This window comes from Lactococcus formosensis (assembly GCF_018403745.1).
GTDB lineage: Bacteria > Bacillota > Bacilli > Lactobacillales > Streptococcaceae > Lactococcus > Lactococcus formosensis.
Genome location: NZ_BOVP01000007.1, coordinates 1 through 57,671, shown reverse-complemented (window position 1 = coordinate 57,671; position 57,671 = coordinate 1). Strand labels below are relative to the sequence as shown.

The window sequence follows — 57,671 nt, the reverse complement described above, 5'->3', positions numbered from 1 at the left end:
AAGATTTTTGTCTTTTAGCTTACTTTCTGCTTCTTCCTGTGTCATATTTGTCACATCAGGAACAGAGACATTTTGAGGCGTTGTAATCATCCAAGCTGTAACACCTCCTGCGATAAGTACAAGTGCAAGAACAATCCAAGCAATCAATCCTTTACGTGATTTCTTCTTTATTAGCTCCGGATCTGTTTTCACCTTGTCTTCGGCAACACTATTTTTTGCTTCGTCCTTTTGTTCTGATTGCGGATTATCAATTAGAGGTTTTGTATCATAGGGATTGATTAACTTACTAGGCAAAGCTTTAGTTGCATCTAAGTCCTTATCAAAGGTAAGCTTCGGCTCCCCTTTACGATCCAAACTGGTAGCCGTAGCTAGGTCTGTCATCATCTCCTCAACATTCGCATAACGATTGTGAATATCTTTAGCTGTTGCTTTGATTACAACATTTTCCAATGCTTGAGGAACATTTTTATTGATATTAATAATGCTTGGTACATTTTCTTGAAAATGTTTTAGAGCAATCGCTACTGCAGAATCCCCGTCAAACGGGATTTGCCCTGTCAACAACTCAAACAAAATAATACCAATAGCATAAATATCTGACTGAAGTGTTGCATTCGCCCCACGCGCTTGCTCTGGCGATAAATAGTGAACACTTCCAAACATCGTGTTGGTTTGCGTTAAACTCGTTTCTGTCAGGGCCTTGGCTATCCCGAAGTCCGTCACTTTCACGTTCCCACTTTGAGAGAGCAATACGTTTTGTGGCTTCAAATCACGGTGAATAATACCATGGTTATGCGCACATTCCATAGCTGAAAGAATTTCTGAAGTAATGTTCACTGCCTCATCATTTGACAAAGGAGCGTGTTCATTGATGTATTGTTTTAAAGTCATTCCATCAACGTATTCCATGACGATATACTGTTGATTTTCAGACTCTCCTACATCAGAAATACTCACAATATTAGGATGAGAAAGTTCTGCCATTGCAAATGCTTCTCGTTGGAAGCGAGCAATTGCAATATTGTCGTTTTCAAAATTAGAGCGTAAAACTTTAATCGCTACTTGACGATTATCAAGATAAGTATCTTCCCCTTGATAAACATTGGCCATACCCCCTCGGCCAACTTCTTTAATGATTTTATAACGATCTGCAAAGATTTTTCCGATTTGAATCATCAGTCAACCTCCACATCTTCATTCATCACTACAGACTCTTCGTCAATTTTCACTAAGATCACTGTGATATTGTCATGTCCGCCTGCTTCATTTGCAAGACCTACAAGTATTTCCGTCTTCTCTTCAATACTCGCCTCTGAATAGACAACTTCTAAAATCTCCTCAGAGGATATCATATTTGTCAAACCATCAGAGTTCATCAGAAGATAATCTCCCGGCTGAACATCCACAGCTTGTAAGTCAGCTTGAACTTCAGCCGACTGACCAAGAGAACGCGTAATGATGTTTTTGTTAGGGTGTATTTCAGCCTCTTCTTCAGTAATTTGACCTGCATCAACAAGCTCTTGAACTAAAGAATGGTCTGTTGTAATTTTTTGCATCTGACCATCACGAATTAAGTAGGTACGACTGTCACCGACGTGAGCCGAGATCACTTGGCCTTCTTGCATCACTAAAGCTTCAAGCGTTGTCCCCATCCCTTGATACTCATCAAGTTTACCTAAATCTGCAATATTTTCACTTTCATTACGGATTTGGTTGCGGAGCCATGTTTCCATTGTCGCAACAGGTGTGCCGTCATCAAAAAATGATTCCGACCATAATTTTCCCAAATCCTCTACGGTTAATTTACTCGCGACATTGCCTGCTTTATGTCCCCCCATACCATCTGCTAAAAGAAAAAGACGATAGCCTGCGCGGTTAACATAAGTGCCTGCAAAGTCTTGGTTGGCGGTACGTTTCATACCAATGTCTGATAAAATACTATATTCCACTTTTGCTCCTTATAAAAGAATTAAAGTTTTCTGAATTTCGCAATAAAGAAACCATCTGTATGATACATTTCTGGTGTAATGAAAATACAACCTTCTGTGATAATATCTTCTTTTTCATGCGAAATTTCAACCTGTTCAAATTCTGGATGAGTCTCAAGGAATTTATTTACCACCTCAAAGTTTTCTTCATCAAAAATTGTGCAGGTACTGTAGACCATTATACCATTTTTCTTTAGCTTTTTCGAAGCACTGTCTAAAATTTTCAGTTGAATTCCCTGTAAATTAAGAAAGTCAGAGCTTTCCTTACGATAACGGATATCAGGTTTACGACGAATCAAACCAATCCCAGAGCAAGGTGCATCAACCAAGATACGATCAAAGTCTTCTTCATCCGCAAAGCGTTCTGCTAATTGCGTTGCATCTGCTTTGACTGTCGTAATTTTTTCCCAAACCCCTTGGCGTTCTGCATTATCTTCAATGAGTTTTAACTTGTGGTCATAGAGATCACAAGCTGTGACATGCCCATCATCAAGGTATTGAGCGATGTGAGTTGTCTTTCCGCCTGGTGCAGCACAAGCGTCAAGAACCCGTTCACTTCCTGTTAATTCAAGTTGTGGCGCTACCAGCTGGCTGGTCTCATCCTGAATAGTAATTTTCCCTTCAATAAATGCTTGGCTATGTGCAAAATTACCATGATCTGCCACACGCCCAACAGGAGAGAGTTCTGAGGGTACTGTATCTGGAACAGTAACTTGAGGATCGATTATTCTGAGGCTGGCTTTACTTGGTTTTTCTAAGCTCTCTAACATCATTCCTGTACGTTTTCCGCCAAACTGTCGTACCATTTTATCCAAAAGAAGTTTAGCCATGGAGTATTTGATTTCCCAAGTTTTTGGCTCTTCATTTCGACGCTCTGAACGCATAAAATTGCGCAAAACAGCATTGATAAAGTTTCCTGCTTGCTGCCCATCTTTACGTTTAGCTATCTTAACAGCTTCATCAACGGCAGCTGAGGTTGGCACTTTATCCATGAAAAGGATTTGATATATGGTCATTATCAATAGCATCTTCGCCCACGGTTTTGGTTGTTTTTTAAAGAAAGGCTCTAAATACCACTCCAAAAGTTTTTCTTTAGATACGACACCATAAACCAAAGCTGTTACAAAATTACGGTCTAAGTCCGAAAGTTCTACTTCACGTAATGTTCTATCTAAGGCAATATTCGCATACGCATCATTCCCAAAAATATCGTTGAGCACGTCAAGTGCGACTTGTCTTGCATTATTTGCCAAATTGATCTCCTATATTTACTTTCTGTCCTAAACCATTAAGGAAACTAATAATATCCATTTTGGGCTTTCCAGCTGGCTGTACTTCGAGAAGTTCTAAAGCACCAGAACCTGTTGCCACTATGAGGGATTTTTTTGTTTTATCAATAATTTCACCAGGTTGTCCTTGTTTCTCTGTGTCGATAGGACGACTGTTGTAGATTTTGAATCGTCCTTGATTCCAGAGGGTATGTGCTACAGGAAATGGATTCATACCACGGATTTGATTAAAGATTTGACGGTTATTTTTTGACCAGTCAATTTTTTCTTCGTCAGGGCTAATGTTTGGAGAGAAAGTCGCTTGTGTTTCATCCTGCGCTTCTGGTTTGATTTCTCCTGCAACGTATAGAGGCAACGTTTCAAGAAGAAGATCACGGCCGATAATAGCTAATTTTTCGAACATCGTTCCTACATTATCTTCATCTAAAATCGGAGTAGAAGCTTTCGCAACCATATCCCCTGCATCCATCTTTCTGACCATTTCCATAATGGTCACGCCTGCTTCTTTTTCGCCATTCATAATTGCATAATGGATCGGTGCTCCACCACGATACTTAGGCAACAAAGAGGCATGAACATTTACTGCAAAAGCCATTGCATCAAGTAATTTTCCTGGCAAGAACTGCCCGAAGGCTGCCGTTACAATACCTGCACCTTGAGCACCAAATGCCAGTAATTCATCCATTTCAGCTGAACCAGATAATTTCTCAGGCTGTAAAATTTTCAAGTCCGCTTTCAATGCCAGCTCTTTTACGGGTGTTTGACGAAGCTCTTGCTTACGTCCCACCTTACGATCAGGCTGTGTGACGACAGCTAAAATGTCATAACGTTGGCTATCAATCAATCCTTGCAATACCGTTTGAGAAAACTTAGGAGTCCCCATAAATATGATTTTTGTTTTTGTCATAGTATTATTTTAACACGTTGTCTAAATCTTTTTCTTAATGCTTCAAGTTTATTGTGATTTCCTTGAACATATTTCTCGTGTCCCTCATCCTCCTCTTTTATTTTTCATAAAAAACTTTATTCTTATCCTATAAAAAATGTGTGCCTTTATTATAACATTTTCTTAACCCCTATTCCTTTTCATACCCTTGATTATAGACTATAATCTCAGGATATTCTTCTCTTTCAATAAAAAAATAAAAAAGAGAGCACAACAATACATCTCTCTTTTATTATTTGTTAGCCCCAAAATGAATTAAAAATAAATAATAACTATATATATTTGCCGGTATAAGGTAGGGGTTGAGCTTCCATAAAATCATATGTTTCTACTTGTTCAGCTTCGGTGAAGAAGGCGGTATTTCGCTCTGTGAGCATAATGTTTCCCGGTCCATTTTCTTCAAAACGAACCAAGAAAGTCGGTTTGCCTTTCGCTATCGCATAGCCTAACTCCCATGCAGTACCCGAATCCGTATCCTGTCCATCATAGTCTAAAATGGCAACAATTACATCAGCAGCCTCCACTTCTTTAACGTCGTTTTCCATTGTAGCTTTTGCCCACACTGGTGTAAATGGTTCAACATCCTCTGCTAATCCTTCTGGACGTTGGCAACGCATCGGACTAAAATAAGAGGCAACCGTTTCGTTCTTAGCAAGTGCTGCTTCCAATTTTTCCACTTTTTGAATTTGACTCTCACTGAAAAAGGGTGCTGCAAGATACACTTTTACTTCTTGTTCAAATAGCTTGTTCATAATTTAAGTCTCCTAATAACTGCATGGCTTGTTCCGTTGTCTCAACTAGATGGACAGCTTCTAAAACTTCTAAAGACAACATTTCTTCTTTGGTTTGTTGCTGAATCATATTAAATAAAGGAAGATAGAAGTCTTTATCAATGAAAATAACCGGCCGTATTTCTGTTTGTCCAATGCTCATCTCCGTCAGGAGCTGAAAAACTTCTTCCATTGTCCCAAAGCCTCCAGGCAAAATAATAAATGCTTCACCTAAATCAATCAACTTACGTTTACGTTCATCCATATTTTTAGCCAGATAAAGCTCTGTTGCATTTTGACGTGGCGGCTCTAAAGGTAAGACTCCTTCAGGATAAACAGCAATAACTTGTCCCTTATTCTCTAGCACCGCATCCGATACAGCACCCATACATCCTTCTTGAGAACCTCCATACACTAAGGTGTGCCCGCTACGCGTTATTGCTTCTCCGAGTTTCTTACTGCGCAATAAATGAGTCGGATTTTTTCCATCTCGGGCCGATAAGAAAACAGTTAAATTCATTTGCTGTTCTCCTCCTCAATTTCTGCGAGCTTGTCTTTAATTTGTTTAAGGACAAATAGTTTTGCTTTTTCATCCTCAACAAAATCATACTTATCGCCGTCAATTTGAATTTTCGGACAAATATCAAAATCCTCAAACCATTTTTCATAGCGCTTATTCAACTCTTGATAGTAGTCATAAAGTGAGCTGTCATATTCCAATTGTTCAAACTCACGTCCTCTTTTCTGGATACGTTCGAGCATTTTTTCAAAAGAAACACTCACATGAATCAAGAGATCAGGGCGCTTTTTGAAAGTTATTGTGTTGATTTCCTCTAACATATTTTCCAACAAAGCATCATAAACTTCTACTTCAATATCTGTTGCTCGTCCCAAGTCTGCATTCAGATGAAAAAGCAAACTGTCCTCATAAATTGAACGGTCAAGTACATTATTGTTATGCGAAAGTGCCCTTTTAATCGAGTCAAACCTCTTATTCAAAAAATAGATTTGCAACAAAAAGGCATATTTTTGTGGATTTTGGTAAAAGAGAGGTAAAACCTCATTATCATCTACACTTTCATAGAACGCCTCTGTTCCTAGATCCTCTGCCAACATTTCTGTAAGTGAACTTTTGCCAGCTCCAATTGTTCCAGCTAATACTAACACTGCCATTTTTTCCTTCCTAACTTTTTGTATTCTAATTTCCAGAATACTATGTGAAAAGGTTCATTGAGGTAATGAACACACTATTTTGCTTCAATACGCCTCAAGACACAAACACAACATATAGTGCCTAAAGACATTTTTTATTATATCACAACACAACATATAGTGCTCACTTTAAAAATGTAAGCAATGAAAACCTCGAAAAATAAGACAATGCTCATAAAGAAAAAAATGACAATTTACTTGTCATTTTTATACAAAATTTTGTGGTTCACTATCAATAAGAACTCTGACATCCTTGTTTTCACGCTTTTGCGTTAAATCAAGGACCTGATTTAATACTTCTTCCAGTTGCTCCTCAAAGCGATACTTCACCAGGATCTGATAATGATAAAGATTATGTGTCCGCGCGATGGGTTTAGGGGTCGGTCCTAATATTTTGGCTTTCTCTGATAAATTTGCCTTAACTATACTTGCTATCTCATAAGCTTTTTTTGCAACAGCATCTTCATCCTTATGACTAACTAAAATCTGAACCGTAAAATAATAGGGGGGATAAGACAGCTGTTGACGGTAATACATTTCCTGACGATAGAAGGCTTCATAATTTTGAACAGCTACAAGTTTAACCGCATAATGTCCCGGATTAAATGTCTGGATGATAACTTCACCTTTTTTATCTGCACGTCCTGCACGTCCTGCAACTTGCATCAATAACTGGAAACTGCGCTCACTTGCACGAAAATCTGGAAGATTTAAGCCAGTATCCGCATTAATCACGCCCACTAAAGTTACGTTAGGAAAGTCTAATCCCTTAGCAATCATCTGTGTACCCAAAAGCACATCCGCCTCATGATTACCAAATTTCTTTAAAATTTTCTCGTGTGCATTCTTCGTTTTTGTTGTATCTACATCCATACGTAAAATACGGATTTCTGGTAATAATTTTTCTAATTCTTCTTGTACCTTCTGCGTACCTGAGCCATAATATCGGATTTTTCGGCTTTGGCAGCTTGGACAAACTTGTGGAATCCCCTCTTGATGACCACAATAATGGCAATTTAAAGTTTTCGTATCCATATGAAGGGTTAAAGAAATATCACAGTTTGGACATTCAACAACGAAGCCACAATCTCTGCACATCACAAATGAACTGTAGCCACGACGATTAAGCATCAAAATTACTTGCTCATTTCGCTCAATTTTTTCACGAATTTTTTGAAGTAAAGCATCTGAAAAATTGGCAGACTTATCGCTAAGATTATTACGCATATCTACAATTTTAACTTCAGGTAGAAGAGCTTGGTCATTCGCACGGTGCGTGAGTGTCAATAAATGATAAACATTTCGCTGAGCACGTGCTCGACTCTCAAGACTAGGTGTCGCTGAACCGAGAACTAAACGTGCATGATGATATTGTGCACGTAACAAGGCAATGTCTCTGGCATGATAACGAGGACTTGAATCTTGTTTATAACTTGTTTCATGTTCCTCGTCAATAATGATAACTCCAATGTTTTCCAAAGGTGCAAAGATAGCTGATCGCGCCCCGACAACAACCTGTGCGCGTCCTTCCTTTATCTTACGCCATTCGTCATATTTTTCGCCATCTGATAGTCCCGAATGCATGATTGCAACTTTTTTCCCAAAGCGTGCAATAAAACGATTAGACATTTGTGGTGTTAGGGAAATCTCGGGAACCAGCATAATTGCAGATTGCCCTTTTTCCAAAAAGTGTTCAATAACCTGTAAATAAATCTCTGTTTTTCCTGAACCTGTAATTCCCTCAAGTAAAAAGGGCTTATCTGCAGAAGAAACAATAGCATCAAATGCAAGCTGCTGCTCATGATTCAGAACTTTCGCTTGATCAGGTACGACTGCTTCAAAAACGGATGAAGTTCTAGAAACCTCTTTTTCAGTCACTTCAACAAGTTCATTTTCTATAAAATACTTGATGACCGTCGAAGAAAAGGGCAAGTCTTTTTGACGCACACTTGCTTCTTGGTTTAAAAGATAGTCCTTTAATTCCGCTCTTTTTTTAGCTGCTTTTCCAATCTCAAAAGTGGCCAATTTGGCATTAGCCTTTAGATACTTTTCTATTTTCTTGTTCTCTTTTGACTTTGCAGAGTAGCTAACGACTAATTTCCCTGCCTTAATATCTTTTAAAGCTTGGACTTTTTGACTTTCGTCAAGCACGCTCCACTTGGTTTGAATTCCTTCTTGATTAGTCAAAATCTTATCATAACTTGAATTCAATAAATTAGGCAGCATCGCTTTCAGACAGGATATTTTGTAAGAAAAAACAGTATGTCGCATTTCATCTGCCAAACAGAGCTGTTCCTTTGTCAAGACGGGCTCTAAATCGAGAAGCTCAGCTATTTCTTTGAGATTCTCTTCTTCGTGATCTCCTGCTTCGATAACTATTCCCTGAACCAGACGATTTCCTTTACCAAAAGGAACATGGACGCGCATCCCTGGCTCAATCATCTCTTGCAGCTCTGTAGGAATTGCATAGGAGAATGGTTTATCTGTCTGCATCAGAGGAACATCTACAATAATTCGTGCTGTTTTTTTGAACATTTTTCTCCTCTGCTTACTTTTCCTGTGGCTAGATATAGTAATTTAATTATAGCAAAAAGAGATGAGCGAATGTCAACTCTGAATTTCGGAAAAAGAAAAACTTCCAAAGTTTAGATATATAAACCTTTGAAAGTTTGTAGAATATTTTATTCAGCCGCAGCAGCAGCAGCTTTAGCTGCACGGTTTCCTTTTTGTTTTGCTTCTTCTTCAGCTTCTTCTTTCGCAATTTGTTCACGAATAAGTTTTTCGGCCATTTTTTGTTGAAGACGTTCTAATTCACGTTTTTCTTTCAAAGTTTCACGTTTGGCATCTGGAGAAGGGTGGATTGTTACCGTTCCTTCTGCAATTTCTTCCAAAGCTTGTAAAGTACGCTTTACAGATTTGAATTCCATTGTAGGACGTTCACCATCACGTAGTTCATGAGCACGTTTGGCTTCCAAAACAACGAGTGAATATTTTGAATCCACGTTTTGGAGTAATTTGTCAATTGAAGGTTCTAACATCATATCAGTTTCCTCTTTTCTTTTCTGTACGCTACTACATTGGGCTGCGAGTACCAATGGGCTCTTTTTTCAAGCAGCCTGAGCGTCTTTCAGTTAAAAACTAAAGCCACTTGTTTTTAATTTTTTCCGTCTTCGTCTAACTTCTCAATCATATGAGCATAACGTTCCATGACACGATCAACACGGTAATGTTCGGCCTCAATAATCTTGATAACACGTTCTGCAGCGAGTTCAACCTTATCATTGACTACAGCATAGTCGTATTCACTCATCAAGCGAATCTCTTCTTTAGCTTTCATCATACGGTTATTGATAACCTCTGCACTATCAGTACCGCGCCCGACAAGTCGACCACGTAACTCTTCCAAGTCTGGAGGCGTCAAGAATACAAATACACCATCTGGTACTTTCTCTTTAACTTGTAAGGCCCCTTGAACTTCAATTTCAAGAAATACATCCTTACCTTCATCCAAGGTTTGATTAACGTAAGTTAAAGGAGTCCCGTAGTAATTGCCAACATATTCAGCATATTCTAACATTTCACCTTTGCGTATCATTTCCTCAAACTCTTCACGTGTACGGAAATAATAATCTTTTCCGTCTACTTCACCAGGGCGTTGTGCACGTGTTGTCATTGATACAGAGTAATCAAAGTTATTTTCATTTTCAAAAATTTTCGCACGGACAGTACCTTTTCCAACTCCCGAAGGACCGGAAAAGACAATTAATAAACCACGTTCGGGCATCTTTTTAACCTCACTTATTGTTTACAATCTATTCTAGCAAAGTTGGGCTTGTATATCTACTTTGCGTAACACAAAGTAACTTTAATTAATCAAATTGTAACATAACTTGATTATTTATTCTTCTTTAAATAAAAAAGTACCCCTAGAGTACTTTTTTTATTTTGCATAGTCAATCGCACGTGTTTCACGAATAACTGTTACTTTAATATTTCCTGGATAATCCATTTCATCTTCAATACGATTTTTCACATCTCGTGCAAGAATTACGATTTGATCATCCGTAAGCTTCTCTGGTTTAACCATGACACGAACTTCGCGTCCTGCCTGTAAGGCAAATGCACTTTCAACACCATCAAAACTTGTTGAGATATTTTCCAAGTCACGGAGTCGTTTAATATAATTTTCGATTGATTCACGACGTGCTCCAGGACGTGCTGCACTTAAAGCATCAGCTGCAGCAACCAAAGTAGCGATATTACTGTTTGGTTCTGTATCGCCATGGTGACTTGCAATAGTATTAATAACAATTGGATTTTCCTTGTACTTACGTGCAAGTTCTGTACCAATCTCAACGTGGCTACCTTCAACTTCATGATCCAATGCTTTACCGATATCATGTAGGAAGCCAGCACGTTTAGCGAGAGTCACATTTTCACCCATTTCACCAGCAAGGTTTCCGGCAACATTTGCCACCTCAACTGAATGGTCAAGAACATTTTGACCATAAGAAGTACGGAAATGCAGGCGACCCATGATTTTCATTAAGTCTGGATGGAGGTTATGTGCCCCTACTTCAAAGGCAGCTTGTTCGCCATACTCGCGCATCTTATGATCTAATGCTTTGCGGTTTTTCTCGACAAGCTCCTCAATACGTGCAGGGTGAATACGGCCATCTTGAACCAGTTGCTCCAAGGTCATTCGTGCAATCTCACGTCTAATCGGATCAAAACCAGATAATACAACAGCTTCTGGAGTATCGTCAATAATAACATCAATCCCCGTCAATGCTTCAAAGGTACGAATATTCCGACCTTCACGTCCGATAATCCGGCCCTTCATACCATCATCTGGTAAAGTAACTACTGATACTGTTTGTTCAGCAACCGAATCACTAGAGACACGTTGGATTGCAAGTGAAACAATGTTTTTCGCACGTTTATCAGCTTCAGCATGAGCTTTCTCTTCGCTTGAACGAATAAGCTGTGCCATTTCTTTTGTTAAACCATCACGGGTTTCACTGAGAATAATTTCTTTCGCTTCTTCTTTTGTTAAAGCAGCGATACGTTCTAATTCTTCTTGTTTCTTTTCTTCAATTTCTAAAAGTTCTTGCTCACGTTTATTGAGTGTATCAGTTTTTTTAGAGAGGGCTTCTTCTTTAGAGTCTAAGCTACGTTCTTTATTTGTAAGTTTATCATCCTTACGGTCTAGAACTTCTTCACGTTGTTTTAGGCGTTGTTCAGTTTCTTTTAACTCCTTACGATCTTGCTTAAATTCATCTTCGATTTCACGGCGTTGCTTTTGTTCTTCTTCGCGAAGATTAAAGCGCGCTTCTTTCTTGAATGCTTCTGCTTCGTCCCTCAGGATTTCCGCTTCCTTTCTTACAAGAGCAGCATCACGCTGTGCATTTGCCGTTATCTCATTTGCCTTGTTTTCTGCCTGCATAAAAAGACTCTCAGCATCTTGCTTGTTTTTCTTAATATTTTGAGCATAAAAAATAAAGGCAATAACCAATACAATCAATAAGACAAGCAGAACGAGTGATATGACGTTCATTTGTCTCCTTTTATTCATACCTGGCCCATCGCGGTTCAATAGGGCAGATAGCTTGATTATAATTCATGTGTGTTTGCAGAGAAACACTCCCTATATTTTACCATTTTTTAGGATATGTTTCAATTAAGTATTTTACCGCTTTCAACTTTTTAACATTTTGATTTTAAATTCATTATTTAGGAGTTACAGATATCTTGCTGACTTTAGGGTGTTATTTAGGAGCTAATACTTATTGAGCAATCTGGATACCTTAAGTTTCAAAGAAGACTAGAACATAAAAAACCGCATGAGTACACGCAGTTTTTAATCTACAATATTCTTTCCATAAATTTCAAGTTGTGTTAATGCTGGGAATGGTGAGTCATCTAATGCCTTTTTCAAATTTCTCAATGTAATTGTACAAGTGCGTACTGGTGGGAATTCGTAAACTTGAAACTGATCTGATTTTATTATTTTAAATTCTATATTTTCATTATTTGAAAATACAATTTCAACATCTGTCCAATAAGAATCATGTGGAAAATCAGCCCGTAAGAGCAGAGTAATTTTGTCTACTTCGACTTCACGGCCAAATTCGACTGTTAGAGCTGCATCCGCCTGCTGATTAATCCCCCATGAAGCAAAAGGATAACGACCATGTGAACCATTAGCCAATTTACCATCAATGGCATTCTTAGCAAAGAAGACGGATTCGTCTCGCGTTTCAACATTAGCTGAAGCATGCGGAAAAACTCCTGAACTTTGCTTTTGGTCATGCGTATTATTAGACAGATTCTGATAATTACGCACCTCAAAATCATAGGCTTTCCGGACCATTAAATGGCGGCGAACTGCCTGAAAAGCAGTACTAGGACCAGAAGCCTTTAAATTTTCGGCTAAAGGTATATCAAAAATCCATTCTTTTACTGTAAAATAGACCAAACTAGGTGCTAAACTTTCATCCAACTGCACCATATAATAATCTGGAAAACGATCAACAGTGACACGAATTTTATCTCCAAGTTCATAAACATAATCTTTTATTCCTAGTGCGCACAGTTCGGTCCCATATTTACTCACAGGTAGTTCTTCTTTTTTATTATCAAATTTACTTATTACAAGTTCATCTTGTACATTAAGCAACTCAATTTTTATCACTTAGCTCCTCCTTTAACTGAATTGTAATTTCGGTATGTGCTTCTATTTTCACTTTAGTTCCTATCACACGCACCTGAGGTATTTTTTCTTTACTCTCTCCATAAATCCCTCCTACAATTGAGATAAGCGCATATTGCCCAGGACATAGTTTCGCCCTTAACGTAGGTAGGCAGGTCCGCTGAAAAAGCAGATTCGTGTTAGGTTCAAGCTGAACCACTTCAGCTGATTCAAAACCTTGGACACCTAAAATTTCACTCTTTCCAAAGCTACTGATGTAACTGGCAAAACAGTTTGATGTCCGTTCTTGTGCATCGTCATCGATACCAACACTAAATCCACCTTCACGAACCTGAATTTCACGACCAGTATTGATTTCATGAATCCTGACATGATAACTCCCACAAGGAACAATGGTACTTTGAATTTTAACCTCTGGTAGCGGTTCCCAGTCATATTTGATAGAATTTGAACATACTTCAGTCTTCAAATCGTGATGCTTTGGCCTAAAATAATGTTCATCTTCAGAAACGGATAAAACATTGTCTAAGGCCGCTTCATAATAATGATAAGCCGATTTCTGAACACTGAAGGCAAATTTACTGGAATAGACAAATTTGCTGTACTTGGCTTCACTATGGGTTTGATTATGGATATACTGACCAAAAGGATACATGAGCGTGTGCTGATTATCTGAAACATGCTCATAAAAAGCCTGAGCGCTCGTGTTTAAATAACGCTTTTCAATTTGTGGGTAAGGCATAATTTCAGCCTGCCAGTAAAGATGATTTTTCGGAACTGCCAACATCAAAAATGATTTAAAAGCCCAGTAGGGTGATCCTGGTGCATTATAACCTTCAGTGAAAGTCGCATTTTCGTAACTGTATCCCAAAGTTAACCTGCCTTCAGTTGAAAAAATATCATTATGATTAAACCAGTTACTCATATTTCGAGCATACAGACCCTTAATCACACCCCAAGGCAAAGCCTCAACATCTGCATAAACCAGAGCTGCCCAAAAAGCAGATTGGGCAAATCGATATATCATACTTCTACCAAAAGGTACCGCAGCACCTTCTGAATCAAAGAGGTGTACATAGCCTTGGGCAAACTCAGTTGCCCGTGCTTTAAATAATTGCGAACGCTCTGGATCTTTTTCATCCATAACTGCAGCGTAAATCAACCCATAAAAATGATAGGCCCAAGCAATATAATAATCATACTTGTGTACTTTACCATCATAGTACCAACCTCTGCCTACATAGTGGCTATCTAAAAGCACAAACGCCTCATCCATTTTTTCTTGATGATGTGGGAGTCCCAGTTTAATGAAACAAGTGTTAACGAGAAGCCGGAAAAAATACCAGTTATTTTTCGGCATGGACTTATCATTGATTTGTCCTAACCATTGAACCAGGTTCTTCTGGGCTTCTTTGGATAAACAGTCCCATGTGCGTTCTTTTGCAATAATTAATGCCACCGCCAATGCTGCCATCTCAACCAAGCGCTGATCATAATCTGTGACCTCTCCCCAATAATCTGTACTTTCAGGATCTGTACCTGAGGTAATTCCCGATAAATATATGGCTTGAAATTCTGTATCTTCCTGAACCAATAAGGGTCCAAGTCCCCAAAGCATCCGTAAGAAAGCTTCAATTTGACGAGTCTCCTCATTATAAACAGCCCCTGAAAACCCTAGCTTAAGCCGCCCTTTTCGCCCTCGATAATAAGGAGTGGTTACTCCCATCATATTTTCCAGTGCTTCTTGAATTTCTTCATACGTTTCAAACCGCCATTCTTTCTTTTTCTTGCTTAACATATCGAAAACCCTTTTAGATACCGCCTGAATCAATCACTTCTTCTTGAGCTGTATCCAACTGAACCACTTCAAGTTGACACTCTGGGGAAATCCGTAAAGCATGTGCTAAATTTTCAACATTGTCCGTCATTAAGCGGCTACCAATGCTTTCAATCAGAGCAGGTAAATTTGTACCTGTCAGTACAATTGTATTTTCTTGCCTAATAGCATGGGGCATGGCAATTTTAAAAGGTGTACCACCTTTGAGGTCCGTAAAAATCAATAGACCATCTGCCTGCTCAGTCAGATTTTTAACAGCTTCTGCTAATTTCAACTCAAATGCTTCTACCTTTTCATCTTTTGTGAAAGGTATCGCTTCAAATAATTCTTGTGGCCCTGCAATCATTTCTAAAGCATCTTTAAGACCCAGTGAAAATCCACCGTGTCCAGTAACAATACATGCAATCATTCCATTTCTCCAATTTCTTTCATATGATTTAAACAAAAACAGCGATTAGGCGATTTGTGATGACAAATTTCCCCAACCGCAGTTTCAAACTTTTTTCCTAAACACCTAAAACACCCAAAGCTGACAATGCAATACCTAATGCAAAGAGTAACAACAATAGCTTATAGGTACTCCAATTTTTCTTCTTGATTAGGTAGAAAACGACAATCGTCAAAATTGCTGGCAAAAGTTTTGGCATAATTTTATCTAAAACATCTTGAAGAGCAACCACCTGACCTTCTCCTGAAGCCAGTTTTGTTGAATAAGATAAGGCAATGTTTGCCTTAACAAAAGTCGCTGCTAGACCTGATATAACTGTGACACCTACAATGTTAGCTGCTGCTGAAATCTTAGTGATTTTTTCACTCAAAGTGTCAATGACACTCGTCCCCAAACGGAAACCAAGATAACCCATCAAAACTTTGATGGCAAACATAGAGACAATCATGGACAGCCAGAAGCCCATTGGTGCAAACCCAAGACCATCCATAGCAAGACCCGCAAAGATAGTAGAGAACAATGGGGCAATACCGAACTGTGCCATAGAATCCCCAATACCTGCCAACGGTCCCATCAAAGCCATCTTAATACTCCGGGTTTCGTTTATGTCCTCACCATTGTCATACATAGCCAGCTGCATGCTGGTAATGAAAGGCAACATGTGTGGGTTAGTATTGTAAAACTCGATATTCGCTGCCGCTGTTTCTTTGAGCTTTTCAGAATCATTTTTATAGATTTTTTTCAGAGCAGGTAGAATAACAAAGAGATAACTCACACCCTGATAGGCATTGTAGTTAAAGCCATTCTGCAGGAAGTACGAACGCAGCGTTGTTTTAGTATAGTCTGCACTTGTTAATGCTGTTTTTTTAGATGCCATTGCTGAAATCCTCCTCATCAATATTGTTTGCTGTGTTAGCGTCTGCTTGTGCAATGGCCATTACAGGTGATTTATCTTTGCCATAATAATGAATCAAGGCGAATACCGCACCAATCAGGGCAATAGCCATCGTCGGCAATTCAAGATAAGCTGCACATACGAAACCTAGAAGTACATATGGCGTCAGGTTTTTAGATAACATGACTGATAGAATCATAGCAAAACCAATGGCAGGAATCAAACCGCCTGCAACCGAAAAACCATTAATTAACCATTGTGGTAAAGCTTCAACAAAGGCTTGCAAACCTGGGCGGGCAATGGCTGATAAAATACCAATCACAAAACCTACTGCTGCAAAAGAAAGATAAGTTCCATTTGCTAGAAGGTTGAATTTGCCAAATTTCCCTTCCATAATCAATTTTTTAGCCGTATTAGTAGAGCCCGAAAAAGCTGTATAAAGAGCCGTTGTTACTAGCTGAAAAAGGACTGCAAATGGGAAGGAAAGTGCCAATGCAGATTCAGGTGTCACACCTTGATCCTTCAAAGTGATAGCCATGATTGTTCCCACAATACCAGGTCCTACTGGATTGGGCGGTACTGTACCACCAGCACCAACACCAAAGCCCATGTAAGCCAACTCTGCTAAAGCACCGAACATCAATGCTGTAGGCAAGTCACCCAAAATAACACCTACAAAAAATGACATGACTAATGCTCTATTAGTATAAATGCCAAGTAATTGCCCTGAATAACAGAACGCTGTAACAAGCCCGATTAAGAGGCCTTGAACCAAACTGATTTCCATTTTGAATTCTCCTTAATTATAAAGTTTATTATTGAATTGCTTTATTTAAAGCTTCTAATGATTGTGCACCGTCAGCAGAAACTGGTGATGTTTTTGTATTAAAGATCACGTTATATTTTTCTCTGAGAGTTTTTAAAGCTTTTTTGTCTTCCTCGCCCAAATAGATAAATTGAGAGATTTTTTCTTTATCATCACTAGCATGAATGTTACCCACATTGATTTCAGTCATTGGAAATCCACTTTCAGATAAGCGTAACGCATCTTGTGGTGAACTGACCACAACAAAAATTGATTGTGTCGGCGCAGCTTTCCAAATTACTTGTGCTGTACGCTCAATAGTCCAGAAGCGTACCCCCACTTCACTTGGCATCCCTGTTTTCATCAGGGTTTGCTGCAAAGTGTTTTCTGATGTTTCATCATTGGCACATATGACTAGATTAACACCTAAACTTTTGACCCAGAGTTGTCCCTGTCCATGAATCAATCGTTCATCAATTCGAACCATTTTAATGTTGGGTTTTTCCATTTTCTATTCTCCTTAAATTCTTTTATTAACCTAATTTTTCATTACCAATACATTTGCCAATCTTTTTTGAAGCGTAGAAGTGCCTCTAAGTAGAAATAATCACCCCAGATATTTCCCTCATCAACACCTTTTCCAGAATGCCAAGAGTAAACACCTTCATTGATCAGTGCCGTAATCCCTTGTGTCCGCTCATCCGTATAATGGGTAATCAGATTACGCATCATCGCATGCTGGGCGTATTTATAAACTAATTTATGAGGATTAGTCTCTGGTAGATAGCGATCCATCAAATTCAACCCACAAATAGCAATAGCTGCAGCTGATGTATCTTTAGGTTGTTGATCTCCATCTTTAAAAATTAAATCCCAATAGCAAATAAAATCTTCAGGTAGGCGGTTCAGGAAATAGTTAGTCACCGCCTCATATTCTTTAATGGTTTCTTCTTGCGGATTATAAAACTGATTCAGAGCCATGCCGTAAATCAACCAACTTTGACCACGAGCCCAGCTGGAATCGTCCGAATAACCTTGACGCGTTTTACCACCAACTGGCATCCCTGTTTCAGGATCAAAGTAAAAGGTATGAAAAGCTGAAGCATCTTCACGAATGGCATTTTTTGTCGTGGTCTGGAAGTGAATATCAGCCACTTTCTTATACTTCTCTTCCCCAGTCATTTGGCTGGCCCAATACAATAAAGGAATATTTAGCAGGCAATCAACAATCAAACGATAATTGTCTTTGGCACCAAGCTCACCCCAAGCTTGAATAAAGCCACCTTTTTTTTGATAACGTTCCATGAGTTTGTCAGCAGCTAAAAGTCCTGCTTCATAACCGTCTTGACTCCCCGTTAATTTGTGAGCGCTTACAGAAGATAGCGAATAAAGAAAGCCCAAGTCATGATGCTCGACTTCAATATTTTCCTTAATTCGGTGTAAAAAACTTGTTACATTTTTATCTGCTACTTGTCGATATTTTTCATCGCCCGAAGCCTCGTAAGCCAGCCACAAGATCCCTGTCCAAAAGCCATTGGTCCACTCGACATTAGTCATAGGCTCGTAGGCATTATTTTTAGTTGCTGGCGTTGGAAACATCTCACCCAACTTACTTATGTTACAATCTATTTTTTTAAGCGCAACTGCAATAGCTTCATCAATCTCTTTTTCTGTCAAAAGTCCAATGTTAAAAAATCGTTCGCTAGACTTTAGCTTTTCAATATGTCGTTTCGTACTCATTCTATAAATTTTCTCCTGTTTGCATTTCAATGGCATAGTAATCTGGATGAATAAGGCTTTTCCCATATTCCAAGGGCTTACCTTCAGAATCAAAAGTCAGTTTATCAACTACAAATAAAGCCAATGTTTCTACTTCGGAAGCCTCCATTTGTGTTCGCCAATGCTTTATCATTTCTTCATCACTATTATTATGCAAATTCTGGATATTAACTGTCATTTTCATTGGTAAAGCAGACAAATTAACATTGGTGTTCAACTCTTTAGATAAACTGGATCCTTTTGCCAATCTTTCCAAAGCATCTGATTTTAACTTACTTGCGACAACAAAACGTTCTTGTACTTTCCAAATCGTATCGTTAACCGAAGCAATTTGTGTCAGCTTAATCATTTCTTCTGTTGAAGACACTTGAAGTAGAGCAGCAATTTTTTCATCTTTGATATGGGTTGTAATCTCGGTTTTTGTGTGCTCAACAATTTTTCCAAGTTCCTCTACATCTAATTTACCCAAGGGACCGCTTTCATTCACAAAGACTTGCCGATGTTTGAAATTCCTGCGAACAAAAGTCCCTTCTCCTTGCCGTCTAATCAGATAACCACCTTGAACCAAATCTTGTAAGGCCCTAACTACTGTTGTGTTACTGACTTGATATTTCTTCTTAAGCTCTCCTTCAGAGTAAATCTTATCACCTGGTTTAAACTCATTTTCTTCAATCATGCGAATAATATCTTGTTTAATAACTTCATATTTAGGTGTTGCCATAAATTCTCCTGTTCATATTCACTTAACGTGTTAACGTGATGAGTTAATTATACACAAAAGTTTCAAAAAAGTAAAGACTTAACGCGTTAAGTGGAAAAAGCAATGAAAGCGCAGTCATCAAAAGCTTTTAACCACAAAAAAAAACTTAAATTTCAAGTGTGCAACGTTACTTTTGAGTTACATTAAGATTACTTTTTAGTTGCAAAACGTAAAAATGTTTTAGCAGTATCATTTATTTCCAAGCTTACTGTAAGTCCAAAAAGCAGATTTTTCTCATGAATTATAAAAAAAGAAGCTGGGACAAAAGTCCAAAATAATGAAAAAATCGCTCAAGCACGACAAGTAAAAATGCCGTGGTTAAGCGATTTTGATATTATAATTTTGGCTAGAATCAGTCAAATCGTAACTTTTGTCTCAGCCTTTTTTTAAGATTACTAAATCAACTTTTTAAGTGTTTCGACCTTGTCTAAACGTTCCCATGGAAGATCAATGTCTGTACGGCCAAAGTGACCATAAGCAGCTGTTTGTCCATAAATCGGGCGGAGCAAATCTAACATTTCAATGATTCCCGCTGGACGCAAATCAAAGTTTTCACGGATAGCTGCCAATAAGATATCGTCAGAAACTTTTCCAGTACCAAAGGTTTCAATATTCACAGAAGTTGGTGTAGCTACGCCAATCGCGTAAGATAACTGAACTTGTGCTTTATCAGCCAAGCCTGCAGCAACAATATTTTTTGCAACATAACGTGCGGCATATGAGGCTGAGCGGTCAACTTTTGTAGCATCTTTACCTGAGAAAGCGCCTCCCCCATGAGGTGCATATCCACCATAAGTATCCACAATTATTTTACGACCAGTCAATCCAGAATCTCCTTGAGGACCGCCAATAACAAAGCGCCCTGTTGGATTAATAAAGTATTTTGTCTCATCATCAAGAAGATTTTCTGGAATAACTTCCTTAATCACTTTTTCAATGACATCTCGGCGAATTTCTTCATTAGTAGCTTCAGCTGCGTGTTGTGTTGAAATAACTACTGTATCTACACGCTTAACTTGTCCTGCTTCATCATATTCTACTGTAACTTGTGATTTTGCATCTGGACGAAGGTAGCTAATCGCACCTGATTTACGTAAATCTGCCAATTTTTTCACAAGTTTATGGCTAAGTGAAATCGCGAGTGGCATATATTCTTCCGTTTCGTTGGTTGCATAACCAAACATCATTCCTTGGTCACCAGCACCGATAAGATCAAGCGGATCAATGATTTTTCCATCTTTACCACGAACTTCTTCTGCTTCGTTTACCCCTTGGGCAATATCCGGTGATTGCTCTACAAGTGAAACATGGACACCGACTGATTTGTAGTCAAATCCATTTTCACTGTCTGTATAGCCAATATTTTTAATTGTCTCACGAACCACTCCAGCAATATCAACATATGCTGATGTTGATATTTCCCCAAATACATTGACTGTACCTGTGTAAACTACTGTTTCACAGGCTACGTGTGCATCTGGATCTTGTGCCACAATGGCATCAAGGATAGCATCCGAGATTTGGTCAGCAACCTTATCTGGATGTCCTTCTGAAACTGATTCTGATGTGAATAGACGTTTTTCTGACATTCTTTATTTCCCCTACTTCTTAAGTATTTTTCGGTTACAGGCTTAATGGTAGTGATCGCTCACTTGGAGAGTGTTCTCCCGCCATCGGAAATTGTAACTCCTTTATTTTAGCACAAAAAGGGAATTTTTGATATACTTTGCCTAAATGAAAAATCCTTTAGATAAAAAAATTATTTTAGATGCTAATCCATGGTTAAAAGATGTGAAGATCCTTCAGGAATCCATTTCAACACAATTAGATGCCAAAGCTGATGGTCAAGCCAATACTTTATATATGTCTGAAAAGCAAACAGGTATTTATGGCCGTTTTGGACGAGAATACTATGCAAGTCCTGAAGGAGGTATCTATATGACCCTCCTCTTAAAGCCTGCTGGATCATTAGAGAATCTGCCGAATTACACACTTCTCGCCGCCGCAGCTGTCGTTTCAGCTATTGAAACACTGACCGCAAAGAAAGTAGATATTAAATGGGTCAATGATATTTATCTTAATAATAAAAAAATCGTCGGAATTCTCGCAGAAGCTCAAGTCCAACCTGACACGAGTTTACAGGTTGCCTTAGGCATCGGTATAAATTTTCATATTTCAACATTTCCTGAAGCAATCGTCCAGAAAGCCGGGTCATTATTTACAGAAATCCCTACAATCACACGCTCTGAGCTTGTTGCTAAAATCTGGTCAGAATTTCATCGTCTCTCTAAGGGAGACTTCTTTGAAATTTATAAATCTCATTCCTTCATTCTCGGTAAAAGAGTGGAATTTGAGGAAAATAGAGTCTTATACACAGGTACCGCAGTAGACTTAACGTCTTCTGGTCAGCTCATTGTTCACCTTGAAGATGGTCAGATAAAAACTCTCTCAAGCGGTGAAGTCTCGCTAAAAAACTGGACGTGATGGACGTCCAGTTTTATTTTTTTCATTTATATTATTAGGAGTTTAGGAAATTCGGAATTATTATTTTTTAAAAATCTGACCAGTCATCTTTTTTCTCATCTTCAACTGGCTCAGCCTCTTTCATCTTACGGCCAGATGAGTGAGATGAAGATTTGCTTTGCCAACGGTCCGCATAGCTTGACCAGTTTTCTTCATTTGTTCTGCGATAATTTTGTCTCCCAGCATTGCCCCCAGCGCTTGGAATAATCCAGCTGGCGATGAAGTATACAGGTATAAGACTTCCCCAACTTCCGAAAGCTAAGAGGACATACAAGATACGAACAAAGGTGATGATATCAGGGCTCCAACCAAAGTATTCACAGATACCTGCAATTGTACCCGTCAACATTCGATTGTTTGGAGATTTGGTTAATTGTTTTTGAGACATTTTCTTTCCTTTCTAGAAGCTGTCCTTCGAATGATTAATGAGGGCTCGGTATGAGCCAACTCGCTACGATATATACAAGTGCAAGTGTTCCAAAACTTCCTAAAGCGAAGAACACATACAAAATACGCATTAGTGTAATTATATCACGACTTAAGCCAAAATACTCGCCTACGCCAGCTATGGTCCCCGTCAACATACGGTTACTTGATGATTTTGTAAGTTGTCTTTTAGACATATGTTTTCCTTTCTAAAAAGTTTGGAATGTTTTTTGCTTAGTCAATATCTTTAAGCCAAATTGTACCTGATTTTGTTTCGAGTTCAAAGGTCAAAGTATCTGGGCCAGTACGAACGACTGCCGCACCATTACGACTTGCCTCAAAAGGATTATCCAAGTTCAGGCGTGTTTTATAACCACCAAAGACTGTACGCACATGTCCAACGAGACCAAGATATTCTGGTACTGAGAGTTTCACATCACCATTGACGTTCTTTACCATTAATTTTCTTGGTGTGTCTTGGTTTTGTGTCAAGAGAATATTTCCATTAACCAAGTTGACATTACCGTCTTCAAAAGCTGAGGTAACTCGGATATTACCATTGACTGAGTTTAGATTTAAAACATTTGTTGAACCATCTAAAACTTTAATTTCTCCATTTTTAATAGTTACGTTAATGTCTTTATTGGTTGTTTCCACAAGTTCAACTTCACCATTGACTTGATCGATTTCTAAGTTATCCACTGCTACTTTTTCAACTTTAATATCCCCATGTGCAAACTTAAAATCAAAAGTTTCATACACTTTTTCAGGTAAGTAAAGTTCCAGATTCACAGCTGTACGTAAGCTATCAGATGTTGTAATTTCTAAAACACCATCATTAACTTCGAGTTTTGTTTTTTCAGCTAGATATTCATCGATTTTTTCTTGGTCCACTGCACCGTAAATTCTGTATTCAGCTTTTACATGAGCATTGTCACCTGGGTGAACGGAAATTTTTCCTGCTTTAATATCTAAATTAACGGAATGAAAATCTCCTTCGATATCTTTTTCCACAGTTTTTACTGTCGATTTTACTTTTGGAAAACCTTTAGAGAAGTCGATATTATCATCAATTGCTTTCGAAGCATCTTTGAAGACTACTTTTCCTTTTGAAACGATTTGATCCATGATTCCTTTGAAAGAGTCCATAAAGTCAACATCATGGTTAACAAATCCTTCTGTATCTGTGTAGTTAAATTTTTCTTTATTTTCGCTTTGACCTTCTTCAGCCATAGGATTTGATTTGTCAAGCAACTCTAATGCTTCGTCTTCAGTGATAATCCCCCGACGCATCAAGTCCATAATTCTATCTTTTTTATTCATTTTTGTTCCTCCTGTTATAGAACTGAGATATGTCAATCTCTATACTTAAATTATCCCATACTTTATTGTGGATAATCTCAGTCTTTGGACTGATTTTTTTCTTTAACTTTTTTTAAAAAGGGCAAAATTTCTCACATGTGTATAATTGTGCCCAAACTTATGGCGAGAGAAGTTTTTGTTACTTCATAATTCCTCGCTTTCTTCCATTACTTAACAATATATCTTGTATAAATAATGAAAACTAAGCTGAAAATCTTGACGATTCATTTTACCAGTAAATGATATCTTTGGATTCATCCTCTGCCTCAAAGAAACAATAACTTTTCGACTGCTCAATTCACTTGGTACAGCTTACCTTCCGAAATCTCATATTTAACATCTGCCACTTTTTCGACAAATTCTCTGTCATGTGAAGTCAAAATTATTGTTCCTTGATAAGCTTTGATAAATCTTTCTAAAGCTTTTATTGTTCCTAAATCAATAAAATTCGTCGGTTCGTCTAAAATTAAAAGATTTGAGGGTTGAATAAAAGTTTCCGCCAGAACGACCTTTGTAGCTTGACCACCAGATAATTTATTAACAGATGTTCTCATTTGGCTATGATTAAAGCCCAGTTGTGCTAAGAGGCTACGTATTAAGCCTGTATCATAATCACTTTGCTTTGTTAAATATTGCAATAAAGGCAATTCTGATTGAAGCTCATAATCCCGTTGACCATAACTTACTATTTTGAGTTTTGGAGATAAAATCAAATGTTTATCTCCCTCTATAATTCTTCGTAAAAGACTAGATTTTCCTGAACCATTTGGGCCTGAAAGAGCAATTACTTTCCCTAAAGGAAACTGAAAATTAATTCTGTCTAGTAGGATTTTTTCTCCTCCTTTAATTGTCAAGCCATCTGCCATAATAGGGAATTTGTTATACAAGATTAAACTCTGCGGCAAGGGAAAGTTGAGTTCGCGTTCTTCTTCTATCTTTTCAAAATCACCCAGCTTACTTAACCTTGTATTCATCGCCTTTACTTGCCGATATGCTGCTTTCTGTACACTATCTTTAGATTTTGTCGCCGAATACCGGTCTGGTTTTATCGATCGTTTTAAATTTTTCGCGACATTGTCTGCCTGCTTAGATATTTTAGCTTCTTTATTAGCGATGGCACGCTCTAAGAGTTTCTTTTCTTTTACTAATTTTTCATTATAGCGTGCAATCTCTAAAGCTGCTTTTTCTTTTTCATATTCATAGTCATCGTAGTTTCCGTTATATATGACCACCTTTCCCTCTGTAATTTCCCATATTTTCTGTACTGTGGCATTAAGGAAATAGCGGTTATGAGACACAATGAGCATTGTCCCGTGGTAATATTGGATTTCTCTAATTAATTCATCAATGCTCTCTTGATCCAGATGTGTTGTAGGCTCGTCTAGCAGCATTCCTTGTGGATACTGTGAGAAAACCTGACTGAGCATAAATTTACGCTGCTGCCCACCAGACAAGTCATCATAGTCCTGCATAGGTACCTGCATCCTTGATAACCATTCGTAGTCAAGTTCATCCACAGTTTCCTCTCCAATTTGTTTAAGGTATTTAAATTCAATATACTGCTCAATCGTCCCAGCATCAGCCTTTAACTGACCAGAGATAAGATCAAGTAAAGTGGATTTCCCTTGACCATTAGCACCTATAATACCTATTTTTTCTCCATCATAAACCGACAAATGCTCAATATTTAAGATTTCTTGATCTTTGAAACTCAAATAAACCTTTTTTAGTTCTAGTGATAAATCCATAATTTTCCTCCAAATCTGTCCTGGAGGTCTGTAAATATTTCTTATATTTTTAGACATAAAAAAGCGGCTGCCCGCTTTTCAATGCTTTCTAAAAAAGTGCAAACTCCACCCTTGAAATCCTGATTACAGACCCTAAAAATATACAATTTTAGAGTTTATTCCAGAGTTTCATCGATGCTGTCATTTATTGCACTCCTTTCCCACTTTCTATAAATTTATTTTAACATAAAATTAAATAAAGCCAAAAGGTTTTAATATGTCTCCTTTGCCCATTTCTTGATAATTTCCAAAGTCAGACTAAAGACTAAATCAAAACTGGCTCTTCCGAACCAGCTTTCCTATTTTTGAGGTTGAATATATGTGGATAAACTTGCATCACTTGCTGATATCGTACGATAATCCACAACATTGAGGCCTTTAACATTCATTTCGGAAACAAGGATTGAACCATCTTTATTTACTTTTTCCACAAAAGCAACATGACCGTACTCAGCAGAAGCTCCAGCTACACCTGGAGGGAAACTTACCGCATAGCCCACTTGTGGAATAGTTGTCGTAAAGTAACCTTGAGCTACAGCACTTGTTCCCCAATCGCCACCATTACCCATGAATTGGCCAATTTTTCCGCCCAATTGGAAGATACGGTTATACACATACTGTGTACAATTTCCCCAAGCATAGCTTGATGCTCCCGGATATTGTTTTCCATCATATTCTGGGAATTTCAAATCAGATGGCATTGCTTCAAGTAGTGGACTCTCAGGTGCATCTAGGTTTCTGTCTTCTTCAGACAAGTTTTCAATGTCATCATACTGTGTTAAGTTGTATTCTTGAATAATTTGGATGAGCTTCGTTGCATATTCAGGATCTGTAGCAAAAATTCCTTGTAATGAACGGGCTGCATCTTCAACATTATCACTGTTTACTTTCCAACTTCCAGCATAAATCTTACTGTTCCAAGTTGTCCCATGTAGCATTAAATTAATATAATCCACAAGCGATTGATCGTAGGAGCTATAGGCACGATAAGTTCCAGACGAAATCGTTACAGACTGTCCATTAAAGGCACCAATAATGTTAAACAAATTATGGTAGATAGCTGCGACATTACTGTGTCCGTAGCCTGACTCTAGAATAGCTTGGGCAATAATTAAAGAAGCATAGAGATTATTTTGCCCCGCAAGCTGTGAAATTCGGGGTGCAATACTCTTGATAAAATCTTCAACAGTTGTGTTGTTAATTTTCGTCAATGGTGGTACTGCAATATTTGTTTTATTAAATTTCAAGTCGCCATCTGTACTTGCCTGTTTATAAGTCGTTACTGCATCCTGTGCTGTATAATTTGATCCAGAATAGACGGGTGCCACATAATTATAGTTAGGCGCAGACGGAGCTGGAGTAGGTGCCGGCGTGCTAGGTTTGGGCGTTGATGGCTTTGGTTTAGAAGGCTTTGGCTTATCGGGTTTTGGTTTAGAGGGGTTCACAGGTTTTCCAGGATCTGTTGGGTCAACCGGGTCTGTCGGATCTACTGGATCCGTTGGGTCAACTGGGTCTGTCGGATCTACTGGGTTCGTTGGGTCAACCGGGTCTGTCGGATCTACTGGATCCGTTGGGTCAACCGGGTCTGTCGGATCTACTGGATCCGTTGGATCTGTGGGGTCTGTGGGGTCCGTTGGATTTGTTGAGTTTTCTGAGTTACTACTACCCAACTGCCCATTATCTCCAGTTTCAGTCTTGTTTTCCTCTGAGTTCTGAGTTAAGGTATCCAAGTTTACCACCGATTTTATATCTGATGAAGCAGTTTTTATACTATCGGCATGAACATTGGCACCAAAAGCAGCGACACCCAACACTGCCGCTGCACTTAGAGTAACTTTTGGTAGAGCTTTGCGCTCCTTTACCTTCATATGTTTATACTTTTTTTCAGCCATTGTTAATTTTATCTCCTCAAGTCAATTAAAAAATTTTTTTATAATCTTTTTTTAATAAATCGATTGTCACTTTATTCTAACAAAAATTATTATTTAGCTCAACCAATATGAGCGATTTTTTTTACAATTATTTCATTTAATTTACATCTGCCACTTTTCAAGGCTAATCTGCTATACTAGCATCAAGGACAAGATCATGGAAAAATATATTATTACAAGTGATAACGTAAAAATTTACTATAAAATTGAGGGTGAGGGACCTGCACTTTTACTCCTCCACGGTAACTCACAAAATAGTAATATCTTTAAGCGACTTATTAAAAGGCTAAAAGGATATTACACTTGCATTTCAATTGACACACGTGGGCATGGAAAAAGTCTTTTTTACGGAAAAAAGCTTAGTTTTAATCGCTTAATGCAAGATGTACTTGAAGTGGTACAAGCCGAAGAGTTGAAGTCCATCAATCTACTCGGGTTCAGCGATGGTGCAAATATTGCAATGCTCCTAGCCAGTAAGTACCCCACACGCATAAATCGTTTAATCCTCAACGCTGGGAATTCTACCTATGCGGGACTTTATGCTTTGGTACGCTTTACAGTAAAATTTCTCAATATCTGTGCACATATGCTGCGCAGACCTTCACCTGCTTTGCAACTTCTTTTAGAAGATTCACTCCAAAGTATGAACGAATTAGAAAAAATTACTGCGCCCACACTTGTCATAAATGGTCAATTTGACGTAGTTAAAACTTCTCATGCGCATGATATTGCAAGGCACATTCCTAATAGCCAGTTTTTTATCATTCCTTGGGGGAGTCATCTGAGTTTCTATTTTCGTCCCACAAATTTTAGCCGTATCGTCCGTCATTTTCTAGAGGATACCTAGAAATCTCCCGTTAATAAGTTTCTAAATAAAAAAACCACCACTTGAGGTGGTTTTTTTATTTTAAAGTCTTTGACCATTAGAGGCAATAACTTCTTTATACCAGTCAAATGATTTTTTCTTTATACGTTGACCTGTACCTTGGATTTTATCATCCAAATCCACATAAATGAAGCCATAACGTTTACTCATTTCCCCAGTTGAGGCAGAGACAAGGTCAATACATCCCCAAGGTGTATAGCCCATTACATCAACACCATCATTGACAGCTTCTTCCATAGCAATAATGTGTCTACGCAAATAGTCAATGCGATAATCATCTTGAATACTGCCATCAGCTGCGACTTTATCAATAGCGCCTAAGCCATTTTCTACTATAAAGAGGGGGACCTGATAACGTCCGTAAAGATCATTTAAGGCATAGCGTAAACCATCAGGATCAACGGCCCAGCCCCATTCACTTTCTTTAAGAAACGGATTTTTTACACCTCCAAGTACCATATTTCCACTTGCTTCAACCCCTTCTTGGGTCTTAGATTCTACAGTTGACATATAATAGCTAAAACCGATGTAATCGACTGTTCCTCTTTTCAGGGCTTCCAAATCTTCTTTCGTTATCTTGAGGTCTTCTTCTTTGATTCCATATTTCTTATGAAATCGGTGTGTAAAGACAGGATACTCCCCACGTACTTGGACATCATTACAGAAGTAATTGAATTCTTGAATACTTTGTTGAGCAGCTATCTGATTCACAGGATTAGCATCAAAAGCATAAGTTGTCGAATAAATACTCATACATCCAATCTGCAAATTTTTGTTCAAGCCATGTCCGAATTCTACAGTTAATGCACTTGCAACAAATTGATTATGCCAAGCTTGGAAAACATTCTTTTTATCATTACCTCCGTTTGAAGGTACTAAACCTTGACCCAGAGCCGCAAAGAAAGTTGCCGAGTTAATTTCATTGAAAGTCATCCAGTATTTCACTTTGTCTTGATAACGTTCCAATAAAACTTTTGCATAACGGACATAAAAATCAATCAATTCACGATTTTTCCATCCGCCATATTCTTTGGCAAGGTTTAGAGGCATTTCATAGTGAGAGATTGTGACTACAGGTTCGATACCGTATTTCAAGCATTCATCAATCAATTGGTCGTAAAAGTTTAAACCGGCTTCATTAGGTTCACTTTCGTTTCCCTTCGGAAAGATGCGGGACCAGGCCACAGAAAAGCGATAAGCCTTAAAACCCATCTCAGCGAACAAGGCAATGTCTTCTTTAAAATGATGATAGTGATCAATTCCTTTGTGATTAGGATAAACATGCTTACTCTCATCAATGGTCCAGTCAAAGTCTGGTGAGTTGAGGATGGCTAAGCGTTCTTTCCCTCCCGGCATTGCATCTGCGACAGAAAGGCCTTTCCCATCCACGTTAAAGGCACCTTCTAATTGATTAGCAGCTGTAGCACCACCCCATAAAAAGTCTGTTTTAAATGTCATTTCATTTCTCTCATTTCTTTATAAAATATTTTCTGCATTTGAGGCAATTACTTCTTTGTACCAGTCAAATGATTTTTTCTTTGAACGTTTTAATGTTCCTTTGCCGTCATTGTCCATATCGACATAGATAAAGCCATAGCGTTTCCGCATTTCTCCTGTTCCTGCTGAAACCAAGTCAATACACCCCCAAGGTGTGTATCCCAGGAGATCAACACCTTTCTCAACTGCACGGCTCATTGCTTTGATATGTTTTTGGAAATAATCGATACGATAATCATCATTGATCGTACCATCTGCTTCGACTTTGTCTTCCATACCTAAACCATTTTCCACAACAAAGAGCGGGACTTCATAGCGGTCATACAGGTCTGTTAAAGTATATTCCAAACCTGTCGCATCAATCTGCCATCCATATTCACTCGCTTCCAAATAAGGATTTGCCGCACCGCCCATTAGGTTGCCCATCGAAGGCTCTGCCCCTTCCTGTGTGGTCATGCAAAGTGTCATATAGTAACTGAAAGTATACATGTCGACTCTTCCTTCTTGGAGTAACACGTCATCTCCCACCTCTTTTTGAATATTTATTTTTTTATTTTTAAAATATGTTTCGATGAGTGGTGGATATTTCCCTTTGACTTGGACATCACCGACAAACTTATTCACAAGCAGGTCGTATTCTTTGGTTTGCAAGACATCTTCTGGATTAGGCGTGAGCGGGTACATAGTCAAATGAGCAATCATACAGCCAATCTTAAAATTGGGATTAATCTTATGTCCTTCAATGACTGCTTTCGCGCTAGCAATAAAAGTATGATGCAAGGCTTGAAATCTTTTATGCTCATCCTTTGGAATCGCATTGAGCGCAAAATCACCATGTGGATGAAGGCCTAAAACCGTAAGCTCACCGTGTGGCATTGTACCAAAATTAAGTTCGTTAAAAGTAATCCAGTATCTGACTTTATCTTTGTAGCGTTCAAAACATACTTTGGCATAATTCACATAGAAATCAATGGTTTTCCGGCTTAAAAAGCCGTCATATTTTTCCATCAAGCCCAGTGGAATTTCAAAATGGCTGAGTGTAACCAATGGTTCAATGCCATATTTCAAACATTCATCAAACACACGATCATAAAAGAGTAGTCCCTCTTCATTAGGTTGAGTTTCATCCCCCTGAGGAAAAATTCGTGACCAGTTAATACTCAATCTAAATGTTTTAAATCCCATTTCCGCAAATAGAGCAATATCTTCTTTGTAATTATGATAGAAATCAATCGCGCGATGTGAAGGGTAATAGGTTTCCTCGTCAAGCACTGGTGTAAAATGACGTTCCTTGTTTTTTCCACCTACTGTTTTCATATCAGCCACAGAAAGTCCTTTGCCGCCAACATTATAAGCACCTTCTGCTTGGTTGGCTGCGATAGCTCCACCCCATAAAAAGTCGTTTTTAAAGCTCATCTATTTCTCCTTTTTTATACCGGCTGAACGACCAAATCATCAGCTGTTTTTACAAGACCTGTTAATAACTCTTCTGCTTTATGAATAGCTGTCTTGTCAGTTACCATAATATCCGCAAAATCACTGCTATTGGTTACAATAATCGGTACTTGCGTACTGAAACCTGCAGCTTCAATAGCTTCCATATCAAACTTCAATAATAATTCGCCTTTTTGAATTTTTTGTCCCTGTGAAACAAAGGATTCAAAATATTTCCCTTCCAGCTGCACAGTATCAATCCCGACATGGATAAGGAGTTCTGTTCCTTGCTCTGAAATTAAACCAATAGCGTGTTTTGTAGGGAAAACAGTCATCACTTGTCCATCAAATGGGGCATAGACTTCACCAATTGTTGGTTCAATTACTGCTCCTTTGCCCATCACACCAGCAGCAAAAGCTGCATCATTGGCTTCAGATAATGGAAGGACCTTGCCTTCTAAAGGAGTCGTAATATGTTCTTCACCTACTGCTTGTAATATACGAGTTTGATTATTTGTTGCTTCTTTTGGTTGTTCTTCCTCTGAGCTTTCATCTTCAAAACCAAGAATCCATGTCAAGACAAAGCCTGCGATTACAGCAATGATTGCTAAAATAATCATCTTAACTGCTCCCGAAATATCACCATCTAAACTGATATTTGTTGTGAAACTAAAGACACCCAAGCCGCCCATTGTGTATCCTTTAATGCCCATTCCCATAGCAAAGGCTCCAATAATACCACTTACCACACATGAAGCCCAGAAAGGACGTTTCTTTGGAAGTGTTATCCCGTAGATTGCTGGCTCTGTTACGCCAAACCATCCAGAAATGAAAGCAGGGATGGCTAACTCACGTAATCGTTTATCTTTTGTTTTCAACATTACTGCTCCCACTGCACCAGTCTGAGCAAATGAAGCACCTGATGCTGCTATAAGTAATGCAGTTGGTTCACCTTGTGCTAAAGAAATGATGGCAAAAGGCACAATTGCCCAGTGCAAGCCAAACATAACCAAAATTTGCCACGTAAAGCCTAATACAAGTCCAAAGATAATTGGACTGAAACCTTGTAAGGCGAGAAGTCCTTTCCCTAAAGCATCAGAAGCAATGTTCATGACTGGTCCAATAATGAGGAAACCTAAAGGAATTGCAATCAAAGCAGTAAAGAATGGCGCTAAGAAAAGTTTCACCACATCAGGGATAATTTTCTTGAGCTGTTGTTCAAGAAAAGCCGCAAAAGCTGTGATAGCGATAATCGGCATAACTGATGAACCGTAACCTGCAGCCGGAACGGAAAACGGAATTCCAAAGAAGTCCAGTCCCCCACTCTCAGCGAATGTTTTTGTGACTGAACCATCCACAAATCCAGGATAAACCAAGGCTGCGGCAATCATCATCCCGACAAAGGGCGAGCCGTTAAATTTTTTCATCGCTGTATAGCCGATAAAGATAGGTAAAAACAAGAATAGACCATCGCCCATCGAGTTAAGCACGGCATAGGTTGAAGAAGCTTGGAAGCTTGCACCTAGTGCAAAGGATAAAATCGCGTTCAACCCTTTAATCATACCTGCTGCCGCTAAGGGAGCTAAAATAGGCTGGAAAATTCCCGAAATCATTTCGACAAACTTATCGAAAATATTTCCTTTGGCTTTCGTCTGAGAAGAATCACTCTCTAGCTTGCCGATAACACTATCCACATCAGCGCGGACATCAGGAACATGGTTCCCAATGACGACTTGATATTGTCCACCAGCTTGCATGACAGTGACAACACCATTCATCTTCTTCAGTACTTCTGTATTCGCGAGACTTTCGTCTTTTAACTTAAAACGTAGACGCGTAATACAATTTGTCAATGAGAGGATATTTTCTTTCCCTCCCACATTTGCTACAATGTCTTTTGCAAGAGCTTCATATTTGCCCATCACAAACCTCCAAATAATATATTTTTTAGAGGTCTCGCCAACTTAATGTCACGATCCATTTGTTACCAAAGTTTAGTTTTCCTGGATTTTCTCCAAGATACGTGCCAAATGCACGGTCATATAAATCTGTTCGCTTTCAGAGACTTCATAATCCCTTGTTTGCTTTAAAAACTCGCTCACTTTACGTGTGCCAAGATAAGCTACGGGATACTTGCGCATAATAAGAGCAAACAGTTCTTTATCTGTTTCTTCCACTCTAGCACTGCCAGATAAGATTCGCTCCGTAAAAAATTTTAAATGTGTTACGAAGCGTTGGAAGTAAATATCTTGCTCATCAAAGGTTATTTTCAAAGTGTACTTTAGCGTGGTTAAAATCTCTTCCATAAGTTTGGTCAGCTGCATCGCATACTCATGTCCAGCACCAAGTGTTCCATTGACAATATGCATGGTCAGGAAACCTGCTTCATCTTCTGGCAGCTCTACACCAAATTGTTCTTTGACCTTTCCCAATGCTTTCAGACAGATTTTGAACTCTTCTGGAAAGAAACGTTTAATATCCCAGAGCAGGAAATTCTTCACCGAGATGTTTTCTTCAGTCCGCAGAAGCGCTGCATGAAGATGGTCTGCAAAAGCAACAAGCGTCGTATCTGAAACTTCCTTATCAAATTTAACTTTGACCTCGGATAAAGTCACCATCGAAAGCTCAATGATAGTACTCGGAATTTCGTTTAAAATCTCTGAAAAACTTTGTATATCTGAGCTAGCTTTTAGACCAAAAATTTTTTCAATTTTATCAACCTCAACTGCTTGACCTATTTTTTTCTTGAAACCAATACCAAGACCCATAAGGATAATTTCTTCATTTCTGCTATTGATTGCTATGACCACATTATTATTTAGGATTTTTCTGATTTCCACAATTCACCCCTTATTTCACAAAAATAGACCCTATCGCCCCTATGACAAAAATAGAGTACGATAAGGTCTAGCTTAACTTAATAATCACTATCCGTTTTTATGAAACCGCTTTTATACAAGTATACTGCATTAATGAATTCTTGTCAAGGAAAAATTATGTTCTATAAAAAAACTGCCAGAAATGGCAGTTTTTTTATTTTTTTTGTTGAATCAAAGTTTTCAGCGTATCTGTCAAAATCCCTTCAAACTTTTCAGTGTCTTTTGTAATATCAATTCCTTTTTCTAATGAAGCAGCTGCACTCCAGCCAATCGCTTCAGTGATTGCTGCAGCGATTGAAGCATTAACCACGCTACCTACACCTGGAATCAAAGTAGCCAATGATCTTCCGATGTACGGAATCAATGTCACCCTTATAAAGTTTACGACAAATTTATCACTAAACTTCACGTCATAAATTTTATAAATATTTTTCAGCATTTTTAACTGAATCGGTACTAAAATTAAAGCATCAGCAATAGGTATCGGTAGAGCGCCTACGCCTGCAGCAGTAATCGAGGCTCCATGAATCGTTCTGTGAACCTTAGAAGCTTTATCACTGCTTATGGTTTTTTTCACAGGTTGAGGTATTGGTCCGTTTATCTCATTTGAAAGTTTTGTATTCTTATGTTTTTTTATTCCTATCATATATCCCCCTCATTTATTATCCGAGCATCATCAATCTAAGTATCAGTTTTACCCTGTAAACCGAACTTTGCTCTTCTTTAAGTTTAACATTTTCTTTCAAATTTTTGACCCAATCTGACTTCACTTACTTCCGATTCCACATTTCACATAAAAAAACGCCTGCCACAAGTGACAAGCATTCTTTTATTCATAGTTTAAAAAGCTGATTAAGCTTTGTTTGCTGAACCGAAAACGTCGATACGTTCTTCAACTGATGCAGTGATTGCGTCGAAACCAGGTTTCAAGAATTTACGTGGGTCGAAGAGTTTTTTCTTCATGTATTCAGCTTCGTTAGCGTTAAATTCAACGACGAATTCACGAGTTGCTTTTGCAAATGCAAGTTGGCATTCTGTGTTTACGTTGATTTTAGCTACACCGTTAGCGATTGCTTCGCGGATTTGATCGTCAGGGATACCTGAACCACCGTGCAATACGATAGGAACATTTTTGCCCATAGCTTCAACGAGTGCTTCGTTCAATTTAGTCAAGTGATCGATGTGGAGACCTTTCCAGTTTTCTGGGTAAGGACCGTGGATGTTACCGATACCAGCTGCAAGGAAGTCAACACCAAGTTTAGCCATTGCTACTGCGTCTTCGATAGGAGCAAGTTCGCCTTCACCGACGATACCGTCTTCTTCACCACCGATAGAACCAACTTCACACTCAACTGAGATACCTTTAGCGTGAGCTTTTGTGATAACTTCTTCAGCAAGTTTAAGGTTTTCTTCGATTGGAAGGTGTGAACCGTCAAACATCAATGAAGAGTAACCAACTTCGATACATTCCAAAGCATCATCAAAGTGACCGTGGTCAAGGTGAATAGCTACTGGTACAGTGATTCCCATTGATTCTACAAGAGTTTCAATGAGGAGTTTACACATTTTGTAACCACCCATGTATTTAGCAGCACCCATTGAAGTTTGGATAAGTACTGGAGTCTTTTTAGCTTCTGCTGCGCGCAAGATAGCTTGAGTCCATTCAAGGTTGTTTGTGTTGAAACCACCGATAGCGTAACCATTGTCACGAGCGGCTTGTACGAATTTTTCTGCTGAAACGATTGCCATTTCAAATTCCTCCGAATATTTTCTATTACTGTCTTAGTATAGCATTTTGTGAACTATTTTTCTAGTTATAAGTCGTGAATGCGCTTGTATTCTGGATTTTTTAGAAAGTCAGACCAGCTCTAATGATAATAAAAAGAGAGTTGCCTCTCTTCTTATTATTTAGTACGACTGTAGTTTGCTACGTCTTCTTGAATATTTTCGATAAATTGGTCCAAGCTAATAACTTCAGTATCTGTTGAACCATAACGACGAATGTTTACAGTACCATCTGCCATTTCTTGGTCACCTACAACGATTTGATAAGGAACTTTACGTGTTTGTGCTTGACGGATTTTATAACCCATTTTTTCATTTGATTCGTCGACAACGATACGCAAACCTTTTTCTTGGAGACGTTTTTTGATTTCCCATGCGTAATCGGCATGAATTTCATTATTTACAGGGATGATGATCGCTTGAGTAGGTGCCAACCAAGTTGGGAACGCACCTTTATAAAGTTCGATCAAGTAAGCTGTAAAGCGTTCCAGAGTTGAAATTACACCACGGTGAATCATGACTGGACGGTGTTTCTCACCATCTGCACCAACATATGTGATGTCAAAGTTTTCAGGGTTAAGGAAGTCCAGTTGGATAGTTGAAAGTGTTTCTTCATTACCTAAGGCTGTCTTAACTTGGATGTCCAGTTTTGGTCCGTAGAAGGCTGCTTCGCCTTCAGCTTCAACGTAGTCAAGATTCATATCATCCATTGTTGCTTTAAGCATACGTTGTGATTTTTCCCACATTGCATCGTCTGGGAAATATTTTTCTGTGTCTTCTGGGTCACGATATGACAGACGGAAGCTGTAATCGTCGATACCAAAATCACGGTACATTTCCATAATCAATTCAAGAATTTTACCAAATTCTTCTTGGATTTGATCAGGTGTCACAAATGTGTGACCATCATTCAGTTGCATCACACGTACACGTTGAAGACCTGAGAGTGCACCTGATTTTTCATAACGGTGCATTGTACCGAACTCAGCGATACGGATAGGCAATTCACGGTAGCTGTGTACATGGTGTTTATAGATAGCAATGTGTGATGGGCAGTTCATTGGTCGAAGCTCCATTTGTTCGCCATCACCCATATCCATTGGTGGGAACATGTCTTCGTGATAATGTTGCCAGTGACCTGATTGTTTATAAATATCCAAGTTCATCAAGTTTGGTGTGTTAACGTGCAAGTAGCCTGCAGCAATTTCACGGTCTTCTACGAAACGTTGGATTGTACGACGAATAGTTGCACCATCTGGCAACCAGTAAGCTGTACCGGCCCCCAAAGAAGCTTCATTAAAGAAAAGATCTAACTCACGACCGAGTTTACGATGATCACGTTCTTTCGCTTCTTCACGCATTCTCAAGTTTTCTTCTAGGTCTTCTTTATTGAACCACGCTGTACCGTAAACACGTTGCATCATCGCGTTATCACTATTTCCACGCCAGTAAGCACCTGCCACGTTAAGCAATTTAAAGAATTTAATAAAGCCAGTTGATGGTACGTGTGGGCCACGGCAAAGGTCAGTGTATTCGCCTTGGCTATAGATTGTCAAACCGCCTTCATCTTCATTGTGTTCTTCGATAAGCTCAAGCTTATAAGGATCGCCAGCAAAGATTTCTTTTGCTTCTTCTTTTGTTACTTCTTTACGAATTGAAGGGAAATTTTCTTTGGAGATACGACGCATTTCTGCTTCAATTTTTTCCAAATCGTCGTTTGAAATTTGTCCTTCTTCATTATCAGTATCATAGTAGAAACCATTTTCAATCGCTGGACCTACACCAAGGTGAATATTTGGAAAATGACGACGTGCTGCTTGAGCAAATAAGTGAGCTGCAGAGTGACGAAGTAAACCAAAAGCATCTTCATGGTCAGGTGTTACAATTTCAAAAGTTGCATCTTCTTTGATTGGACGGGTCACGTCAATAAGTTTGCCGTTGACTTTACCAGCCAAGGCTTTTTTAGCCAAACCAGGTGAGATTGATTTTGCAATTTCAAGTGTTGAGATGCCTGCCTCAAATTCTTTGACAGCACCATCTGGGAAAGTGATTTTAATCATATAAGCCTCCAATTTTTTTGTTAACATATTTTAGTTTTGGGGATGAGCACTGAGGAAATAAAAAAACGCAGATCAATTCCCTCTAAAGGACGCGATCTGCGTGTTACCACCTTTTTAATTTTTTCGGCACAAAAAGCCTCAAAAATATCTCATCTTTGACGTAACGTGTCAGCCACGCTTTCTGTTCTCAGAAAGAATTATCAGAGTGGTATCTTTAGCAATCACAATACGAGTTCGCACCACACACTCGCTCTCTTTTAAAGAATTGGTTAAAGACTTGTCTCTAATGACCATTTTAGGATTTTCTTTATCTTTTGTCAAGCCCTTTTAAGTAAGTTTTTTGATTTTTTAGAAAATAATATTTATTTTTTCTCTGCAATCTCTTTGACAAGCTCAGCAAAAGCCATGTCTTCATTGAAAGGCGAGACATAGACATACTTTTCGCCACCATTTTCAAGGAAGTATTCTTTATTTTCTTCTTCAAGCTCTTCAATCGTTTCTAAACAATCTACCACGAAGCCAGGCGCAACGATAAGAATTTTTTTGATGCCTTGTCCTGGAAGTTTCTTCAAAGTATCATCGGTTGCGGGGGTTAACCATTCAGCAGGACCAAATTTTGACTGATAAGTTTGATAATGCGGAAAATCACCAAGCTCTTCCATAATTAAACGTGTCGTTTCCGTGCATTCTTCTGGATAAGTGTCGCCATCCGTCACGTAAGAAAGTGGAATACCATGATAAGAAAAGACTACAGCTTCAATGTCCTCTTCATTTGCAAGGGTTTCCTTTATCTTATCAGCAAAATATTTGATATAGAGAGGTTCTTTATAAAAGGAGCGTATAAACTTTAAATCCACAATATGATCTTTTTTCAAAAAGAAGTTCATCACACTGTCAAAGACTGAACCTACTGTTGTCCCTGAATATTGGGGATACATAGGAAGAACCGTTAACTCCTCCACCCCTTTGCTCAAGAGACTTTCCAGACTACTCTCAATACTCGGTTCGCTGTAGGACATCCCCATAGCTACTTCAACGTCAGGACAGATTTCCTGCAGATTTTTTTCCTGTGCTGCTGTGTAGGTAAGCAGTGGAAACTCGCCATCTTTGACAATCTTTTCGTAAAGCTTAGCTGATTTTTTCGGACGAGTATTAAGAATAACTCCGTTGAGAAGCGGTTGCCAGAGTAAGGGATGTGTCTTAATCACGCGCCGATCAGACAAAAATTTCTTTAGGTATTTTCTTAGTGCTTGGGGCGATGTATTCTCGGGTGTACCAAGATTAACTAAGAGGATGCCTCTTTTTTTCATACGATATATGTCTCCTGTGTTTTCTAAAATTCAACGGACAATCCAATTATCCTGCTTTCTATTTTACCTAAATTTCATAAGTTATTCATTAATATTATGGAATATCTAATTAAATAGAGCAAAAATGGCAATAAAAAAACGAAAAAATTAGTAAATTTTATCGTTTTTTTAAGTTCTCTCCAAGAATAAAACTATTCTTCTTTATTCTTTTTTCGTAAGATTACTGCACTTGCTAGGGCGATTAATCCTGCTATACCAAGAGTAGCTGCAAGCCTGTCTCCTGTAGTTGGCAGAAGGCTTCTGTTTTCTTGAGAAATCTCTTTTATAGCCACTATTTCTTCTTCAACTGTTCGTCCTTCCTCATCATCTAATGGTCGATATTCCCCATCAGCTGACCCATCATCGAGAGGCGGCTGGCTAGGTTGATGGGGACCTTCTGGGTGTTCCCCTTGATTGCCACCATTTTCTGGATCAGTTGGTTTTTCTTGACCATTATCAGGTATTTTTGGCGCTTCGCCTAAAGTCAAGACCGTAGCACCAGAGATAATTTCTCCTGCATAGCGGTTATGATGATCCGCTTGTCGCGCAAAGAGGAAATACTCTGTCCCAGGTACTAAACCAGTGAAGAGGAGTTCTTTTTGCCAATCATCTTCCATCAAACGCTCAGGATTTTCTGAAGTTGAAACAGCATACTCAATCAAGTAGGGGCCTGGATCAAAAGCGTTAAGTGGAGCAAAAGTTTTTTCTGCTTCCATCGTTTCAATCTCTATTTCCCTAAAGGCAAATGGTTCAAAGAGAAAAACTTGCCCTTCCATGATAAATTGATGCGGCATGAGTTGCGACTGGAAGAGTTCTATCTCTGTCTCTTCCACACGCGCTGCTTGTGGCTGAGTCACAGGGAAACCTTTGGCTTTAGTGATACGACCGATCACTTCCGTATCTGGATGAAAAACATAGGTATAGTTACGGTTGAGGTTGCCTTGCTCATCACGCAACTCGATAACAACATCTTCTCGACTTATCTCGTTGCCTAGTTCATCAATAAAGACCAGCTCATCCTCAGCAACGTGCGGTTGATTGTTCGCCAAACGTGAGCGCTGTTCGACAGGGACCATCGTAAGGTAATAATCTCCAATCGTATCCATGACCTGTCCTGTATCAGCATTGGTCCATTTTTCAGATACAGCAAAGCCATGTTCCTGACCGTACTCATAATACTTGTCCTCTGGCATGAAGTGGTTTTCATAATTGAACACGCGCTCAGCGATTTTACGACCGTTAAAACTGATACGTACAGGGTCAATAATCTGATCATCAAAGAGTGGAAGCATCCACTGTACACGGTCAATACGGAAAGGCTGGACCATAGCTTGACTTGTCGGCACGATAGAGTCACGTAAAGTTCTCGGCTGCATCAACTGGTAGTTCTGTGCGTCTGCTCCAGAAATCCCCCACTCTCCTGTTGCATGAACAGGCATGGCAATCACATTCCCCTCAGCATCAAAACGCACATTCATCTCATCAAAGCGTACGCCGCCTCGTAGAACAGTAACATCATCTATAGGTAAAATGTCCAAGGACGGTGTATGTGCAGCAACAATACTTGCATTGTCAGTTCCATCATAATGGCGTCGCGCGACCTGTCCACGTGTCCAAGAGATTGGTTTAGGAATGATTGTACCTGTCAGTAAGTTGGTCTTCATCCAAGTGTGGAAAGCTTCCGACAGTACCACATTACGTGAATCCAAATAGAAACCACTTATCGTCACTGGCTTTTCTGTAGCTGCATGACGATCACCAAAAGTAATCGTATAGTCGTCTTCAAAGCGGATATGGATAATCTCACCTGTTTCCACAATCTTAATATAAAGCTCTGGAAAACGCTTGATCACTTCTCCAGGGTTGTCTAAATCTGGCTCTTCTGGAACGATATAACTCGCCCCACCATTATACACCTGCTGAATCGTACGATTTTCATTAAGCGCAATGACTGCATCAGTGATATCACTTTCCTGAAGCTCCCAAGGTGTGATACGACCTGTGAAGAGCAAAGCTTTAATCTTGTCTATCTGTGGTGCCGAAAGCAGGATACTCTCATGTGTAAAGCCTTGGATACGTGTGATAAGCTCTTTATTCGTGATGTCGCCATTATCATAGGCAACGTGTTCATCTATGAAGTGGACGTCGAGTTCTTCCAAGTTGTCTAAAGATAAGGAAATGACTTGTTCTTGTAGATTGCGTAGTGCAAAGACAGGTACTGTCTTCATGTCTTGCGCGACAGCTTGCTCATCCCATAAAACAACTTGAGTGCGCCCGTTATATTGGCGCTCAACATAACCTGATTGAATATAGAGGACATTAGCCTCCATATCTTCGTGATTCTCCGGCATCGGTTGGACATCCGTAACGGAAACATTCTTGATATTGGCTGGTGCAAAGCCGGGCTGATCACCATCTACAAAAGTGTAGTTTACTAGCGGATGCTCAACGGTATCCGTTGTCCTTAAGTACCATTCTCCATCTGAGTTTACCGGAACATCATTCTCAACTTCTTTACGGATAAACTGGGCCCAGCCCTTACTTACGGTTACCTTTTCCAAATCACGATCAACTATAGCTCGTTCAGGCACAAACATCAGCTCTGGTACTTCTCCAACTGTCCTTGTATTTCCGATATTTGTCGGACGTATTAATTCAGGAGGAGTAATAATATCATGTACAGCATAAGTATCATCCCATTCCTTATGCGCAACTTCTCCCAGAGACCAAGCAATACGCCGTGGGGTGATTTGGGCATCTCTAAAGCTTGTAACCTCCTGAGCGATACGATCTTGAAGTTCCTCGATATCCGCTTGATCAAAGAAAGTATATTTTTCATCAAAAATAATTTTTTCAAAGGCAAGCGCGTCTGTGCCTGCATTCACATCGACAAAGCGTAAGCCTTCCACATGATAAGGCAGAACGATACTCAAATCATCATTAAGCACAATCTCAGCAATAAAGGAATTTTCAGCAATATAAGAAAGACCGTCGTACTCCCGATCATCAACACTAAAGTTAATCTTTGCTTCTGACTTGTTAAAGTCTGCCGGGAAAATAGTCGCAAAGGTCGGTGCGGCTTCTCGTACCACATAGTTCTGTGCGTGACGACTTTCTGAAAATTCAACGTCTAATTCGACAAGCACTCTCCAATCAAAAGTATGAGTACCAGGAGCCTCATTAGGAAAGGCGAGGTCATCGAGCAGACTTTGAGTAAAGGTTCTCCTTACATGATTATTAAGAATCTCATGCCCAACTTCTGATGCAACCAGGCTTGGCAAAATCACTTCTCCTGAAATCGTAGTCGTTCCATCATAATCCCTTGAAAGAACTTGACCGTTTGACCAAGTCAATACACGTGGGGTGATATGTGCTTCAAAAAGACTGTTAAAGTCAAAGTCATCATGCAAGACTTGGTTCGGTCCGATCAAGTCATTAAGCTGTTGACGGACCACATTAGGGTTTTCTATCGTTAAACTATTGCCTTCACCCACATCAGGTGAGTAAAAGAGCAAGTCCCAGTCGGTGATATCCAATGTATTGGCTACCAAATCACCCTCAGCATTTTCAACTGTTCCTAAGCGCGGTAAATCCAGAAGATGTTCATCTAAAAAGTCATCCGTATCATCAAAACGTTTGGCAGCACGTCCTGACAGCGCACCAGAGACTTGGTCGCTTTCCCAAGAAGTAATCTGCTGCGCAGAGATAGACCATTCTATCCCTGAAGTCGATAAGCGATAGTTGGATGGATGCGTACCTGCAAGCCTCCAAGCCATATCCAAATCACTGAATGCTGGCCCTACTTCACGGTTATTTCGATGAATAAAACCGCCCGGAACTGGTTCAACACGTCCACTAGCCAAATCTCTGTCCAATACGACTTGAGCCCCACTCTCGCGCGCCCTTAAAGTTGGCAAAGAAAATTCGTCGATTTCGGGCTCTATCGGCATACCTGTATAGGTTCTGTTCGGTTGATTTAAAGCACCGCCTGCGAATTCGACTTCTAGTTGATGAATCGTTGCTTCAAGAAAACCAGGCGTCAAAGCGCCACCCAGAGTCACAAAACTCGGCATCTCAAAGGCCGACTGTCCAGAGAAGAGATTTGCTGGTCTAAAGCCTGCTATACCTGATGGATCAGGGCGTGCGACCAGCTCATAGTTATCCTTATAATATCCACCGCCTATGGTCCAGCTTCCCTGTGCAAAGACCGGCTGAGCGGTGACAAAGTTATCTTCATTAAAAGCAACATTTTCAGACGTGAAATGTACCGTGCCATACTCGAGTTGGACGCGATCTGCTCCTGTACCTTTATCGCCTTCATAAATACCGAAGTCACCAGTACGTGTCGGATAACGTGCAAAGAGTTGAGGCCTTTCGGTCATCTCAGCATAATCATTACCATCATAGTCTTTGTCTGCAACTTCTCCAAAGCCCCAGAAGACTTGACGCGGGGTAATTTCTCCTAAGTAAAGCTTATCTCGCAAAACATCCTGAAGTTCTGGTGAAAGATGGATAGGTTGTAACTCTGGTACAAGTGGTATCCCTAAATGTTTGAGGCCAAAGGCTGTCGTTACACGTACAGGTACATAGCCGTTCGTTACATGACGTCTCTCAAAAGTCAGCGTGTCAAAGGTATCATAGAAAGTAAACTGATAAATATTCTCACCATTCTCGACGCCTTCAATCGTCACATTGATAGGTGATAAAGAACTATAGTCATAAACAGTCGTGCCATTGTATTGCCGTGAGACACGTCCTGCTTCAAAATCAAGACGGGAGAGGTCATCAACATCCAGTATCAACTGACTGATGGTTGCATCATCAAACTCAGGTACCCCAACAATCTCATAGTTAAAGATGTTTCCTGATACTTGGTCTTGACGGTTAAGCATACCGCCATGAAAGTCAAGGCCATGAATCGCCCATTCCCCCGGCAGACTGTCCGCAAAGCGCAAACGCTCTTCTAAAGGTGCAAGCGTATCTCCATTCTGCGATGCCCTGTTAAAGTCAAAAGTGATGATGTTCCTATCACCAGGAACAAAACCTTCCAAGACAGGAGCAACGACCGACGACACACGGGTTGAGCCGTCGTATACCTTATCCGCCACACGACCTCGTGTCCAAGTTACTTGCTTAGGGTCAATATTTGCGTCCTCAAAGAGACCGCCTTGCTTGGCTAAATCCTCAATTTTGTCTTTGACACGTGCGCCGTATTCTTCTAAGAAACGAGGCCAACCGTCTGCAGTGAAGGCGTCATCTACTCCATTGATCAGATCTATACTTATAGAGGCATCAGCATCTACCAATATTTGATGGCGCCCTGCTTGACTGCTTGCAAACTTGAGATCGCTCCCCCTTACTGTTAATCTTGCAGTTGCATAACGTAAAATTCCCCCTTCGACATCGGGATTATGTCCCATGATCGCGAACTCTATCGTATATTGTGCTAAAGCCTCTACAACTTCATCGGTGTTGTCAAAAGTTTTATCTGGCACAGACTGCCGATTGCCAATAATCGTCGGGACAAACTCCGCATCGCCGATAAACATCCGTCCCGAATAGAGACCGTTGGCATTACCGTTGACATCATGCACGGCTGACTGTGTTAAGATACTCTGTGTGAGCTCCTGTAATAAGGACACATCAAGTTCTAGCGAACGCTCTTCGACAGCTTCGACAACAGCATCAAAAACACGGTCGAAATGATTGTGTCCCTCGATATGGACAAAAGAGGCAAAGAGGCCTGGACGATCATGGAGGAGAATATCCAGTGGTAGTCGGACTTCTAGCTCCATGATATTCTGACGCTCCGTAGGACGCGCCATCTGAATGTCAAAATCAAGTGTGATGTGTCGCTCAATAGATTGTACTGCACGACTGGCATTAAAGGCACGGCCAGGGACAATCCCCCGATTAACATGAATATTTTCGATAGCTACAGGTATATTTTCAAGGACTTGAGCATCATAGAAAAGGCTGCTGTTTGCAAAGTTATTGCGTAATGTGTCGGGGATTTCGACGGTGTAATAAACACCTGCTGGAAGATTATCTTGCCTATTGAGCGCTTCTTCAATTTCGCTGATAATCCTGTACCAGTCAATTGTCCCGTAATATATTGCTGAGGACCCTGCTTGTGCTGTACTGGCAAACACAATATCTGCTATTTTACTGGTAAAGTTAACATCCCCAGTAAAGCCCAGTTCTGATATATCCAAGTGCGGCCACTCGATAACTTCCGCATCCGCCACAGCAACATCATCGCCAACAAACTTATGTGTAACTGTTCCACGATGGATATGCTGTTCGTTCAGTACAATAGGACGATGAGGATTTGGACGAAGAACGCCACCAAAAAGCCGGAAGGACGAATCGCTGCCCCCTTGGTGCAGGTCACGACCATAGATGGTTACTTCACCGTATGCATCGGGCGCTATACCTATGAGGTCAAGAAAAACACGGTCTCCCGTCGTTGTCCTAACATTTGCGATATGCATAATATCAGAAAGAACGCCATCTAACTCAACTTTAAACTCTGCTCTTTCCTCAATGTGACTGGTTCCTAAGTTCCCTACAGGATCAGGAAAACGAGTGGAGAATTCAATCCGAACAGTGTCTTCTGTTAACCATTGGACACTATAAATTCTCCCTGAAGGCCAACGGTCACGACCGTCCCAGTTTCCTACCTGCAAAGGTGCAATACCAATAGAGGCTTGCTCTGCTTCAAAAGTTGTTAGTCCGCCCTCTGAAAAAGAAGGAGCTACAAAGCTTTGCGGCGCTTCAAAAGCAGGGAGAGGTTCTGATGTTATCTCTTCCCTTGTTTCCTGTATTTCATACTCCTCCTGTTCTTCCTGTATCACTTCCTCGACGACTTCCTCGGGTAAGAGAACATCTGCGATTTCTTGTTCAGAAAACTCGACAACTTGTTCGATGCCTGTTGTCTCCTCGCCATGTCGTCCACGGATAAGTGTGGCTACAGGTGCGCCTTCCGACATGACCAGCGGCAACATTGCAGCGACAGTGCCTACTTTTTTAAGTCGTGCACGGCGTATGGCCTGCTTCTTCACTTTGATTACTTTTCTTTCTGTCATATATTCTCCTCCTGAAATCTATGTGTAATTTCATAAAATTGTTTGGATATATCCACAGCATTTCTTATATTACAAATTATATCAAAGATTAAAATTATAAAGAAGCAATATTACGCTCATGTGTTTTTAATTTAAAGAACACAAAAAGCAGATTCTCAAAGAATCTGCTTTTTTACTTTTAACATAAAGTCGCTGTTTTAGTGTTTACGATTAATTTCTTGTTTTACTTTATACTCAAGAAAATCTTTTGCCACTTCTTTGTCAAAGTCATTGAGCTGGTTGACCACTTGATTTTGAATCGTGTCAATCTCAATCTTGTCGAATGGAATTTCAGCGATGACTTTCTCAACAACTTTTGCAACATTGTTGGCAATCATATTGGCGTGCAAGGGTTTGTCTTTGTATTTTCCGTTGATTGCAGCTTTAAAAACTGCTGTTTGTATACGGAATGAATCCCAATCGACAACACGACCATTACGTTTTATCACTACTTTATTGAGCAATTTTGCTTCCATATCTTCTCCTTTATGTGCTGTATCTTGCATCCTTAGTTCTAAGGAATTTTTCGAAATCATATTTTGGCTCATATCTTGATTATTTCAAAATATTTTATTGCCTCAAACAGTAGCAACGCTAGTCTTTTCGAGTAGTATTACTTTCTTTTATTATAGCAAATTATCATTTTTCCTACAAAAAAAAGCCCTAAGGCTTTTTTCAATTTATTTTACGATAATGAAACGGTCATCGTCTTCCATGTAAGTTTTTTCTCCAGCTTCATCTTCGATAGAGCCGAATACAAGTTGACCACGTAATTTCCAGTTTGCTGGAACGTTCCATTCTTTAGCAACTGCTTCGTCAATAACTGGGTTGTAGTGTTGTAAGTTTGCACCAATACCAAGTTCTGCAAGAGCTGTCCATGCATTGACTGAAGTAATACCTGAAGCTTGTTCGCTCCATACTGGGAAGTTATCTGCATAAAGAGCAAATTGTTCTTGCAAGCCTTTAACAACGTCTTGGTCTTCGAAGAAGAGAGCTGTACCATAAGCAGCTTTGAAACCATCAAGTTTTGCTTTTGTACCTTCCCAAGCTGACTCAGGAACACCTTGTGCTTTCATTGTTGCTTTCAATTCGTCAGCAACGATTTGTCCCCAAAGTTTTTCTTGAGCATCACCTGTAACGATAAGTACACGTGTTGTTTGGCTGTTGAAAGCTGATGGGCTGTGTTTTACTGCTTCTTTAATTGTTTCGATAGCTTGGTCTGCATCTTTAACATCTTTACCAAGTGCGTAGATTGAACGACGGTTTTTGAGTGAATTGATAAATGACATAGTAATGTCTCCTTTTATTTTCTTATTTATGTTTACAAGTGTAATCTTAACACATAAATTTACGTTTGTAAACTATTTAGCTCAGAATTTTATTTTTTTATAAAAAAACGTTAGAAAGCTTGTCGCTCTCTAACGTTTTCAGTTTTTATTATTTTGTACCGAACAAACGGTCACCAGCATCCCCAAGACCTGGAACGATGTAGCCATGTTCATTAAGGTGATCATCAAGTGCTGCCACATAGATATCAATATCTGGATGTGCTTCTTGTACCGCTTTTACACCTTCTGGTGCTGCGACAAGACAAACGAACTTGATATTGTTGGCATTACGTTTTTTAAGGCTATCAATTGCAAGAATTGCTGAACCACCTGTAGCCAACATTGGATCAACCAAAAAGATTTGGCGATCAGCAATATCTGTTGGAAGTTTAACCAAATATTCAACTGGCTTAAATGTTTCTTCATCACGATACATCCCGATATGGCCGACACGCGCTGCTGGGATAAGTTTCAAGATACCGTCTACCATACCGATACCTGCACGAAGAATTGGCACAACTGCTAATTTCTTACCTGCAAGTTCTTGCGCTGTCATATGCGCAACAGGAGTATCAATTTCGACATCTTGTACAGGTAAGTCACGAGATACTTCGTAAGCCATAAGCATACCAATCTCGTCAACGAGTTCACGGAACTCTTTTGTTGAAACGTCTGCACGACGCAAAATTGAAAGTTTGTGTTGGATAAGTGGATGTTTTACTACTTGACAGTTTGACATAAGAAACCCCTTCATTTTATATACTTTGACTATTTTATCATTTTTCTTGTCATAAGTCTGTTATTATTGTTATTTTAGTCTTTTTTCAAAGAGAGCTTGATGAGGAACGGCGCAATCAGAGTACTGAGGATAATCACAATGACAAGCTCTGAATAAATATCACTATTAATCACTTGCGAAGCAAGCCCAATCTGCGCGATAATCAATGCCATTTCGCCACGTGAGACCATCCCTGTACCGACCAAGGCACTGTCTGAGGTGGTAAGTCCTGTCGATTTCCCGATAAAATATGCAGGGACAAACTTTGTCAATACAGCCAATAACGTAAAGAAGAGAATCAAGATTGGATGTTCAAAGATACTCTCAAAAGTTACGGAAATCGCAATAGAAACAAAGAAAACTGGGATGAAAACGACATAAGCAATAGCGGAGCTGTACTCCTCAATCTTATGAGAAACATCTGTTTGACTCAAGGCTAGTCCAGCAAAGAAAGACCCAATCACAGCCGACATCCCCGCTGCATCAGCAAGAAGACTTAAAACCAAACAGAGAATAAGCGCTGCTGTCGTGTTCTTCGCATAGACCGGAAGTTTTTCCACAAAACGCCAAACTTTCGGGATTGACTTGTGTACCAAGACAAGGAAAAGGAGGAAGAGGAATTCCATGAAAAACTGCCTTGGCAAGTTGCCAGAAGAACTCTGTGTAGATGTGAAGATAGATAAAGCTAGAACTGCCAAAATATCGTCTACAACAGCCGCACCCAAGATAATAGATCCTGCCTTTGTAGAAAGCTTACCGTATTCTTGCAAAACTTCAACTGTAATCGAGACAGAGGTCGCTGCAAAGACAATCCCATAAAAGATAGCCGTTGAGAAAGCATAGCCCATCATCGTTGTTACGCCCCAGAAAACCAGTAAAGGTACGATGACACCCGCTAGGGCAACCAGTAAAGCAGGTTTAAAGTTTTTCTTTAATACCCCAAGGTCACTCTCTAGCCCTGCCAGGAACATGAGCAGAATCACCCCAATTTCGGAAAGGACCTCAATGGTGTGTCCTCCTTGCAACCATCCCAAAGCAGCAGGTGCCAAAACAATACCAATCAGTATTTGACCGACTACTGCGGGAATTCTTATTCTTCTTGCGATTAAAGTTGCGACTAATGAAGCCACTAAAATCAGTGTAAGTTGGAAAATATCATTCATACTCTCTATTATAGCAATTTACGGCTTCTTTTTCTCGCGGTCTTTCTTAAAAATTTAGAAAAAGATAGACTTACTGTCTATCTTTTGGTTTTAATTTATTTCAATGACATATTCGCAGCTAAAGGTTTCATATGGAGCAAGATTATTCATTCCATATTTTTCAGTAAGTTCGCCTGTTGTGCTAAATTCATCTGCTATACCAGACCAAGGTTCGATACACACAAATGGAGCTTCAGCGGGGTAGGGACTCCAAAGGCCAAAGAAAGGCATATTTTCCCATGTTACTTTCACACTTCGGCTATCCAAACGGTTTGTTAAGGCCACTGACATTTTATCTGAGGATGTATAGACGAGCGCGTCTTTTGAAAAACGTTCATGGTTCAGTGCTATATCACTCACCTCAACTTCAGATTGTTCTTCCCTTTTAAGCGTACCTGTTGGTAAATCTAAAGGTATAAAAGTACGTTTTTCGGCAGGAGCAATTGTCAAGGTATAATCTTCAAAGTTTCCTTTTTCAAGAGGAACATTAAAGGCTGGATGCGCCCCAACACCAAAAATCATGGTCTTTTCATCTTTGTTTTCCACTTGATAACGTACACGCACTTGATTTCCTGTTAATTTATAACTTACCTTGAAGCTAAAATCAAAAGGATATTGTACAAGTGTATCAGCATTTGAGGTAATTTCATAAACCAACTCATCCTCTTTTTCCTGTACGAGTTTGAATTCTGTATCACGTGCAAAGCCATGTCCTGACATCTCATAGTTTTTACCTGCGTAGCTGTAGTGTCCGTCTTTTAACTTCCCAACAATGGGGAAAAGCACAGGAGCATGACGTCCCCAGAACGCTGGATCTGCTTGCCAAAGATACTCGATACCTTCTTTTTGAACAGAATGTAATTCTGCGCCAAAAGTGTCAACTGCAACCGTCAATGTATTGTTTTTAAGTGTGTGTTTCATCTTTTCTTCTTCTCTTTAGTTATCCAATGGTTTATAAAAGTTTCGATTTTCCAAGGCAAAGACGCGTTGGCTAGATTGTCCCGGTTCAACATTATTTAGAGCGGTCATCATCATCATCATGCTAGCATCCATCATATCAATCTGATGAATGATTTCTGCCTCCATGATTTTAGGGCGGACAGGACTGCCATACTCTAACTGACCGTGGTGACTCAGTAAGACATGACGTAGTAAAAGCAAGTCCTCTTTTTCATCACTGATGTCAAGTTCGATCGCTGCTTTACTGACTTCTTCATCGATAAGAACTATGTGTCCTAGGAGATTTCCCCGCAACGTATAACTTGTGTTTTCATAACCAGTAAATTCTAAACATTTGGCCATGTCATGCAAAAGAATACCTGCAAACATCAAAGACTCGTTGAGCTGTGGATAAACTTCACATACTTTTTCGGCCAGCTGGAGCATCGTGGTTGTATGATAGGCCAAGCCACCTTCAAAGGCATGATGATTGGTTTTTGCAGCAGGAAACTGATAGAATTCACGGTCAAATTTTTTCAAGATATGACGAACGACACGATTCCACGTTGCATTTTCAATACGAAAAACGATACTTTCGACATATTTACGGAGATCCGTCTCATTTACAGGCGATTTTTCACGATAATCCGCTGGATTAGCTGGTTCGTTACCTTCTGGCAAACGTAGGCTAATTCGATTGACCTGCGGCATGCCGTTGTAGAGTTCTTTTAAGGCTTTCATATGAACCACACGCCCCGCAACAAACTGCTTGACAGCTTTAGGATTGGCATCCCAAATATTGCCCGAGATTGTTCCTGTACGATCTTGAAAAACAATCGCAAGGAAATCCTTACCTGCGCGTGTTCGACGAAGCTCAACTGATTTTATCAGGTAGAATCCTTCAAAAAATTCTCCCATAGCTATATTTTTTATCAGAACCATCTTAGTCCCCTTCTATTTCTAAAAGCGCAGCACTCGTGTCTTTGTCAACGGCATCAATCGTGCGCAATTTACGATTCATGACATTCGTTCTTGTCGTAATCAGCGTATTGATTTCTTTTTCGGACTGTTGCAAACGTTCGTGAACTTTCTTAAGCGAGGTTTCAAACTTACCAAATTCGGTCTTGACTGCCCCAAGCATTTCATAAACTTCACTTGATTTTTGTTCGATTTGTAGAGTTTTAAAGCCCATTTGCAAGCTATTCAAGACTGCTGTCATGGTTGTTGGACCAGTAACATTCACCTTATAATCACGGCTGAGTTGCTCATAAAGCTCTGTATTATTTACTACTTCCATGAAGAGTCCTTCAATAGGTAAAAACATGATTGCAAAGTCTGTTGTCTTTGGCGGTAAGATGTATTTCTCCGAAATTGACTTTGCCTGAGCTTTAACTGCCGTGAAGAGAGCTTTTCTCGATGCTTCAATCGCTAGCATATCGTTTGTTTCAAGCGCAGTTTGCAAACGTTGGTAATCTTCTAAAGGAAACTTGGAGTCGATGGGGAGTAAAACATCACTTCCTGCTACTTTACCAGGCATGACAACTGCAAAGTCTACTGCATTTCGCTCTTGAATGTTGACTTGCTCTTGATACTGACTCGAGGTAAAAATCTGCTCTAAGATACGACCAAGTTGTACCTCACCAATAATGCCTCGTGTCTTCACACCTGTCATTACTTTTTGTAGACTATCAACATCACTCGCAAGGTTACGCATCTCACCTAATCCTTTATCAACTGAAGTCAGAAGATTTGTGACCTGCTCAAAGCTTTGGGAAATCCTTTTGTTCAACGTCTCTTGAAGCTTTTCATCCACCGTATTTTGGATTTGACTGAGCTTTTTATCATTAGCCTCTTGCAGTTCCTGAAACTTACGATCAAATTTATCCGTAATAGCTTCTGACATGTCCGCTAAGTTGAGCGCAATTTTATCTAGTTTTTGTTCGTTGGAACTTTGTAAATCCTTAAACTGATAATCAAATTTAGCATTGATATTTTCTGTCAGATTTGCTAAGTTCCCATTCATATTATGCGCTAAGCTTGAGACCGTCCCTGAGATTTCTTGACGATTTTGCCCTAACTGTTGCGACATCTCTAGACGTAACTCCGTCAAGTTTGATGACAGATTTTCAACCCGTGCATTGAGCTTGGTGTTGGATGTTGGTTTTTTGAAAAAATTAGCTATCCCAATCAGAATGGCTAAAATCAAAAGAATAATAATGACGACGTTCATAATCTATCTCTTAACTTTTGAATGTTATCAGCTACATCGCCTTTAAAGACAAAAGATCCAGCTACAAATACATTGGCGCCTGCTTCTCGGGCCTGGTCAACAGTTTTATCGTCAATACCACCATCAACTTCAATATCAAATTCTAGATTGTTAGCTTCACGCAATTTCACAAGTTCGCGAATTTTATCCATCGTTTCAGGAATGAAGTCTTGACCTCCAAAACCAGGATTGACAGTCATCACCAAGACCATATCCACCATGCCGAGTACAGGTTCAATCATTGAAACGGGCGTTCCAGGATTGATGACTACACTGGCTTTCATTCCAGCTGCTTTAATCTTTTGTAATGCACCATGGATATGTGCAGTCGCTTCAACATGAATACTCATGATGTCCGTACCAGCTTTCGCAAACTCTGTGACGTACTTTTCTGGATTTTCGACCATCATATGCACATCCAAAACCATATCTGTATGTGGACGGAGTGCAGCAACGACACCAGAGCCAAACGTCAAGTTGTCAACAAAATGACCATCCATGACGTCAATATGTACATAATCAGCCCCGGCAGCTTTAATCTTTGCGACTTCTGCTGTAAAAGCACCAAAGTCAGCAGCGAGAATAGATGGTGCGATTTTATTTGTAAATTGTTTCATGTTTCCTCCTATTTTTTCAAGCCAAAGAAAGCTTTATTGATTTGGTATAAGCCCCAAATAGTCAAGATGACGAGCAAGCCAAAGAGTGGCCACTTCCAGTCTCCCAAACTATTTTTAAACAGAATAATAAGGCCCCAAAGAATCACCAAACCTAAAAAGCCGGCTTGCTTCATCCAAATGTTCCCTTTAATTTTGTCTTTTTCTTTGTTTGGCATAAGTTTCCCTCGTGTTATTTATTTCAGTTAATAATTGCAAGTAGTTCTCATAGCGGCTCGCTAAAATCCTACCCTCTTCAAGTGCTTCTTTGACAGCACAAGAAGGTTCATGTGTATGGGTACATTCCCTAAACTTACACCCATGACTTTCTCGTAAAATTTCTGGAAAGGCCGTATTTAAGTCGGGTTGGTTAGAGACATCATAGTCTAGATTTGAAAATCCTGGCGTATCGGCAATCAAGCCTGATGCAACTTCAAAGAACTCCACATGACGCGTGGTGTGTCGCCCACGCCCCAGCTTATCTGAAGTTTCTCCCGTAGCCAAGTTCATGCCTGGCGCGATCAGATTCAACAAGGTTGTTTTCCCAGCACCTGTTTGCCCCATAAAGACAGTGACTTTGTCTGCTAATACTTCAGTCAGCTCTTTCCAGTCAAAGAAGACTTGATAGCCAATCGCTTCATAATTTTTCTTGAACTGTTCATACTCACTTGTATCCTCAAGCAAATCAAGTTTCGAGATGTAGATGAGGGGCTGAATATCTTTATGTTCTAGAAACACAAGAAAACGATCCAACAGATTCAAGGAAAAATCAGGATTAACCATTGACATGATGATTACAGCCTGATCGATATTCGCAATAGAAGGGCGAATCAAGCTGTTTTTACGTTTATGTATATCTAAGATATAACCTTCTGAATTTTCTTCAGCTGAAAAGTCCACAAAATCACCAACGATTGGCTTCATTCCTTTCTTACGAAAGTTACCACGTGCACGCGTTTGATAAACTTGTCCTTCAGATTCTACATTGTAAAACCCTGCTAAAGATTTAATAATACGTCCTTTTTTTACCATACTGATATTTTAACACATTTCATATAATTATTATTCCCTGCTCCTTGAAACTTCTCTGCGTATCTTTCAAGTTTGAAAATGGTAAAGCTATAGAGATTTTCTTTTCTACACCTGAAGCCGTTGACAAAGTCCTTGATTCTCAACCTAAAATATCCCTTGAATATTGAAAGTATTGGTAAAAGGCAAGGAAACACGCTCCCTTCCTTTTATTGATGCATTCAATTTTTCAGCTTGACTTCTATTCTATTTTAGCTTATAATATTGATAAATTCAATAAAAGAGGATGAAGCATGAATCTAGGACAAACTTTAAAAAAGCTACGTAAAGAACATCAGTTTACTCAAAAAGAAATTGCTGAGATGCTTGACATCACTCAGGGGACTTATGCGCTTTGGGAAAAGAAAACCAGTAATCCTGCTTTAGAAATGATTTCTAAACTGGCAGATATTTACAAAACACCTATCGATCTTATCCTTAATGAAAATCAAGGTAACTCTCCTTTTATTGAGCTTCTCGATATTTACAAACAGCTCGATGTTGAGCAACAAAAGAATGTTTTAAATTTTTCGCAGTTTCTTGCTAGCCAGACCCCTCAAACTCCTCCAGTCTCAGACAATATCATTCCTTTACGCACTTACCGTCGTGAGGACCTCTATACGATTGAGGTAGCTGATGAACAACTCTCTGCTGGTTTTGGTCAAGCTTTGAATGATACTCAGGAGACTTACACCATCTTTACAGATGTACGTCCAGGCCGTTATGACGGTGCCGCACGTATTAAGGGAGATTCTATGCAACCGGAATACCCTAATTTCTCTATTGTCACCTTTGTTACAACAGGTTTTGATAGAGATGGTGATATTTACGTCATTTCAGAAGGTGGACCAGGCGAAGAACAACTGTATTGTAAACAAGTTTTCCGAGATGCGGACAGTTTCCGCTGTCACTCACTCAACACCGATCCACAATATAAGGATTTTTACTTAGATGAAGAAACTTCACGAATCGTCGGTCCTGTCGTTGACTGTATCGAAGAAATAAACCCCGAATTAATCGAGAACTAAGAATATTATAAAAGAAGGTCACAATGGAATTTATAGAAATTGTTTTAATGTTTGGAGGAATGGGACTAGGTTTTGCGGCGCTCTATGAAATAGCCCTCTGGTTCAGTCCTGAGGAGCGAGATTTTCGTAAGTCGAAAAAAGCAAAACAAGTCAAAGCCCAAAAATTCATTACGCTACCAACAGTAATCAAGTTAAAAACAGGTCAAAAAGTTTCATGAAAGAAAGTTGGGTCAGAGCCTGTAGATGAAAAAGACGTTCACCGAGAGTGAACGTTTTTTGTTTTAGTTTGCTTGGTTAATGATGAGGGCTGGACGAACTCCTCCATTGGCAGTGCTAAGCGTTCGAGGACGACCGCCAATCAAGTAGCCAGTGGTACGCACACCCCAAACATACGGGTAAGACGCAGGAGTACGTAGCCTCCACCAGCCTAGTGCAACGGAACCACGCTGTGCATGATTAGGAAAAGCTAAGCCTTCGCCAGATAAACGGGTAACATCCGCAAGAGAGAGAGCAAAGGCACGACGTGTCCCTCCCGAAACAACTTGAGTAATATCTGCCGCAACATCCCCCTCTAAGTTTTCAGGGAGCCAGCTTGCACCTCCTGTAAAAGTAACATTTTCAGCCGCAACTTCACCTGTCGTGAATTCATTTGCCACAGGCTGAACCATAGCTTGGACTGCAGAATCAAGTTGTCCATACCAAGAAGTAAGTTCAGCTTCTTGCTCCTCCCAAGAACGATTACGGATTGCATCATTACGGATGATTAAGTGATTGCCGTCACCCATATCTTCAAGATAACGGTACTGTTCATTTGCCATCGTAAAGACACGGCCTGGAAGCATAGCATCAAAGTTAAAGGCAGATGGTGGAGAATCAATATCAGCACGTGGATTAGAGCCTTCACCGTCCATAGCATTATTCTGTATACCTGTAAGGAAGTCTGCTAAACGGCTATCGCCACCTGTAAGAAATTCATTCATATTTTCGGTGTCAGGACTAATCAACTGACTGTCCACATGGATACCGTAATAGTAAGAGCCGTTGAAGACTGTATCTTCGATAGCAGCGGTCATTTCTGCTGCATCCAGTAGATAAGAGCTTGCTTCACCTGGTTCTAAGAGTGAAGCCCAATAAGCCCAGCCTGTCGTGTGGTCAACCACCCAGAAGTCACCGATTTGTTGGAAAGGTTGAAGTTCTGACCATTGTTGGATGGTCATGACGGGACGTTGTTCTTGCAAGTTTTGAGCTGTTTCACGTGTTGCACCGTCTGAGCCACCATGCCAAACAGTGCCATTGTCGCCATTGGTATAAGTCACACCTTCTTCCCAATATCCATCTGTTCCATCTCCGGGATGGGTCACGTCATCTGAACCATCTGCCAAGTCACGGGCATCCCCCGCTGCGGCTGTACTAAGGTCTAAGTTGTTATGGTTAAAGGTTGGCAGATACCAAGGCGCTACTCCTGCTCGTCCAAATCTTAGGTTAGAGTATCTATTAAAAGCAACACCTGCTCCTGTACGTGTGCCAATCGCTGTCGCACTCGGGATGTAAGTGGTCCATGTGTTGAGTTGGTCTCTTTCTGTCCCCTCGACTAATGGTGTAGGCGCTGAAGCTCCTGTTTGTTGGGTTTCCAAATACTCGGAGAGGCGGATACGTGCCATGATGGGACGCTCGCCATAGTTTTCCACGAAGACATCCTTGTTTTCTGTGTCACGGTTATAGTAGTCATGGACACGGCCTCCGACATTGACTTGGACTTCATTTTCCCGGTCATTAATGGCTTGTTGGTTAAAGGCTGTGAAGGCGAAGGTGCCGCCGATAAGCCCTAATAGGGACAGGATTGCGATATTCCGCAGTTTCCGTTTTTTATCTGGTGTCATAGGTTTTCCTCATTTCTATTGATTGATTATTGTAAATGC

General features: G+C 39.7%; 50 protein-coding genes (1 of these 50 running past the window's edge). 4 read left to right on the top strand and 46 right to left on the bottom strand.

Annotated elements, in window-relative coordinates; all coding sequences use genetic code 11:
• From pknB to metK, 20 genes are all read right to left on the bottom strand, one after another.
• On the bottom strand, positions 1-1,176 hold the 5' portion of the coding sequence (gene pknB / locus KJS37_RS08535; RefSeq protein ID WP_213496879.1) for a Stk1 family PASTA domain-containing Ser/Thr kinase. 774 nt of this gene lie to the left of the window's left edge; 1,176 of the gene's 1,950 nt are visible here — the first part of the coding sequence; its start codon is at positions 1,174-1,176; its stop codon lies off the left edge, out of view.
• A complete protein-coding gene (locus KJS37_RS08530; protein ID WP_165713924.1) occupies positions 1,176-1,949 on the bottom strand; it encodes a Stp1/IreP family PP2C-type Ser/Thr phosphatase in 774 nt (257 codons plus the stop codon). The genes pknB and KJS37_RS08530 overlap by 1 nt, the downstream gene beginning before the upstream one ends.
• Before the next feature lie 20 nt (positions 1,950-1,969).
• Entirely contained in the window at positions 1,970-3,241 is a 1,272-nt protein-coding gene (rsmB, locus tag KJS37_RS08525) for a 16S rRNA (cytosine(967)-C(5))-methyltransferase RsmB (RefSeq protein ID WP_213496877.1), read from the bottom strand.
• The gene (gene fmt, locus KJS37_RS08520; protein WP_017369114.1) at positions 3,231-4,184 is read right to left on the bottom strand and encodes a methionyl-tRNA formyltransferase; all 954 of its coding nucleotides are present in this window, start codon (positions 4,182-4,184) and stop codon (positions 3,231-3,233) included. Before fmt ends, rsmB begins: the two co-directional genes overlap by 11 nt.
• A 311-nt stretch (positions 4,185-4,495) precedes the next feature.
• Positions 4,496-4,975, bottom strand: a complete 480-nt coding sequence (locus tag KJS37_RS08515; protein ID WP_017369115.1) for a nucleoside 2-deoxyribosyltransferase — start codon at positions 4,973-4,975, stop codon at positions 4,496-4,498.
• Positions 4,959-5,513: an LOG family protein gene (locus KJS37_RS08510; RefSeq protein ID WP_165713921.1), complete on the bottom strand. Its 555-nt coding sequence runs from the start codon at positions 5,511-5,513 to the stop codon at positions 4,959-4,961. The genes KJS37_RS08515 and KJS37_RS08510 overlap by 17 nt, the downstream gene beginning before the upstream one ends.
• Entirely contained in the window at positions 5,510-6,166 is a 657-nt protein-coding gene (locus KJS37_RS08505) for a deoxynucleoside kinase (RefSeq protein ID WP_017369117.1), read from the bottom strand. Before KJS37_RS08505 ends, KJS37_RS08510 begins: the two co-directional genes overlap by 4 nt.
• A gap of 246 nt (positions 6,167-6,412) precedes the next feature.
• On the bottom strand, positions 6,413-8,740 hold the full coding sequence (locus KJS37_RS08500; protein WP_213496875.1) for a primosomal protein N': 2,328 nt from the start codon (positions 8,738-8,740) through the stop codon (positions 6,413-6,415).
• Positions 8,741-8,886: 146 nt separating this feature from the next.
• Positions 8,887-9,246, bottom strand: a complete 360-nt coding sequence (rpoZ, locus tag KJS37_RS08495; protein WP_017369119.1) for a DNA-directed RNA polymerase subunit omega — start codon at positions 9,244-9,246, stop codon at positions 8,887-8,889.
• A gap of 113 nt (positions 9,247-9,359) precedes the next feature.
• A complete protein-coding gene (gmk, locus tag KJS37_RS08490; protein ID WP_017369120.1) occupies positions 9,360-9,989 on the bottom strand; it encodes a guanylate kinase in 630 nt (209 codons plus the stop codon).
• Positions 9,990-10,145: 156 nt separating this feature from the next.
• Positions 10,146-11,762, bottom strand: a complete 1,617-nt coding sequence (gene rny / locus KJS37_RS08485) for a ribonuclease Y (RefSeq protein WP_003133434.1) — start codon at positions 11,760-11,762, stop codon at positions 10,146-10,148.
• 303 nt (positions 11,763-12,065) lie between these two features.
• Positions 12,066-12,899: a discoidin domain-containing protein gene (locus KJS37_RS08480; protein ID WP_213496873.1), complete on the bottom strand. Its 834-nt coding sequence runs from the start codon at positions 12,897-12,899 to the stop codon at positions 12,066-12,068.
• Positions 12,886-14,715: a DUF2264 domain-containing protein gene (locus KJS37_RS08475; RefSeq protein ID WP_213496871.1), complete on the bottom strand. Its 1,830-nt coding sequence runs from the start codon at positions 14,713-14,715 to the stop codon at positions 12,886-12,888. The genes KJS37_RS08480 and KJS37_RS08475 overlap by 14 nt, the downstream gene beginning before the upstream one ends.
• Before the next feature lie 13 nt (positions 14,716-14,728).
• Positions 14,729-15,163, bottom strand: coding sequence for a PTS sugar transporter subunit IIA (locus KJS37_RS08470; protein ID WP_213496869.1), 435 nt, complete (start codon positions 15,161-15,163; stop codon positions 14,729-14,731).
• 97 nt (positions 15,164-15,260) lie between these two features.
• Positions 15,261-16,079 carry a PTS system mannose/fructose/sorbose family transporter subunit IID gene (locus KJS37_RS08465; protein ID WP_213496868.1) on the bottom strand — a complete coding sequence of 273 codons (819 nt, stop codon included), beginning with the start codon at positions 16,077-16,079 and terminating at the stop codon, positions 15,261-15,263.
• Positions 16,069-16,884 carry a PTS mannose/fructose/sorbose/N-acetylgalactosamine transporter subunit IIC gene (locus KJS37_RS08460; RefSeq protein WP_213496866.1) on the bottom strand — a complete coding sequence of 272 codons (816 nt, stop codon included), beginning with the start codon at positions 16,882-16,884 and terminating at the stop codon, positions 16,069-16,071. The genes KJS37_RS08465 and KJS37_RS08460 overlap by 11 nt, the downstream gene beginning before the upstream one ends.
• Positions 16,885-16,912: 28 nt before the next feature.
• On the bottom strand, positions 16,913-17,410 hold the full coding sequence (locus tag KJS37_RS08455) for a PTS sugar transporter subunit IIB (protein ID WP_213496864.1): 498 nt from the start codon (positions 17,408-17,410) through the stop codon (positions 16,913-16,915).
• A 41-nt stretch (positions 17,411-17,451) separates the two neighbouring features.
• Complete coding sequence (locus tag KJS37_RS08450) at positions 17,452-18,642, bottom strand: glycoside hydrolase family 88 protein (RefSeq protein WP_213496862.1); 1,191 nt, start codon at positions 18,640-18,642, stop codon at positions 17,452-17,454.
• Position 18,643: 1 nt separating this feature from the next.
• Positions 18,644-19,402: a GntR family transcriptional regulator gene (locus KJS37_RS08445; protein WP_213496859.1), complete on the bottom strand. Its 759-nt coding sequence runs from the start codon at positions 19,400-19,402 to the stop codon at positions 18,644-18,646.
• 434 nt (positions 19,403-19,836) lie between these two features.
• Positions 19,837-21,030, bottom strand: coding sequence for a methionine adenosyltransferase (gene metK / locus KJS37_RS08440; protein WP_213496857.1), 1,194 nt, complete (start codon positions 21,028-21,030; stop codon positions 19,837-19,839).
• A 145-nt stretch (positions 21,031-21,175) separates the two neighbouring features.
• On the opposite strand from metK, the gene KJS37_RS08435 reads away from it, so the two are divergent.
• Entirely contained in the window at positions 21,176-21,925 is a 750-nt protein-coding gene (locus tag KJS37_RS08435; protein WP_165714684.1) for a biotin--[acetyl-CoA-carboxylase] ligase, read from the top strand.
• A gap of 67 nt (positions 21,926-21,992) precedes the next feature.
• Here the strand turns inward: KJS37_RS08435 and KJS37_RS08430 are convergent, their stop codons facing one another.
• The 5 genes from KJS37_RS08430 to KJS37_RS08410 all read right to left on the bottom strand — a co-directional run bounded on the left by KJS37_RS08430 (position 21,993) and on the right by KJS37_RS08410 (position 27,431).
• A complete protein-coding gene (locus KJS37_RS08430; protein WP_017369123.1) occupies positions 21,993-22,352 on the bottom strand; it encodes a PspC domain-containing protein in 360 nt (119 codons plus the stop codon).
• Positions 22,353-22,386: 34 nt separating this feature from the next.
• Positions 22,387-22,587, bottom strand: coding sequence for a PspC domain-containing protein (locus tag KJS37_RS08425; RefSeq protein ID WP_017369124.1), 201 nt, complete (start codon positions 22,585-22,587; stop codon positions 22,387-22,389).
• A 37-nt stretch (positions 22,588-22,624) separates the two neighbouring features.
• Positions 22,625-23,713 carry a DUF4097 family beta strand repeat-containing protein gene (locus KJS37_RS08420; RefSeq protein WP_165712236.1) on the bottom strand — a complete coding sequence of 363 codons (1,089 nt, stop codon included), beginning with the start codon at positions 23,711-23,713 and terminating at the stop codon, positions 22,625-22,627.
• 332 nt (positions 23,714-24,045) lie between these two features.
• On the bottom strand, positions 24,046-25,500 hold the full coding sequence (abc-f, locus tag KJS37_RS08415) for a ribosomal protection-like ABC-F family protein (RefSeq protein WP_213496855.1): 1,455 nt from the start codon (positions 25,498-25,500) through the stop codon (positions 24,046-24,048).
• A gap of 338 nt (positions 25,501-25,838) precedes the next feature.
• The gene (locus tag KJS37_RS08410) at positions 25,839-27,431 is read right to left on the bottom strand and encodes a glucosaminidase domain-containing protein (protein ID WP_213496853.1); all 1,593 of its coding nucleotides are present in this window, start codon (positions 27,429-27,431) and stop codon (positions 25,839-25,841) included.
• Positions 27,432-27,627: 196 nt separating this feature from the next.
• Here KJS37_RS08410 and KJS37_RS08405 point away from each other — a divergent pair, with 196 nt between their 5' ends.
• Positions 27,628-28,317, top strand: coding sequence for an alpha/beta fold hydrolase (locus tag KJS37_RS08405; protein ID WP_213496851.1), 690 nt, complete (start codon positions 27,628-27,630; stop codon positions 28,315-28,317).
• A gap of 60 nt (positions 28,318-28,377) precedes the next feature.
• On the opposite strand, the gene KJS37_RS08400 is transcribed toward KJS37_RS08405, so the two are convergent.
• From KJS37_RS08400 to KJS37_RS10495, 20 genes are all read right to left on the bottom strand, one after another.
• Positions 28,378-29,814, bottom strand: coding sequence for a glycoside hydrolase family 1 protein (locus KJS37_RS08400; protein ID WP_213496849.1), 1,437 nt, complete (start codon positions 29,812-29,814; stop codon positions 28,378-28,380).
• Positions 29,815-29,832: 18 nt separating this feature from the next.
• The gene (locus KJS37_RS08395; RefSeq protein ID WP_213496847.1) at positions 29,833-31,269 is read right to left on the bottom strand and encodes a glycoside hydrolase family 1 protein; all 1,437 of its coding nucleotides are present in this window, start codon (positions 31,267-31,269) and stop codon (positions 29,833-29,835) included.
• Positions 31,270-31,283: 14 nt separating this feature from the next.
• A complete protein-coding gene (locus KJS37_RS08390; RefSeq protein WP_213496845.1) occupies positions 31,284-33,209 on the bottom strand; it encodes a beta-glucoside-specific PTS transporter subunit IIABC in 1,926 nt (641 codons plus the stop codon).
• Between the two features lie 72 nt (positions 33,210-33,281).
• Positions 33,282-34,127, bottom strand: a complete 846-nt coding sequence (licT, locus tag KJS37_RS08385; RefSeq protein WP_213496843.1) for a BglG family transcription antiterminator LicT — start codon at positions 34,125-34,127, stop codon at positions 33,282-33,284.
• 193 nt (positions 34,128-34,320) lie between these two features.
• Complete coding sequence (locus tag KJS37_RS08380; protein ID WP_213496841.1) at positions 34,321-34,812, bottom strand: YcjF family protein; 492 nt, start codon at positions 34,810-34,812, stop codon at positions 34,321-34,323.
• 206 nt (positions 34,813-35,018) lie between these two features.
• A complete protein-coding gene (locus KJS37_RS08375) occupies positions 35,019-35,915 on the bottom strand; it encodes a class II fructose-bisphosphate aldolase (protein WP_017370538.1) in 897 nt (298 codons plus the stop codon).
• Between the two features lie 155 nt (positions 35,916-36,070).
• A complete protein-coding gene (gene thrS / locus KJS37_RS08370; RefSeq protein WP_003133411.1) occupies positions 36,071-38,011 on the bottom strand; it encodes a threonine--tRNA ligase in 1,941 nt (646 codons plus the stop codon).
• A 362-nt stretch (positions 38,012-38,373) separates the two neighbouring features.
• Positions 38,374-39,321: a ferrochelatase gene (gene hemH, locus KJS37_RS08365; RefSeq protein WP_165713911.1), complete on the bottom strand. Its 948-nt coding sequence runs from the start codon at positions 39,319-39,321 to the stop codon at positions 38,374-38,376.
• Between the two features lie 191 nt (positions 39,322-39,512).
• Entirely contained in the window at positions 39,513-46,448 is a 6,936-nt protein-coding gene (locus KJS37_RS08360; protein ID WP_213496838.1) for an LPXTG cell wall anchor domain-containing protein, read from the bottom strand.
• Between the two features lie 197 nt (positions 46,449-46,645).
• On the bottom strand, positions 46,646-46,963 hold the full coding sequence (locus tag KJS37_RS08355; protein ID WP_003133409.1) for an ATP cone domain-containing protein: 318 nt from the start codon (positions 46,961-46,963) through the stop codon (positions 46,646-46,648).
• A 204-nt stretch (positions 46,964-47,167) separates the two neighbouring features.
• Positions 47,168-47,776 (bottom strand): nitroreductase family protein, encoded by a 609-nt coding sequence (locus KJS37_RS08350; protein ID WP_017369136.1) that lies wholly within the window; start codon positions 47,774-47,776, stop codon positions 47,168-47,170.
• A gap of 148 nt (positions 47,777-47,924) precedes the next feature.
• A complete protein-coding gene (upp, locus tag KJS37_RS08345) occupies positions 47,925-48,554 on the bottom strand; it encodes a uracil phosphoribosyltransferase (protein ID WP_017369137.1) in 630 nt (209 codons plus the stop codon).
• A 74-nt stretch (positions 48,555-48,628) separates the two neighbouring features.
• Positions 48,629-49,756, bottom strand: coding sequence for a cation:proton antiporter (locus KJS37_RS08340; protein WP_165712248.1), 1,128 nt, complete (start codon positions 49,754-49,756; stop codon positions 48,629-48,631).
• A 90-nt stretch (positions 49,757-49,846) separates the two neighbouring features.
• A complete protein-coding gene (locus KJS37_RS08335) occupies positions 49,847-50,716 on the bottom strand; it encodes an aldose 1-epimerase family protein (protein WP_213496836.1) in 870 nt (289 codons plus the stop codon).
• Between the two features lie 15 nt (positions 50,717-50,731).
• Positions 50,732-51,676: a 3'-5' exoribonuclease YhaM family protein gene (locus tag KJS37_RS08330; RefSeq protein WP_165713907.1), complete on the bottom strand. Its 945-nt coding sequence runs from the start codon at positions 51,674-51,676 to the stop codon at positions 50,732-50,734.
• 1 nt (position 51,677) lies between these two features.
• Entirely contained in the window at positions 51,678-52,964 is a 1,287-nt protein-coding gene (locus KJS37_RS08325; RefSeq protein WP_165712251.1) for a DNA recombination protein RmuC, read from the bottom strand.
• A complete protein-coding gene (rpe, locus tag KJS37_RS08320; RefSeq protein ID WP_213496833.1) occupies positions 52,961-53,620 on the bottom strand; it encodes a ribulose-phosphate 3-epimerase in 660 nt (219 codons plus the stop codon). Before rpe ends, KJS37_RS08325 begins: the two co-directional genes overlap by 4 nt.
• A gap of 8 nt (positions 53,621-53,628) precedes the next feature.
• A complete protein-coding gene (locus KJS37_RS08315; protein ID WP_213496831.1) occupies positions 53,629-53,835 on the bottom strand; it encodes a hypothetical protein in 207 nt (68 codons plus the stop codon).
• Positions 53,807-54,688: a ribosome small subunit-dependent GTPase A gene (rsgA, locus tag KJS37_RS08310; protein ID WP_213496829.1), complete on the bottom strand. Its 882-nt coding sequence runs from the start codon at positions 54,686-54,688 to the stop codon at positions 53,807-53,809. Before rsgA ends, KJS37_RS08315 begins: the two co-directional genes overlap by 29 nt.
• Positions 54,682-54,882, bottom strand: coding sequence for a DUF5963 family protein (locus tag KJS37_RS10495; RefSeq protein ID WP_373306143.1), 201 nt, complete (start codon positions 54,880-54,882; stop codon positions 54,682-54,684). Before KJS37_RS10495 ends, rsgA begins: the two co-directional genes overlap by 7 nt.
• Before the next feature lie 96 nt (positions 54,883-54,978).
• On the opposite strand from KJS37_RS10495, the gene KJS37_RS08305 reads away from it, so the two are divergent.
• Together KJS37_RS08305 and KJS37_RS08300 are read left to right on the top strand one after the other, a co-directional pair.
• Positions 54,979-55,752 (top strand): XRE family transcriptional regulator, encoded by a 774-nt coding sequence (locus KJS37_RS08305; RefSeq protein ID WP_213496827.1) that lies wholly within the window; start codon positions 54,979-54,981, stop codon positions 55,750-55,752.
• Between the two features lie 23 nt (positions 55,753-55,775).
• Positions 55,776-55,970, top strand: coding sequence for a hypothetical protein (locus tag KJS37_RS08300; RefSeq protein ID WP_096369099.1), 195 nt, complete (start codon positions 55,776-55,778; stop codon positions 55,968-55,970).
• Between the two features lie 63 nt (positions 55,971-56,033).
• On the opposite strand, the gene KJS37_RS08295 is transcribed toward KJS37_RS08300, so the two are convergent.
• Entirely contained in the window at positions 56,034-57,632 is a 1,599-nt protein-coding gene (locus KJS37_RS08295; RefSeq protein ID WP_213496825.1) for a hypothetical protein, read from the bottom strand.
• Between the last annotated feature and the right edge of the window lie 39 nt (positions 57,633-57,671).

Excerpts from the sequence above, each read along its gene's own strand:
- fmt (WP_017369114.1), bottom strand. The coding sequence starts at position 4,184 with ATGACAAAAACAAAAATCATATTTATGGGGACTCCTAAGTTTTCTCAA.
- KJS37_RS08515 (WP_017369115.1), bottom strand. The coding sequence starts at position 4,975 with ATGAACAAGCTATTTGAACAAGAAGTAAAAGTGTATCTTGCAGCACCC.
- KJS37_RS08510 (WP_165713921.1), bottom strand. The coding sequence starts at position 5,513 with ATGAATTTAACTGTTTTCTTATCGGCCCGAGATGGAAAAAATCCGACT.
- KJS37_RS08505 (WP_017369117.1), bottom strand. The coding sequence starts at position 6,166 with ATGGCAGTGTTAGTATTAGCTGGAACAATTGGAGCTGGCAAAAGTTCA.
- KJS37_RS08500 (WP_213496875.1), bottom strand. The coding sequence starts at position 8,740 with ATGTTCAAAAAAACAGCACGAATTATTGTAGATGTTCCTCTGATGCAG.
- rpoZ (WP_017369119.1), bottom strand. The coding sequence starts at position 9,246 with ATGATGTTAGAACCTTCAATTGACAAATTACTCCAAAACGTGGATTCA.
- gmk (WP_017369120.1), bottom strand. The coding sequence starts at position 9,989 with ATGCCCGAACGTGGTTTATTAATTGTCTTTTCCGGTCCTTCGGGAGTT.
- rny (WP_003133434.1), bottom strand. The coding sequence starts at position 11,762 with ATGAACGTCATATCACTCGTTCTGCTTGTCTTATTGATTGTATTGGTT.
- KJS37_RS08475 (WP_213496871.1), bottom strand. The coding sequence starts at position 14,715 with ATGTTAAGCAAGAAAAAGAAAGAATGGCGGTTTGAAACGTATGAAGAA.
- KJS37_RS08470 (WP_213496869.1), bottom strand. The coding sequence starts at position 15,163 with ATGATTGCATGTATTGTTACTGGACACGGTGGATTTTCACTGGGTCTT.
- KJS37_RS08465 (WP_213496868.1), bottom strand. The coding sequence starts at position 16,079 with ATGGCATCTAAAAAAACAGCATTAACAAGTGCAGACTATACTAAAACA.
- KJS37_RS08460 (WP_213496866.1), bottom strand. The coding sequence starts at position 16,884 with ATGGAAATCAGTTTGGTTCAAGGCCTCTTAATCGGGCTTGTTACAGCG.
- KJS37_RS08455 (WP_213496864.1), bottom strand. The coding sequence starts at position 17,410 with ATGGAAAAACCCAACATTAAAATGGTTCGAATTGATGAACGATTGATT.
- KJS37_RS08450 (WP_213496862.1), bottom strand. The coding sequence starts at position 18,642 with ATGAGTACGAAACGACATATTGAAAAGCTAAAGTCTAGCGAACGATTT.
- KJS37_RS08445 (WP_213496859.1), bottom strand. The coding sequence starts at position 19,402 with ATGGCAACACCTAAATATGAAGTTATTAAACAAGATATTATTCGCATG.
- metK (WP_213496857.1), bottom strand. The coding sequence starts at position 21,030 with ATGTCAGAAAAACGTCTATTCACATCAGAATCAGTTTCAGAAGGACAT.
- KJS37_RS08435 (WP_165714684.1), top strand. The coding sequence starts at position 21,176 with ATGAAAAATCCTTTAGATAAAAAAATTATTTTAGATGCTAATCCATGG.
- KJS37_RS08430 (WP_017369123.1), bottom strand. The coding sequence starts at position 22,352 with ATGTCTCAAAAACAATTAACCAAATCTCCAAACAATCGAATGTTGACG.
- KJS37_RS08425 (WP_017369124.1), bottom strand. The coding sequence starts at position 22,587 with ATGTCTAAAAGACAACTTACAAAATCATCAAGTAACCGTATGTTGACG.
- KJS37_RS08420 (WP_165712236.1), bottom strand. The coding sequence starts at position 23,713 with ATGAATAAAAAAGATAGAATTATGGACTTGATGCGTCGGGGGATTATC.
- abc-f (WP_213496855.1), bottom strand. The coding sequence starts at position 25,500 with ATGGATTTATCACTAGAACTAAAAAAGGTTTATTTGAGTTTCAAAGAT.
- KJS37_RS08410 (WP_213496853.1), bottom strand. The coding sequence starts at position 27,431 with ATGGCTGAAAAAAAGTATAAACATATGAAGGTAAAGGAGCGCAAAGCT.
- KJS37_RS08405 (WP_213496851.1), top strand. The coding sequence starts at position 27,628 with ATGGAAAAATATATTATTACAAGTGATAACGTAAAAATTTACTATAAA.
- KJS37_RS08400 (WP_213496849.1), bottom strand. The coding sequence starts at position 29,814 with ATGACATTTAAAACAGACTTTTTATGGGGTGGTGCTACAGCTGCTAAT.
- KJS37_RS08395 (WP_213496847.1), bottom strand. The coding sequence starts at position 31,269 with ATGAGCTTTAAAAACGACTTTTTATGGGGTGGAGCTATCGCAGCCAAC.
- KJS37_RS08390 (WP_213496845.1), bottom strand. The coding sequence starts at position 33,209 with ATGGGCAAATATGAAGCTCTTGCAAAAGACATTGTAGCAAATGTGGGA.
- KJS37_RS08380 (WP_213496841.1), bottom strand. The coding sequence starts at position 34,812 with ATGATAGGAATAAAAAAACATAAGAATACAAAACTTTCAAATGAGATA.
- KJS37_RS08375 (WP_017370538.1), bottom strand. The coding sequence starts at position 35,915 with ATGGCAATCGTTTCAGCAGAAAAATTCGTACAAGCCGCTCGTGACAAT.
- thrS (WP_003133411.1), bottom strand. The coding sequence starts at position 38,011 with ATGATTAAAATCACTTTCCCAGATGGTGCTGTCAAAGAATTTGAGGCA.
- hemH (WP_165713911.1), bottom strand. The coding sequence starts at position 39,321 with ATGAAAAAAAGAGGCATCCTCTTAGTTAATCTTGGTACACCCGAGAAT.
- KJS37_RS08360 (WP_213496838.1), bottom strand. The coding sequence starts at position 46,448 with ATGACAGAAAGAAAAGTAATCAAAGTGAAGAAGCAGGCCATACGCCGT.
- KJS37_RS08355 (WP_003133409.1), bottom strand. The coding sequence starts at position 46,963 with ATGGAAGCAAAATTGCTCAATAAAGTAGTGATAAAACGTAATGGTCGT.
- KJS37_RS08350 (WP_017369136.1), bottom strand. The coding sequence starts at position 47,776 with ATGTCATTTATCAATTCACTCAAAAACCGTCGTTCAATCTACGCACTT.
- upp (WP_017369137.1), bottom strand. The coding sequence starts at position 48,554 with ATGTCAAACTGTCAAGTAGTAAAACATCCACTTATCCAACACAAACTT.
- KJS37_RS08340 (WP_165712248.1), bottom strand. The coding sequence starts at position 49,756 with ATGAATGATATTTTCCAACTTACACTGATTTTAGTGGCTTCATTAGTC.
- KJS37_RS08335 (WP_213496836.1), bottom strand. The coding sequence starts at position 50,716 with ATGAAACACACACTTAAAAACAATACATTGACGGTTGCAGTTGACACT.
- KJS37_RS08330 (WP_165713907.1), bottom strand. The coding sequence starts at position 51,676 with ATGGTTCTGATAAAAAATATAGCTATGGGAGAATTTTTTGAAGGATTC.
- KJS37_RS08325 (WP_165712251.1), bottom strand. The coding sequence starts at position 52,964 with ATGAACGTCGTCATTATTATTCTTTTGATTTTAGCCATTCTGATTGGG.
- rpe (WP_213496833.1), bottom strand. The coding sequence starts at position 53,620 with ATGAAACAATTTACAAATAAAATCGCACCATCTATTCTCGCTGCTGAC.
- KJS37_RS08315 (WP_213496831.1), bottom strand. The coding sequence starts at position 53,835 with ATGCCAAACAAAGAAAAAGACAAAATTAAAGGGAACATTTGGATGAAG.
- rsgA (WP_213496829.1), bottom strand. The coding sequence starts at position 54,688 with ATGGTAAAAAAAGGACGTATTATTAAATCTTTAGCAGGGTTTTACAAT.
- KJS37_RS08305 (WP_213496827.1), top strand. The coding sequence starts at position 54,979 with ATGAATCTAGGACAAACTTTAAAAAAGCTACGTAAAGAACATCAGTTT.
- KJS37_RS08300 (WP_096369099.1), top strand. The coding sequence starts at position 55,776 with ATGGAATTTATAGAAATTGTTTTAATGTTTGGAGGAATGGGACTAGGT.
- KJS37_RS08295 (WP_213496825.1), bottom strand. The coding sequence starts at position 57,632 with ATGACACCAGATAAAAAACGGAAACTGCGGAATATCGCAATCCTGTCC.